The organism is Paenibacillus glycanilyticus (assembly GCF_030161375.1).
In the GTDB taxonomy this organism is placed as follows: domain Bacteria; phylum Bacillota; class Bacilli; order Paenibacillales; family Paenibacillaceae; genus Pristimantibacillus; species Pristimantibacillus glycanilyticus_B.
Genome location: NZ_BSSQ01000016.1, coordinates 288,357 through 345,617, shown reverse-complemented (window position 1 = coordinate 345,617; position 57,261 = coordinate 288,357). Strand labels below are relative to the sequence as shown.

At 51.8% G+C, this 57,261-nt stretch carries 57 protein-coding genes (2 of these 57 running past the window's edge); 19 read left to right on the top strand and 38 right to left on the bottom strand.

Annotation, left to right across the window (positions count from 1 at the left end; translation table 11 throughout):
* On the bottom strand, positions 1–656 hold the 5' portion of the coding sequence (locus QQK89_RS21660; RefSeq protein ID WP_284240747.1) for a polysaccharide deacetylase family protein. It extends 556 nt beyond the left edge of the window; the window shows 656 of its 1,212 coding nt (coding positions 1–656); the start codon lies at positions 654–656; the stop codon falls past the left edge of the window.
* 176 nt (positions 657–832) lie between these two features.
* Here QQK89_RS21660 and QQK89_RS21655 point away from each other — a divergent pair, with 176 nt between their 5' ends.
* Positions 833–1,462, top strand: a complete 630-nt coding sequence (locus tag QQK89_RS21655) for an NAD(P)-dependent oxidoreductase (protein ID WP_284240746.1) — start codon at positions 833–835, stop codon at positions 1,460–1,462.
* A gap of 47 nt (positions 1,463–1,509) precedes the next feature.
* On the opposite strand, the gene QQK89_RS21650 is transcribed toward QQK89_RS21655, so the two are convergent.
* The gene (locus tag QQK89_RS21650; RefSeq protein WP_284240745.1) at positions 1,510–1,992 is read right to left on the bottom strand and encodes a glutathione peroxidase; all 483 of its coding nucleotides are present in this window, start codon (positions 1,990–1,992) and stop codon (positions 1,510–1,512) included.
* A 185-nt stretch (positions 1,993–2,177) separates the two neighbouring features.
* Here QQK89_RS21650 and QQK89_RS21645 point away from each other — a divergent pair, with 185 nt between their 5' ends.
* From QQK89_RS21645 to pepT, 6 genes are all read left to right on the top strand, one after another.
* Complete coding sequence (locus tag QQK89_RS21645) at positions 2,178–2,618, top strand: MarR family winged helix-turn-helix transcriptional regulator (protein ID WP_284240744.1); 441 nt, start codon at positions 2,178–2,180, stop codon at positions 2,616–2,618.
* Between the two features lie 142 nt (positions 2,619–2,760).
* Positions 2,761–3,129, top strand: a complete 369-nt coding sequence (locus QQK89_RS21640) for a GntR family transcriptional regulator (protein WP_284240743.1) — start codon at positions 2,761–2,763, stop codon at positions 3,127–3,129.
* Entirely contained in the window at positions 3,129–4,025 is an 897-nt protein-coding gene (locus QQK89_RS21635) for an ABC transporter ATP-binding protein (RefSeq protein WP_284240844.1), read from the top strand. Before QQK89_RS21640 ends, QQK89_RS21635 begins: the two co-directional genes overlap by 1 nt.
* Positions 4,022–4,702, top strand: coding sequence for a hypothetical protein (locus tag QQK89_RS21630; RefSeq protein ID WP_284240742.1), 681 nt, complete (start codon positions 4,022–4,024; stop codon positions 4,700–4,702). Before QQK89_RS21635 ends, QQK89_RS21630 begins: the two co-directional genes overlap by 4 nt.
* 102 nt (positions 4,703–4,804) lie before the next feature.
* A complete protein-coding gene (locus tag QQK89_RS21625; RefSeq protein ID WP_284240741.1) occupies positions 4,805–5,842 on the top strand; it encodes a Glu/Leu/Phe/Val family dehydrogenase in 1,038 nt (345 codons plus the stop codon).
* A 147-nt stretch (positions 5,843–5,989) separates the two neighbouring features.
* Positions 5,990–7,225: a peptidase T gene (gene pepT, locus QQK89_RS21620; protein ID WP_284240740.1), complete on the top strand. Its 1,236-nt coding sequence runs from the start codon at positions 5,990–5,992 to the stop codon at positions 7,223–7,225.
* A gap of 13 nt (positions 7,226–7,238) precedes the next feature.
* Here pepT and QQK89_RS21615 read toward each other — a convergent pair whose 3' ends face one another.
* From QQK89_RS21615 to QQK89_RS21595, 5 genes are all read right to left on the bottom strand, one after another.
* Positions 7,239–7,853 carry a flavin reductase family protein gene (locus QQK89_RS21615; protein ID WP_284240739.1) on the bottom strand — a complete coding sequence of 205 codons (615 nt, stop codon included), beginning with the start codon at positions 7,851–7,853 and terminating at the stop codon, positions 7,239–7,241.
* A gap of 17 nt (positions 7,854–7,870) precedes the next feature.
* A complete protein-coding gene (locus QQK89_RS21610; RefSeq protein WP_284240738.1) occupies positions 7,871–8,479 on the bottom strand; it encodes an alpha/beta hydrolase in 609 nt (202 codons plus the stop codon).
* A gap of 47 nt (positions 8,480–8,526) precedes the next feature.
* Positions 8,527–9,477, bottom strand: coding sequence for a VOC family protein (locus tag QQK89_RS21605; protein WP_284240737.1), 951 nt, complete (start codon positions 9,475–9,477; stop codon positions 8,527–8,529).
* A gap of 157 nt (positions 9,478–9,634) precedes the next feature.
* Complete coding sequence (locus QQK89_RS21600) at positions 9,635–10,078, bottom strand: MarR family winged helix-turn-helix transcriptional regulator (RefSeq protein ID WP_284240736.1); 444 nt, start codon at positions 10,076–10,078, stop codon at positions 9,635–9,637.
* 131 nt (positions 10,079–10,209) lie between these two features.
* The gene (locus tag QQK89_RS21595) at positions 10,210–11,139 is read right to left on the bottom strand and encodes a peptidoglycan-binding domain-containing protein (RefSeq protein WP_284240735.1); all 930 of its coding nucleotides are present in this window, start codon (positions 11,137–11,139) and stop codon (positions 10,210–10,212) included.
* Between the two features lie 206 nt (positions 11,140–11,345).
* On the opposite strand from QQK89_RS21595, the gene QQK89_RS21590 reads away from it, so the two are divergent.
* Positions 11,346–12,464, top strand: coding sequence for a hypothetical protein (locus QQK89_RS21590; RefSeq protein ID WP_284240734.1), 1,119 nt, complete (start codon positions 11,346–11,348; stop codon positions 12,462–12,464).
* 61 nt (positions 12,465–12,525) lie between these two features.
* Here the strand turns inward: QQK89_RS21590 and QQK89_RS21585 are convergent, their stop codons facing one another.
* Positions 12,526–13,347, bottom strand: a complete 822-nt coding sequence (locus tag QQK89_RS21585) for a GNAT family N-acetyltransferase (protein ID WP_284240733.1) — start codon at positions 13,345–13,347, stop codon at positions 12,526–12,528.
* A gap of 157 nt (positions 13,348–13,504) precedes the next feature.
* Positions 13,505–14,083, bottom strand: a complete 579-nt coding sequence (locus QQK89_RS21580; RefSeq protein WP_284240732.1) for a WGxxGxxG-CTERM domain-containing protein — start codon at positions 14,081–14,083, stop codon at positions 13,505–13,507.
* A gap of 174 nt (positions 14,084–14,257) precedes the next feature.
* Between QQK89_RS21580 and QQK89_RS21575 the strand changes: the two genes are divergently transcribed.
* Positions 14,258–14,965, top strand: coding sequence for a glycosyltransferase (locus QQK89_RS21575; RefSeq protein WP_284240731.1), 708 nt, complete (start codon positions 14,258–14,260; stop codon positions 14,963–14,965).
* Positions 14,966–15,039: 74 nt separating this feature from the next.
* A complete protein-coding gene (locus tag QQK89_RS21570; RefSeq protein ID WP_284240730.1) occupies positions 15,040–15,324 on the top strand; it encodes an alpha/beta-type small acid-soluble spore protein in 285 nt (94 codons plus the stop codon).
* Between the two features lie 35 nt (positions 15,325–15,359).
* Here QQK89_RS21570 and QQK89_RS21565 read toward each other — a convergent pair whose 3' ends face one another.
* From QQK89_RS21565 to QQK89_RS21505, 13 genes are all read right to left on the bottom strand, one after another.
* Positions 15,360–15,782, bottom strand: a complete 423-nt coding sequence (locus tag QQK89_RS21565; protein WP_284240729.1) for a DUF1284 domain-containing protein — start codon at positions 15,780–15,782, stop codon at positions 15,360–15,362.
* A gap of 64 nt (positions 15,783–15,846) precedes the next feature.
* Positions 15,847–16,173 carry an MGMT family protein gene (locus QQK89_RS21560; protein ID WP_284240843.1) on the bottom strand — a complete coding sequence of 109 codons (327 nt, stop codon included), beginning with the start codon at positions 16,171–16,173 and terminating at the stop codon, positions 15,847–15,849.
* A gap of 154 nt (positions 16,174–16,327) precedes the next feature.
* Positions 16,328–17,941, bottom strand: coding sequence for a beta-galactosidase (locus QQK89_RS21555; RefSeq protein ID WP_284240728.1), 1,614 nt, complete (start codon positions 17,939–17,941; stop codon positions 16,328–16,330).
* Entirely contained in the window at positions 17,938–20,358 is a 2,421-nt protein-coding gene (locus tag QQK89_RS21550) for an alpha-L-rhamnosidase C-terminal domain-containing protein (RefSeq protein WP_284240727.1), read from the bottom strand. Before QQK89_RS21550 ends, QQK89_RS21555 begins: the two co-directional genes overlap by 4 nt.
* Positions 20,359–20,376: 18 nt before the next feature.
* A complete protein-coding gene (locus tag QQK89_RS21545) occupies positions 20,377–21,945 on the bottom strand; it encodes a response regulator (protein WP_284240726.1) in 1,569 nt (522 codons plus the stop codon).
* Positions 21,920–23,716 carry a sensor histidine kinase gene (locus QQK89_RS21540; protein ID WP_284240725.1) on the bottom strand — a complete coding sequence of 599 codons (1,797 nt, stop codon included), beginning with the start codon at positions 23,714–23,716 and terminating at the stop codon, positions 21,920–21,922. Before QQK89_RS21540 ends, QQK89_RS21545 begins: the two co-directional genes overlap by 26 nt.
* 104 nt (positions 23,717–23,820) lie before the next feature.
* A complete protein-coding gene (locus tag QQK89_RS21535) occupies positions 23,821–25,554 on the bottom strand; it encodes an extracellular solute-binding protein (RefSeq protein WP_284240724.1) in 1,734 nt (577 codons plus the stop codon).
* Positions 25,555–25,625: 71 nt separating this feature from the next.
* Entirely contained in the window at positions 25,626–26,516 is an 891-nt protein-coding gene (locus tag QQK89_RS21530; protein ID WP_284240723.1) for a carbohydrate ABC transporter permease, read from the bottom strand.
* Between the two features lie 30 nt (positions 26,517–26,546).
* Positions 26,547–27,515 carry an ABC transporter permease gene (locus QQK89_RS21525; protein WP_284240722.1) on the bottom strand — a complete coding sequence of 323 codons (969 nt, stop codon included), beginning with the start codon at positions 27,513–27,515 and terminating at the stop codon, positions 26,547–26,549.
* Between the two features lie 22 nt (positions 27,516–27,537).
* A complete protein-coding gene (locus QQK89_RS21520; protein WP_284240721.1) occupies positions 27,538–29,526 on the bottom strand; it encodes a beta-galactosidase in 1,989 nt (662 codons plus the stop codon).
* A gap of 240 nt (positions 29,527–29,766) precedes the next feature.
* On the bottom strand, positions 29,767–30,480 hold the full coding sequence (locus QQK89_RS21515; protein WP_284240720.1) for a glycosyltransferase: 714 nt from the start codon (positions 30,478–30,480) through the stop codon (positions 29,767–29,769).
* A 122-nt stretch (positions 30,481–30,602) separates the two neighbouring features.
* The gene (locus QQK89_RS21510) at positions 30,603–32,159 is read right to left on the bottom strand and encodes a DHA2 family efflux MFS transporter permease subunit (protein WP_284240719.1); all 1,557 of its coding nucleotides are present in this window, start codon (positions 32,157–32,159) and stop codon (positions 30,603–30,605) included.
* A gap of 157 nt (positions 32,160–32,316) precedes the next feature.
* Positions 32,317–33,690 carry an aldehyde dehydrogenase gene (locus QQK89_RS21505; protein ID WP_284240718.1) on the bottom strand — a complete coding sequence of 458 codons (1,374 nt, stop codon included), beginning with the start codon at positions 33,688–33,690 and terminating at the stop codon, positions 32,317–32,319.
* 47 nt (positions 33,691–33,737) lie between these two features.
* On the opposite strand from QQK89_RS21505, the gene QQK89_RS21500 reads away from it, so the two are divergent.
* Entirely contained in the window at positions 33,738–34,397 is a 660-nt protein-coding gene (locus tag QQK89_RS21500) for a lysoplasmalogenase (RefSeq protein ID WP_284240717.1), read from the top strand.
* 28 nt (positions 34,398–34,425) lie between these two features.
* Here QQK89_RS21500 and rlmN read toward each other — a convergent pair whose 3' ends face one another.
* From rlmN to QQK89_RS21485, 3 genes are all read right to left on the bottom strand, one after another.
* A complete protein-coding gene (gene rlmN, locus QQK89_RS21495) occupies positions 34,426–35,496 on the bottom strand; it encodes a 23S rRNA (adenine(2503)-C(2))-methyltransferase RlmN (RefSeq protein ID WP_284240716.1) in 1,071 nt (356 codons plus the stop codon).
* Positions 35,497–35,614: 118 nt separating this feature from the next.
* Positions 35,615–36,310, bottom strand: a complete 696-nt coding sequence (locus tag QQK89_RS21490) for an NAD-dependent epimerase/dehydratase family protein (protein ID WP_284240715.1) — start codon at positions 36,308–36,310, stop codon at positions 35,615–35,617.
* A gap of 133 nt (positions 36,311–36,443) precedes the next feature.
* Positions 36,444–37,496: an NAD(P)/FAD-dependent oxidoreductase gene (locus QQK89_RS21485; protein ID WP_284240714.1), complete on the bottom strand. Its 1,053-nt coding sequence runs from the start codon at positions 37,494–37,496 to the stop codon at positions 36,444–36,446.
* A 229-nt stretch (positions 37,497–37,725) separates the two neighbouring features.
* Between QQK89_RS21485 and QQK89_RS21480 the strand changes: the two genes are divergently transcribed.
* The 3 genes from QQK89_RS21480 to QQK89_RS21470 are packed head-to-tail and all read left to right on the top strand — an operon-like array spanning position 37,726 to position 40,724.
* Positions 37,726–38,703: an iron-hydroxamate ABC transporter substrate-binding protein gene (locus QQK89_RS21480; protein WP_284240713.1), complete on the top strand. Its 978-nt coding sequence runs from the start codon at positions 37,726–37,728 to the stop codon at positions 38,701–38,703.
* 3 nt (positions 38,704–38,706) lie between these two features.
* Positions 38,707–39,720, top strand: a complete 1,014-nt coding sequence (locus QQK89_RS21475) for a FecCD family ABC transporter permease (RefSeq protein ID WP_284240712.1) — start codon at positions 38,707–38,709, stop codon at positions 39,718–39,720.
* On the top strand, positions 39,717–40,724 hold the full coding sequence (locus tag QQK89_RS21470; protein ID WP_284240711.1) for a FecCD family ABC transporter permease: 1,008 nt from the start codon (positions 39,717–39,719) through the stop codon (positions 40,722–40,724). Before QQK89_RS21475 ends, QQK89_RS21470 begins: the two co-directional genes overlap by 4 nt.
* Before the next feature lie 49 nt (positions 40,725–40,773).
* Here QQK89_RS21470 and QQK89_RS21465 read toward each other — a convergent pair whose 3' ends face one another.
* From QQK89_RS21465 to QQK89_RS21425, 9 genes are all read right to left on the bottom strand, one after another.
* Positions 40,774–42,639: an LTA synthase family protein gene (locus tag QQK89_RS21465; RefSeq protein ID WP_284240710.1), complete on the bottom strand. Its 1,866-nt coding sequence runs from the start codon at positions 42,637–42,639 to the stop codon at positions 40,774–40,776.
* 50 nt (positions 42,640–42,689) lie between these two features.
* Positions 42,690–43,307 carry a TetR/AcrR family transcriptional regulator gene (locus QQK89_RS21460; RefSeq protein WP_284240709.1) on the bottom strand — a complete coding sequence of 206 codons (618 nt, stop codon included), beginning with the start codon at positions 43,305–43,307 and terminating at the stop codon, positions 42,690–42,692.
* A gap of 116 nt (positions 43,308–43,423) precedes the next feature.
* A complete protein-coding gene (locus QQK89_RS21455; RefSeq protein ID WP_284240708.1) occupies positions 43,424–44,161 on the bottom strand; it encodes a hypothetical protein in 738 nt (245 codons plus the stop codon).
* A gap of 20 nt (positions 44,162–44,181) precedes the next feature.
* A complete protein-coding gene (locus QQK89_RS21450; protein ID WP_284240707.1) occupies positions 44,182–44,853 on the bottom strand; it encodes a polymer-forming cytoskeletal protein in 672 nt (223 codons plus the stop codon).
* A gap of 17 nt (positions 44,854–44,870) precedes the next feature.
* Positions 44,871–45,500 carry a YhbD family protein gene (locus QQK89_RS21445; RefSeq protein WP_284240842.1) on the bottom strand — a complete coding sequence of 210 codons (630 nt, stop codon included), beginning with the start codon at positions 45,498–45,500 and terminating at the stop codon, positions 44,871–44,873.
* A 139-nt stretch (positions 45,501–45,639) separates the two neighbouring features.
* Positions 45,640–46,896 carry an MFS transporter gene (locus QQK89_RS21440; protein WP_284240706.1) on the bottom strand — a complete coding sequence of 419 codons (1,257 nt, stop codon included), beginning with the start codon at positions 46,894–46,896 and terminating at the stop codon, positions 45,640–45,642.
* 2 nt (positions 46,897–46,898) lie between these two features.
* Positions 46,899–47,330, bottom strand: coding sequence for a MerR family transcriptional regulator (locus tag QQK89_RS21435; protein ID WP_284240705.1), 432 nt, complete (start codon positions 47,328–47,330; stop codon positions 46,899–46,901).
* A 204-nt stretch (positions 47,331–47,534) separates the two neighbouring features.
* Complete coding sequence (locus QQK89_RS21430) at positions 47,535–48,518, bottom strand: quinone oxidoreductase family protein (RefSeq protein ID WP_284240841.1); 984 nt, start codon at positions 48,516–48,518, stop codon at positions 47,535–47,537.
* Between the two features lie 95 nt (positions 48,519–48,613).
* The gene (locus tag QQK89_RS21425) at positions 48,614–49,252 is read right to left on the bottom strand and encodes a GntR family transcriptional regulator (protein ID WP_284240704.1); all 639 of its coding nucleotides are present in this window, start codon (positions 49,250–49,252) and stop codon (positions 48,614–48,616) included.
* A 174-nt stretch (positions 49,253–49,426) separates the two neighbouring features.
* Between QQK89_RS21425 and QQK89_RS21420 the strand changes: the two genes are divergently transcribed.
* The 5 genes from QQK89_RS21420 to QQK89_RS21400 all read left to right on the top strand — a co-directional run bounded on the left by QQK89_RS21420 (position 49,427) and on the right by QQK89_RS21400 (position 53,600).
* Positions 49,427–50,326: a phosphate/phosphite/phosphonate ABC transporter substrate-binding protein gene (locus QQK89_RS21420; RefSeq protein WP_284240703.1), complete on the top strand. Its 900-nt coding sequence runs from the start codon at positions 49,427–49,429 to the stop codon at positions 50,324–50,326.
* A gap of 81 nt (positions 50,327–50,407) precedes the next feature.
* Entirely contained in the window at positions 50,408–51,190 is a 783-nt protein-coding gene (gene phnE / locus QQK89_RS21415; protein ID WP_284240702.1) for a phosphonate ABC transporter, permease protein PhnE, read from the top strand.
* Positions 51,187–51,984 (top strand): PhnE/PtxC family ABC transporter permease, encoded by a 798-nt coding sequence (locus QQK89_RS21410; protein ID WP_284240701.1) that lies wholly within the window; start codon positions 51,187–51,189, stop codon positions 51,982–51,984. The genes phnE and QQK89_RS21410 overlap by 4 nt, the downstream gene beginning before the upstream one ends.
* Positions 51,985–51,996: 12 nt before the next feature.
* Complete coding sequence (gene phnC / locus QQK89_RS21405; RefSeq protein ID WP_284240700.1) at positions 51,997–52,788, top strand: phosphonate ABC transporter ATP-binding protein; 792 nt, start codon at positions 51,997–51,999, stop codon at positions 52,786–52,788.
* A gap of 35 nt (positions 52,789–52,823) precedes the next feature.
* On the top strand, positions 52,824–53,600 hold the full coding sequence (locus QQK89_RS21400; protein ID WP_284240699.1) for a tyrosine-protein phosphatase: 777 nt from the start codon (positions 52,824–52,826) through the stop codon (positions 53,598–53,600).
* Positions 53,601–53,644: 44 nt separating this feature from the next.
* Here QQK89_RS21400 and QQK89_RS21395 read toward each other — a convergent pair whose 3' ends face one another.
* The 4 genes from QQK89_RS21395 to QQK89_RS21380 all read right to left on the bottom strand — a co-directional run.
* Complete coding sequence (locus QQK89_RS21395; RefSeq protein WP_284240698.1) at positions 53,645–54,355, bottom strand: hypothetical protein; 711 nt, start codon at positions 54,353–54,355, stop codon at positions 53,645–53,647.
* Between the two features lie 157 nt (positions 54,356–54,512).
* Positions 54,513–55,331: an SDR family oxidoreductase gene (locus QQK89_RS21390; protein WP_284240697.1), complete on the bottom strand. Its 819-nt coding sequence runs from the start codon at positions 55,329–55,331 to the stop codon at positions 54,513–54,515.
* A 111-nt stretch (positions 55,332–55,442) separates the two neighbouring features.
* Positions 55,443–56,024 (bottom strand): TetR/AcrR family transcriptional regulator, encoded by a 582-nt coding sequence (locus QQK89_RS21385; protein ID WP_284240696.1) that lies wholly within the window; start codon positions 56,022–56,024, stop codon positions 55,443–55,445.
* A gap of 234 nt (positions 56,025–56,258) precedes the next feature.
* Positions 56,259–57,261, bottom strand: the 3' portion of a protein-coding gene (locus QQK89_RS21380; protein ID WP_284240695.1) for a hypothetical protein. It continues 53 nt past the right edge of the window; the window shows 1,003 of its 1,056 coding nt (coding positions 54–1,056); the start codon falls outside the window, past its right edge; it ends in the stop codon at positions 56,259–56,261.

Below are 57,261 nucleotides of genomic sequence, written 5' to 3'. Positions count from 1 at the left end.
AACGACATGCCCGATTTCTGCATTTCCCGCATTTGATCCCAAGTCATTTTGGGCCGGCCCTTCTGCTTCGGATTACCGGCGTTGTCCGCCCCGGATACAATCACGAAATTGACCGCAGGGTATTTGTATTGCTCCAGCACCGGGAAAGCATCTTTATAGAAGCTCTCATAACCATCGTCAAACGTAAGCAGAACCGCATTATCGGGTACATCGATTTTATTGTCTATAAAGTCCGCGTATTGATCCATCGAGATGACATGGAAGCCGTCTTTCCTCAGCAATTCCATCTGCTCCTTAAACAGATCGACCGGAATAGCAGATTCCGCCTCTGCCGGTTTAGCTTTCATGGCAAGGGTTTCCTCCAGATCATGATACATGAGAACAGCAACTTGATTCGAATAATAAACACCGTTGCTTCCCGCATTCTTGAGCTTCCAATCCAGCTTGGACTGGAACGTTGATTCCAGGAACGCGGCGGGCACCATCGGCTCGCCATTGACGAGATCAATTGGAGGCGGCTGTTTCACCTTCTCGCCATTGACGTAAAAGCTGGCGGATTGATGGCCTTTCGGTACGGAGCATGCCACGGCCAAGAGCCCTAGACACAGAATGATTAGAATAAAATTGGTCCATAGAGCTGCACGTGCGCGTTTCATTTTCTTTCTTCCCCCTAGAAAAACAATCTATTACATAGTCTGACATATACTGGAGTTTGCAAGGCAAAAAAAATAGTTGCTTATCAGTACTCCTATTAAACGCAGTTTCACGTTGGAATGTTGCTCCATTATGATAAAATTTTAATATGAATCTATTATATCGGGAGGCAGAACAATTGAACATTGCTATTTTGGGAGCATCCGGGCGGGTCGGCAGACAGATAACCGGGCACGCCCTGGAGAATGGGCATACCGTAACCGTACTTGCTAGAAATCCGGACAAATTAATAGATTTGATTGGCAGCGGCGGACAACTCAAGATTGTGGAAGGAAATGCGTTGGAGACTGGCGCGCTGCTGCAAGCCTTAAACGGCGCAGATGCGGTAGTCAGCGCGTTAAGCACGGACGGCGGATCTGTATTGTCGGAGAGTTTCCCGCTTATTGTGGAGACGATGTCACAGCTGGGGATTAATCGGCTGGTCGCGATCGGGACGGCAGGGATTTTGGACAGCCGATCCGAACCGGGACTGCTCCGTTATCAATCCAGCGAATCCGCGCGGAAGCTGACCCGCGCCGCCGAAGAGCATCATGCGGCGTTACGGATTTTGGAGACGTCGGAGCTGGATTGGACGCTCGTTTGCCCGACCTATTTGCCGGATGGCCCGGCCGAGGGAGGCTATCGTATAGAGCGCGGTTATTTGCCCGAGAACGGCACCCGGATTACGACCGGAGATACCGCCTTGTTCGCTTATTCGCAATTGTTCAGCCGGGAATATTCGAAAGCCCGCGTTGGGATTGCCTACTAATAAAAGCAGGGCCGCCCCGGTTAGGGACAGCCCTGCTCTGCTTTGACTTATTTGCCCAAGAGCGCCTGGATCTCGTCATTGATTTTCTCCGGCGTTACGTTAGGACCAAACCGCTTCACGACTTGACCGTCCTTGTTCACGAGAAACTTCGTGAAATTCCACTTGATGCGCTGGGAGCCAAGCAACCCCCGCGCTTCTTTTTTCAACTTTTGGAACAATGGATGCGCGGTATCGCCGTTGACGTCAATCTTGGCATAGAGCGGGAAATTAACGCCGAAATTCAGCTCGCAGGACTGGGCGATTTCCGCATTGTCCTCAAGCTCCTGATTCATGAACTGGCTGCTTGGGAATCCTAATACGGCAAAACCTTGATCCTTGTACTCGTCATGAAGCTTCTGCAATCCTTTGAACTGCGGGGCGAATCCGCATTTGGTCGCCGTATTGACTATAAGCAGCACCTGGCCTTTATAAGGAGAAAGCGTTTGTTGTTCACCTTTAATTGTTTTTACTCCGATATCGTATAAGGACATAGTCGAGCAACTCCTTTTCGTCTTTTATTGATTGCGTTTGATTAAATTGTATGCAATTTATATAGCCTTGTCAATTACGGATTATTCCTTTTTGACACGATTTAGAGGCAATGCTACAATACAGACACTCCAATTAATTGCATACAATTTATATAGAGAATTTGACATAAGGGGAGTTCTGACCCATGAACAATGACGAACTGCTGAAGCTGGAAAACCAACTGTGCTTTGCGTTTTATTCCTGCTCCAGAGAAATGACGAAGCTTTATCGCCCTATACTGGCCGAGCTTGGCCTTACTTATACCCAATACATTACGATGTTGGCCTTGTGGGAACAGGACCATGTATCCGTGAAAGAGCTTGGCGCCAAGCTCCTGCTTGATTCCGGGACGCTCACCCCGCTGCTTAAGAAGCTGGAGGCCATGGGGCTGCTGACAAGGGCAAGAGACAAAGCCGACGAGCGCCATTTGATCGTGCGTTTAACCGAGGAAGGGGCAGCGCTGAAGGAGAAAGCATCCCTCGTGCCGATTCGGTTGTTCGAAGGCACAACCGTTGACCCGGAAGAGATCTTCGCCTTGCGCAAGCAGGTTCAAACGTTGATGAGCAAAATAAGCGATGCTACTTAAATCCAAAAGCAGGATTCCTGGCAAAAACAGGGATCCTGCTTTTTTTTTGCAAGTTAGCCTATTGACTCCGCACAACTCCTCCGGTATAGTTGATTACATGAGTAACCAACCGGTTAGGTAACTAAGAGGTGAGAATAACAATATGACATTAATCATCGATGACAGCCGCCCTATTTTCATGCAAATCGCAGAACGAATAGAAGACGACATCATTCAAGGAAGGCTTCCGGAGGAATCGCAAGTTCCCTCGAAGAACGAATTCGCCTCCTTTTATCAGATCAACCCCGCAACAGCCGCAAAGGGCGTCAACCTGCTGGTGGATGAAGGAATTTTGTATAAGAAGAGAGGGATTGGCATGTTTGTGGCGACAGGTGCACGAGCTGTACTCGTTGAGAAACGCAAGGAGCAGTTTTTCGAACAATACGTCGTAACCATGATGCGCGAAGCAGAGAAGCTGGGGATTTCAACCGACCAACTAACGGATATGATTCGGAGAGGGGATGCGAAATGATGAGCAGCGTAGTAGAACTGAAGAAATTAACCAAGTCCTACGGGGACGTGACAGCAGTTAACGAGGTGTCGTTCACGCTGGAGCCAGACAAAATCTATGGCCTTCTTGGACGTAACGGCGCTGGCAAAACAACAATCATGCACATGATTACCGCTCAGCTGTTTGCGACAAGCGGCGAACTGAAGGTGTTTGGAGAAGCGCCTTACGAGAATTCGAGAGTGCTGAGTCAAGTTTGCTTCATCAAGGAAAGCCAGAAATATCCGGATAACTATACGGTGAAGGATGTACTGGAGTTGTCTTCTTCTCTCTTTCCTAATTGGGACCGCCAGTTTGCAAATGAACTGGTCGTGGATTTTCAATTGCCGCTGAAGCGCAAGATGAAGAAGTTGTCCCGCGGGATGCATTCCTCCGTCGGGATCATCGTGGGGCTGGCCAGCCGAGCGCCGCTTACGATCTTTGATGAGCCTTATCTTGGCCTCGACGCCGTAGCCAGAGCTTTGTTCTATGACCGGTTGATCGACGACTATGCCGACAATCCGCGGACGATCGTATTGTCCACGCATTTAATAGATGAAGTTAGCCGCCTGCTCGAGCATATTATCGTCATCGACGGAGGCAAGGTTCTTATTAACGAAGATGCCGAGGAACTGCGCGGCTCCGCTTATACCGTAGCGGGCACGGCTACTGCCGTTGAGAGCTTTATTGCGGGCAAAACCGTCATTTCGCGCGAACCGTTTGGCTCTCTTCTAACGGCTGGCGTAACCGGCAGATTGTCCGAACAGGAACGCAAGAAAGCCGATTCGCTTGGTCTTGCGATCGCGGCTATTTCCCTGCAGCAACTGATCGTTCAATTAACAAGCAGAAAAAAGGATGTTAAGGGAGGCGCTAGAGGATGAATCGAGTGAACAATGTATTAAAAATGCATCAACGAGACAAATTCGCTTGGATGATCATTCCGTCCATGATCCTGGGCTCGAGCTTTCTCGTTAATCTGATTGTCGGGTTTCTGAGCGGCGTCGAGATCTACACCGGCGGGCTAATGTCCATCTTCATTTATATGTTTGTACTTGGCATCATCGTTCTGCCGCAAACCTTTCCGTTTGCGATCAGCTTCAGTATCCGGCGGACCGACTATTTCCTCGGCACAACCCTGCATGCCGTTACGAACGGCTTTCTCATGGCAATCGGCCTTCTGCTGTTAAGCGCCATCGAGAAAGCGACCAACTTCTGGGGGACGGGTCTTCACTTCTTCCATCTTCCCTACCTGACGGACGGCAATATCGTTCAGCAGTTTATATTCAACTTCCTTACTTTCGTCCTGTTGTTCTTCTGGGGATTTATTATCGGCAGCGTCTTCCGGAAGTTCCGGGCGGTTGGCTTATTCGTCTTAACGCTTGCTTGCCTATTGGCCACAACCGTTCTAACCGTGGTGATTATCAGCTACGACTGGTGGGATAATATCGCGAATTGGATCGTTGATCTAACTGCCTTTGAGCTGTCGCTATGGTTCCTGCCCGTCATCTTGTGCTATGCGGTTATCTCGTTTGTGCTGATCCGCAGATCGACCGTATAATTTATATTTCCCTCTTGTTAGACATCCAGTAGCATCGGCCGTTGCTGTTGAATACAACGGTAATACCAATGCTGCTGGACTGCCAGACGAGGGGGATTTTTTATGGATTTGCGGAGCTTGAATAACCTTGATGACTACGAACGGCTGGATGTTATTGAGGATGCGCAGAGCGGTTTAAAGGCTGTCATCGCAATCCATAATACGAAGCTTGGCCCCGGACTTGGGGGCTGTAGAATGTGGAGTTATCCATCTGTCGAGGATGCGGTTATAGATGCAATCAGGCTGGCCCGGGGAATGACCTATAAATCCGCTATGGCGGAGCTGCCCTTTGGCGGCGGAAAAGCGGTTATAATCGGCGACCCCGCCAAAGACAAGAACGAGAAGCTGTTCCGTGCTCTTGGCCGGTTTATCCACCGGCTGCAAGGCGAATATATTACCGGCATGGATGTTGGAACAACATCCGACGATATGCATTGGGTGCATCAAGAGACGCCTTATGTAACCGATATCCCCGGCTCGCTTGGCGCTTCCGGGACGTTTACGGCAGACATGACCGCCTACGGGGTATTTCTGGGTATGAAAGCCTCCTTGAAAAAGCTCGACGGATCGGAGAGTCTGTCCGGCAAAGTGGTTGCTGTGCAAGGGCTTGGGAAGGTTGGCATGTTCCTCTGCCGCTATCTGGCCCATGCCGGCGCGAAGCTTGTCGTCACGGATTTGAACGAAGAGCTTGTCCGGCAAGCGGTTCAGAAATACGGCGCCAAAGCAGCAAGCGTGGATAAAATAGCCGATGAGCTATGCGACATATACGCGCCTTGCGCGCTTGGCGGCATCGTTGACGACGCCAAGCTCCGCCGCTTCCAATGCCGGATCATTGCAGGCGCTGCCAATAACCAGCTCGCGGAGGAACGGCATGGCGATCTGCTGCATCAACGGGGCATCCTTTATGCGCCCGACTATGTGCTGAACGCGGGCGGAATTATCGTCACGGCCGCCGAGCTGAACGGCAATTCGCCTTCCTATGCCAGAAGCTGCGTGGAACGGATCTACGGCTCCTTGACACGGGTATTTGAATGGTCTGACAAACACGGCATCTCTGTTGCCGCGGCAGCGAATGAAATGACCGAACAGCTTCTGAAATAGCTTTGATCGCTAATGCAAAGGGCTGCTCCCCTGGTCGTCTAGACCGGGAGGAGCAGCCCTTCGCTCTCGTCCGGCTTATTCGATTTCTGCTTTCTTGTCCTTTATAATGGGACATAAGCAAGTTAATTCGAAAGGAGCCGGATCTTAATGAAACAAGAAATTATTAAACGTCTTACCTCGTACGTAATCGTTGATACCCAATCGAACGAGGATAGCGAGACTTGCCCTTCTACGCCAGGGCAGCTTACGCTCGCGAACCAGCTTGTGGAAGAACTGAATTCCATCGGCATGCAAGACGTAACGATTGACGCAAACGGTTATGTCATGGCGACACTACCCGCTAATACAAATACACAGGTGCCGACGATCGGCTTCCTGGCCCATGTCGATACCGCGACTGATTTTACCGGCAAAAACGTGAAGCCGCAGCTAATTGAATACGAAGGCGGCGACATTACGTTAAACAACGCCCCTCATGTCGTTCTATCGGTGAAAGATTTTCCCGAGCTGAACCAGTACAAGGGCCATACGCTTATGACCACGGACGGCACAACGCTGCTTGGCGCCGACAATAAAGCCGGCATTGCCGAGATTATGACTGCCATGGCTTATCTCATTGCCAATCCGGCTATCAAACACGGCAAAGTACGCGTTGCCTTCACGCCGGATGAAGAAATCGGACGCGGCCCGCACCGCTTCGACGTCAAAGCCTTCGATGCGAAATATGCGTATACCGTTGATGGCGGACCGCTTGGCGAGCTGGAATACGAAAGCTTTAACGCCGCAGGCGCCAAGCTTACGATTAACGGCACCAACGTGCATCCCGGCACGGCCAAAGGCAAAATGGTCAACTCGATGAAAATCGCCATGGAGCTGAATAGCCGCCTGCCGGTTAACGAAGCACCGGAGCATACCGAAGGTTATGAAGGCTTCTATCATCTCAGCTCGCTGCAGGGAGACGTGGAGCAGACCAAGATGGCTTACATTATCCGCGACCATAACCGCGAGAAGTTCGAAGCCAGAAAAGCCGCGCTCATCCAAATCGTCGAAGAACTGAAAGCGATCCATGGTCCAAATAGCATCGTCCTGGAGCTGAAAGACCAGTATTACAACATGCGCGACAAAATCGAGCCGGTTATCCAAATCGTCGATATTGCCCGCGAAGCGATGGAAAGTCTGGACATTAAACCAATCATCAAACCGATCCGCGGCGGCACCGACGGCTCCCAGCTCTCTTATATGGGATTGCCGACACCGAATATTTTTACCGGCGGCGAGAACTACCACGGCAAATTCGAATACGTGTCGATCGACAACATGGTCAAATCCGTACAAGTGATCATCGAGATTATTAAACGGTTCGAAGCAAACGGCGAAGTGTAATGTCGACTAACCGTTAAGACGGCCGCTCCACCTCGAATTGCCCGCCAAGCTTGGCATACGATGCGCCTGCTAACCGGCTGACCGGCCGGAGCGCAGCCGCATCGATGTGGTTCCGCTCATCGCAGATCGTTTCATCGAGATGATAGCGGACAACGCGGCCGATAAGCAGGTCGGCAGCGGGCGCTTCACCCGTTCCGCCAAGCGGGATGGCTTGCTCCAGCACGCATTCCAGCCGGACCTTCGCTTCCGCAATGCCTGGAACGGAAATACGTTCGCCCGGAACCGCCGTTAATCCGGCGAGAGCGACCTCGCTTTCTTCGGGCGGCAGGCTTGCTGCCGTCACGTTAAGCTTCTCAATATAAGATTCATCCGCAATATGGACAACAAACTCGCCTGTGGCGATCGCGTTGCGGGAGGTATCCTTCGGGATACCTTTTTTGCGTTGCACGGACACGGAGATAAGCGGCGGATCTGCCGTAATGATATTGAAATAACTGAACGGCGCCGCGTTAAGCACGCCCTCTTCGGATAAAGTCGTTACCAAGGCGATTGGCCTTGGTACAACCGTGCCCGTGAGAAGCTTGTAATTCTCGCGTTCGCTTATTTGCTCTGCGTCAATACGGATCATACACCCGCCGCCTCCTTTTATTGAAAATGTTCTTGGAACCAAGCTGCAGCTGCCGCCACTTCCGTACGGCTCAACTGATGGCCATAACGCTCCCAATGCACGGCTACATCAGCTCCTGCACCGGTAAGAAGTCCTTCCAGCTCATGGGTCTCCTCCGGCGAGCAGATCGGATCATTCTCTCCCGCCCCGATAAATACCGGTACTCCGGACAATTCCGGAAGCGTTAGGCCGCGAATCGGCACCATCGGATGATGGAGAATAGCTCCGCGCAGCGAATCTTTATAATGGAATAGCAGGCTGCCCGCGATATTGGCTCCGTTAGAGTAACCAACCGCAACCAGATTGTTTCTGTCGAAACCGTACTCTTCGGCGGCTTGATCCAGGAAAGCTTGAAGCTCCTGTGTCCGGAACACCAAATCCTCCAGATCAAATACCCCTTCCGCTAGGCGGCGGAAATACCTCGCCATCCCGTTCTCGGACACGTTGCCGCGGATACTGAGCACGGATGACTCCGGCGAAAAAGCTGCGGCAAGCGGCAGCAAATCATGCTCCGTCCCGCCTGTGCCATGGAAGAGGACGAGGACCGGCGCCGCCGGATTCGTCCCTTGTTTGAATAGATGTTTCATATTTTATCCCTCCTGAAATGAATTGAGATGAATGGCTATAGGGTTGATTAACGATCCAATTCCATGACGCGCACGTCAAACGGAGTAAGAAGTTGCTCGATGGTTGCACGATGTTGCTCATACCATGCCGGCAGCATCAATTGTTCCCCAAGATGTTCAGGGTCTTCGTCGCGGGCGAAACCAGGAGGATCCGTAGCGATCTCGAACAGGATGCCGCCTTGTTCGCGGAAGTAGAGAGCATTGAAGTATTGGCGGTCTACGATTGGCGTAGGCTGGAAGCCGTTAGCGGCAATATGCTCCTGCCAAACGAGATGTTCGGCATCGTCTTTTGCCCGCCAAGCGATATGGTGAACGGTACCGTGGCCGCCATGGCCGGCTTTCATCGGTTCCGTGTTAACGTCAATGATGTTACCCAGCTCGCCAAACGATTGGTAACGGGCCAACCCGTTCTCCTCATCGACTTTCGACAGACCCATCACGTGCTCCAGCAATTGTTGCGTAGCCGAAGGGTTAGTGCTGTACAGAATCGCGCCGCCAAAACCTTTGATTGCGCGGTCCGCCGATACGCCGCCAAACGACCATGTGCTGTTTGGACCTTCCTCGCGTGCTACCAGCTCAACGAGCAAGCCGTCCGGATCGGCAAATTGCAAATATTGTTCGCCAAACCGGGAAGTTTCTTGGAATTCGATCGAGAATTTCACAAGACGTTCTTTCCAGAAACCAAGCGTGCCTTGAGGTACCACATAAGTGGTGTAACCAACTTGGCCGCCGCCTACCACGCCTTTACGCGAGTTCTCCCAAGGGAAAAACGTAATGATTGTGCCAGGGCTGCCTGCTTCATCGCCGAAGTACAAATGGTAAACTTCCGGCGCATCAAAGTTGATTGTTTTTTTCACGAGCCGTAAGCCAAGCACGCCCGCGTAAAAGTCTGTTGTCACCTGAGGGTTTTTTACAAACGCCGTAATATGATGGATACCTGCAGTGTGTTGTGTTGTCATTATTTCCACTCTCCTAAAAAGAATTAGTATACAAATGGTCAATCCGGCCATTCGCGATGATTCATGCTTCGTAAGCATTGACGCATTGTTTTAGTTTTATTAAGAATCTTTAAATTAAGATATATGGCCTGACTTGTTGTAAGTGATGAAGACCAACCTATTTGTAGGTCGTCTGCGCAAACTTGCCTAGTTTCTTGAGTAGCACGCTTGCCGCCCGCTTCTCTTCCGCTGTCAGTCCGCGAACCGCTTCTTCAATAACTAGCGTATGCTGCGGGAAAACCTCTTCAATAAACAATGTTCCGGCATCGGTAACCTCCGCATAGATAAGTCTGCGGTCTTCGGTTGAAGCTCTGCGGCATACGAAGCCTTTCTTCTCGAGCTTATCAATAACGTACGTAATATTGCCGCTGCTCATCAATACCTTCTCGCCGATCTGCTGCAAGGGCTGGGGACCTTTATGGTACAAAAGCTCAAGCACCCCGAATTCGGTCCGGTTAAGGCCATGCTTGCGAATATCCCGGTCGGCATGCGCGTTCACCCATTGGCTTGCTCTGGCAAGCGCGATGTAAAGATCAAGCGATTCCTCTTTTTCCTTATCCATTTGCTCGCCTCGCTTTCGTTTATCTTAATTTTAAGATACTTTATTTCAAGGTAAATGTAAAGAGGTTTTTCAAAAAAAGTTTGAAGGGGCTGTCCGATATGGACAACCCCTTCAAAGACCACTTTCCTTAATTAACGAAGGTTAGGGGCCGAGTTCTCGCCTGGCGCTTTGTTAGGCGCAGGATTAGGTGCAGCATTTGGCGCTTGATTGTTAGGCGCAATGTTGTTGCCGCCGCCGTTACCGCCAGTGCCGCCGCCGCCCATTCCTTTGCCGCCGCCAGTACCGCCGCCACCGATGCCGCCGCCTTTACCGCCGCCGATGCCTGCTCCGCCGCCTTTGCCGCCGCCTGTACCGCCTCCGCCGATGCCTGCGCCGCCACCTTTGCCGCCGCCTGCTCCGCCACCGCCGATACCTGCTCCGCCGCCGCCACCAGCGCCGCCGCCTGCTCCGCCGCCGCCTCCAGCACCGCCGCCTGCTCCGCCGCCGCCACCAGCACCGCCGCCTGCTCCGCCGCCGCCTCCAGCACCGCCGCCTGCTCCGCCGCCACCACCAGCGCCGCCGCCTGCTCCGCCGCCGCCACCAGCACCGCCGCCGCCTCCAGCGCCGCCACCAGCACCGCCGCCGCCTCCAGCTCCGCCGCCTGCACCTGCTCCAGCTCCGCCGCCTTTGCCAGCGCCGAGGCCTTTAGCTTTGCCAGCGCCTTTAGCGCTAACTTTCTTGCCGTATTTTACTGTATTGTACGAGTAAGTAATCGACTGGAATGTTTTTGCATCCACCGATCCAGTCACCGGAAGGCCATGCATTTTTTGATAATGCTTAACGCCTCTTACCGTTGTGCTATCATAGTAACCATTGATTTTGCCGGAATAGCTGCCTACTGACTTCAGCATGCCTTGGATCACGTAAATATCCGGCCCTTTAGCGCCTTTGCCAACCGCTAGGCTAGTTCCTGCCCCGCCAAACATAAGTGCAGCGGACAATACTACTGCGCCAAGAATTTTCCCCGCTCTGTTTGAATTCCCTTTAGATCCGCGGGAAGAGAAGCTCCAATCCCATTTCATTTGCTACGACACCTTCCTGTTCATTGTTGTGATGGTATTTCCACGCCTTACTATTCCCCATTTTGGAATTTCATACGGCATTCCTTTTGATTAAAAAATTAAAGAGTTTATCGTGAAAATTAAACATGTTGCGCGAGCCGTGATTTTCGCCCAGTCCCTTGTTATATAATGAGATCGCTTTCATTATACTGAACGGGGGTCTTGGCATGCTGAACGACAAGTATATTGCATTCAGTTACCACGAAGGCCATCTGCCGTTTTCCCATAACGGCAAAGCGGCAGATCTTTATGTTTCCCGGCAGGATTATGCCGGCGTAATTCAGGCAGTCTCCGATTTGCAAAAGGATATAATCGCCGGACAAGAGAATTTTTTTGCGCTGCAGACGGTTGATCCTCCGCTGCCCGGAGTAGCTGAGACTGACGTTTATAAGCAAGGCGAACCAACCGGGGCTTACATTCCCCGCTGGTCCGCGGAACAATTTGGTACCCTGTACGCAGAAGCGGCCGCCTTGATTATCAACCGGTACTCCAAGTGGAACGGCAGATTGAAGCCGGAACATCTGAACGCCGCTGCGCTCCACCACTCCGTTCCTTATAAAGAAGCTGACAACTTGATAGCCGAGCTTCACGAAACCATTCTGTTAGCTGAGCATATACATCATGAGCTGGATGAGGGGACTAAGGACTGCTTTTTCCACACCGTGCTTCATCCTGCAAAAGCATCTGCCCAAGTGCTCGAGATGTACATACGCGCAAGCAGAAGCAAGCTGTACGCCGCTCAAGGAAGAGCTTCCGCCAACAAGGAGGCTAAGCTGGCCAGGCAGCTATTTGAGGAGAATACCGCACTGACGGAGGCGTATAGCCAGGAGCTGGCTAGCGGCAAATGGAATTCTATAATGGACCCGCTTCATAACGACTGCAAATATTGGAGCCAAACCGAGGAGCGCAAGATGCCGGAAACCGGCAGCGTCAAGCTAACCAGCGATAACGCCGGGCTAGGAGTCGCTGTCGAGGGGTCGGAGCTGGCTTGGCCGCGGGACCCTCAGCTGCCTGCTTTATCTTTTGACAACTATACTCGAGAGAGTCATTATATAGATTTGTTCAATCGCGGAACGGAGCCATTCACCTTCTGTGCCCGCGCTGACCAGCCCTGGATCAAGCTCAGCCAAACAACGGGGACCGTGCAACTGGAGGAACGCTTGAAGGTGGAGATGAATTGGACGGAAATGCCTCATGGCAATTCCGTCAGCGGCAGCATCACGCTAATTGATCTGCTGACCAGCAAAGCCTTTACCGTCATGATTAAAGTGTTCAATCCCGCTTGACGGGCAATGCCGGATAGAAACAGCAAACCCTCTCCTGCTTATGCCGGAGAGGGTTCTTTCGTCAGGAGACAAACTTAACATCCGCTACTTTGCCGCTTTCGACAAATCCAATATTCTGGTACACCTTATTCGAATCGGGATTGGTCAGGTCCGCATACAACATCGGCACCCTGTTCTCCCGCACGATCAGGCCGCAGCACGCGGCAACCGTTGCGCTTGCATAACCGCGCTTGCGCAGGTAGGACGGCGTATACACATAATTGATGCGGGCATGCCGCGGCGAGCGGTGCGCGATATGCGCCATCGACACGGGGATTTCATTAACGGTCCATATGTATAAGTTGCCTGTTGCAATGGTATTCTCCGCCGAAGGTATCTGGCTTGCGGGATGAACCTTGTAGCCATAGGCGCTCTCGGCAAAACCCGCCATAAATTCCGCAATAAGCGGAGCATCCGAGGAAACGGTCTGCCGCAAAGTTCCCTCTACCGCTGAAGGATATACAATCGATGGACAATAATAAGCTTCCATTCCCATCTTGTATTCGGGGCGCATCCGGTATCGCATGGCGTACAGCTCCGCGAATAGCTTGGCATGTCTTGGTTCTGCCGTAATTCCCCTTAGCGTATGTCCGGCCAGCTTCACTAGTCCCTTCAGCATCAACTGCCGCTCATCTTCCCTTATCCCCTCTTCCATCCATAACCAGGCATTATGACCTGGGGAACCGGCAAAAATCGCAGCGCCTCCTGCGTAGCTGTAACACACGGATTGGCTCATCTCGCAAATCCGGTGCAGCAAATTCATCTTCACTTCATCCGCAATAAATTTAGGCGATCTAAGCGCTTCGAAGGCTATTTCGCCAGGCTGCAGCTTTTCCCACATCATAATCCCCCCTTTCGTTGAAACGTCTAGAAATTCCCCCCAGTCTATAGATAACTGTTGTATTCGTCAATCCTGCCAAAAGCCCTGCTCCGGGGAGCAGGGCTTCTCGCAAAAATTATAATAAGCGATTATTGGATAAATGAGGCCTGATCAGATGTGTCTAGGTTCGTTCCCGATCGCGGCTTCTGAGGCCAAACAAACCTGCCAAACCAAGCAGGCCAAGCCAGCCCCAGCTGAATTCGTCGTCGGAAGTATCCGCGGTGGCCCTGTAGTTATTGGCATACATGGCGTTGCCGGTTGTTCCCGTACTTGTCGTGCTATAGCTGTTCATGCGATCCGATCTTCCGATAAAGCTGTTGCGGTTCTTATTATAGCCATTGTTATAAGTCCCGTAATTGTTGTTTGTACCCATACCGTAATAGTTATTGGTACCGTAGCTATTCGTTCCGTAACCATTAGTGGTGTAGCCATTAGTGGTGTAGCCGTTCCGGCCGTAAGTGTTCATGCCGTTTGTTCCGTACATGCCGTTTGTCGTTGCGTTGTATTGGTTAGTACGGTTAATAGTGGCACCTCCGTCCGTTCCATAAGTGCCATAAGTGGTTGTACCGTAATGGGAACTGCGGAAGTTATCCGTTGCGACCTCATCCTTGACGGTTGCGGCAGAGGCAGAGGCAGAAGCAGTTGCGGCGGACAAAAGAATCGTTGCGGCAGCTAACGTCGAGAGTACGGTCTTTTTCATTGGCGAAAAGCCTCCCTTGGGGTATTTGGTACACCCTTAAGTGTGCTATGAGGGAGACCCGGATATTCTGCCATATATTTTTCTGGCGGGAATGCAGCCTATATCCAATTGCAGGGAGGTGAATATATTAATTTCAGACATTACGAGATTAATAGACTAGAGAGGTGGACGTTGATGACGAAAACTGTTGTCGTTGAGATCGAATTTAACAACCGTTCGAATCGGGGCGGTGTTTACCGGATCGGACTTACGCCGCAATGGATCAAATACCGGATGGCCGTTTTCATGAAATATACGTTGCAAAGCTTGCTCAAACAAACCAACCGGAACTTCCACGTCTTTATCCGGTATACGGAGCGAACGGAAGGCATAATAAGGGCCGAGTTAAGAAAATATCCGGCGTTGCCGGCCCATATCCGGTTTGTCGCGGACAAAAAATACGAAGACAAATTGCGCCTGACCGTTGGCAGCAGTCCTTCTTTTTATCTAGTCCGCCTCGATTGCGACGATACGTACCACCATACCTTTATAAGCCAACTTCACAAATTCAAACCCAAGCCAAGTACCCGCGCCCTCATTAATCAGGACGGTTATATTTACGACAGCATCCGGCATCGGGTCGCCACGGTCAGCAAATCGTCTCCGCCGTTCTATACGTGGATTTACAATAGCGAACAATATTTCGGCGGCTTCCGTTATAAAACGGTGGACGGGCATAGCGGCGTAATTAAACATAAACACGAAGTTCTAACGACAGGCGGCAAACGAAACTATATGGTAGTCGTGCATAACCGCAATACATTGAACCAACGGCTGCTTAAACAGACAAATTTCGTAGCCAACCGGGCCAAAGTGGATTCCATTATTCGCAAGTATATTTAGATGTTGCTCTTCATAATTGTTGCGCGCGCAGGGAAAATTAAATCCGTCAAATGAAGATGAGGCGGTGCAAAGAGATGGGAAGACGCAGCAGAAGATTACTTGTTCCCGAAGCCGGGGCAGCCATGCAGTCGTTAAAAGCGAATGTGATGAAGCAGGAAGGTTACGCGGTGGATGAGAACAAACCAGACGACGTGAAATACGAAGTGGCAAGCGAATTGGGAATCCGCATGAACCGGGGCGGCGACAACGGCAGCATGACAACCGAAGATGCGGGTCATGTAGGCGGTAAAATCGGCGGTGCGATGATCCGGGAGATGATCCGAATGGCGCAGGAGAAATTGGCAAAGCGGCAGCCCTAAGCTGCCGCTTTTGCATGCGATGAGAAGACTGCGGCTTACGGTAACGCTCTTAGCGCTTTGGCCTGCCGGATATGACGGACTCCCTCTTGGCATAGGCCATACGGTTCCCATGGACAGTCAAAGCAAAGCCGATGAATATCATCGGGCGAAATGGCGGCAGCTACGCGGCCGACGAGCTCTTCGAAGCTTAGACGGTCTCCGACAGTCAACCCAAGCTCGCCTAATATTTGTTGATCTTTCCGGTAGACGGTTGAATTATGGCAGTGATTCGGCTGATCGGAAGGAAATGCCGCGCAAATCCGGTCGGGACCTTCCATAATCTCGATGATCGTCTGCGGCTGCTCGCGCAAGGTTTCGTAAATGCCGGTCATATTCGTGCAGAAGCCTTCGGAATATCCTTTGCCGCGGTAACCAAGTAAACAGAACAAATGATGGCCCCTTAACGAAATAGCATGCATTCAGGCAGCGCCTCCCCGTTCTTTGTTAACCATATAATATCACAAAGGTTAACATAGCGGGGATTTATCGATCCGGCGGGATGTCGGGCTCATAACGATACTGCTCCAGATCAATCCGTCTGCTTATTCCTACATAAACCCCTTCGGCCTCCAGCAGATGCTGCTGCAGCATACGGGATTCATCCTCCGAAATTGCGATTTCGCCTTTGGCATTCACGACGCGATGCCAAGGAAGCTGGTGAATGCTGCTTAATGAGTGTAAAATCCGCACCACTTGCCTAGCTCCTCTGCTGCTTCCGGCAAGCGCGGCAATCTGCCCGTAAGTCATCACTTTGCCTTCCGGGATGCGTTTGATTATATCGACTACCCTTTGCGTATACGGCTGTAACATGTGCGTTTGTCCTTTCCCCGCATGCTGGCATGCTTTCATTTCAATTGTCCCTTTATCATACAATGAAACCGGGAAAGTTACCTCTTCCTCCACTGGCAACGACAAACAGGCACCATGCTGCAGGTCGGGATTCTGCGGCACGGCGCCTATACCTTTATATTTGAACGAACCCAGCCAGTACATCCTTCCACTGCTCGGCAGTTGTGCTGCGATGAACAAGCCATGTTTCGCCTTTTCCGTTCTTAGGTCTGCGGATCGTAACAGTACCTTCGGCAAGTACATCGCTAGGGAAATTATTCTCTTCCCAGTCCAACAGCTCGGCGAAGAGACGCGGCACCACGCGAAGATATACGTTATCTTCATTCTTGCGGAACAAATCTGATGTGATAATCAACCTTCCGCCATCTTGGACAAAAGAGATCAGCCTTTCCTCAAGCGCTGAATCGTAAATTTGATGAAGAGGCACAATCAGAGTCTCCAGCCCGTTCAACTGCTCTGGCGCGTACACAACTTCGGAGCGAATACCCGCTTCAAACAGATGGCGGTAGATATGATGAACGATATAATCCGGATAAGCGATCCGGTCGGCAACCGATAGCTGGTAGCTCCAGGAGCTGTCGAAATGATAATACAGCCCTACACTCTCGCGTTTGGCCTCCGTTACTTCCGCCGCATTCGCATATTTCGCCGTATACGAACGAACAACGCCATAATTCCGGGATGGCTCTCCGGTTAACGTCACAAGCTCCGGTTGACCGCCGCCTTGTTCTTGACCCCAAGGGAACGGCTTCATCTTAAACAGATAGAACCGGCTGCAGCCGCGCTCGCGGACCAGCTCCATATCCCGCTTCAGCTCCGTTGTTCCCGTTCCATACTCCATCATCCAGAAGGGCTTTCCGAGCACCCCTCTGCAAGCATCGGCGTAAAAAGCGATCTCATGCGGCTTATTGCTGTAAATATCCATGCCGACTACGTCCAGATCCGCAAACAAATGCGTCCAATTCAAATTATCTCCCCAGCAGAACATAAAGGCGTTAGTTGTAATCGGCCGCGCCCCTATATACGGACGAAGTGCCGCTGCCTGAAGCGATGCGAAGCGGACCATGCTGTCTGAGGAGAACCGGGCGAAGTCCAGCTCCAGGCTTGGATGCTGCCACATATGCACATCCGCCCCGATTGGCGCGGGCAGCGGAATCTGGTCGAACCGTTCGTAACGCTGGGACCAGAAGTTCGTGCCCCATCTTGCATTAAGCTCCTCAACCGTACCATAACGTTTGCCCAACCATTCGTGAAAGGCGTTCCGCGCTCCATCGCTAAAGTCGTATTTGGTTTCGCCGCCAAATTCATTATCGAGCTGCCAGGCAACTACGTTCGGGTGTTCGCCGTACCGCTCCGCCATCCGGTTCACGATCCGGAGAGCATGCAACACATAATGATCGGAGGAATAGGATCGGTGCTGGCGCGCGCCAAACCCGATCACTCGGCCCTGCTTGTTCACGGGAAGCACATCCGGGTGCTTCTCTACAAGCCAGATGGGCGGGCATGCCGTTGGCGTGCATAACACGACGTTAATGCCGTGCGCGCCCGCACGCTCGATCGCCGCATCCAGCCAATCCCACTCGTATAATCCGTCGCTTGGTTCCAGCACCGACCAGGCGAATTCGGCGATTCGGACGGAGCGGATCCCCGCTTCCGCCAGCTTGCCGTAATCGATATCCCACTGTCCCGGCTGCTCATGCTCCGGATAATAAGCAATTCCTACCTTCATGGCTGAAGCTCCTCTGCAGGATGATTAGTTAATACCTCGCATTCGCATTCAATAGAGCCGGATTCGCTCCAATGCCGCACTTCGCCATTTGGCAGCGTAATACGCACGGGAATATCCCCCGGCCGTTCCGCCCGCAGGCGGAATCGCCCTTCTTGTATGCGCCAGTCAATATGCACTTTGCCATGCGGCGTGACAACCGTCCCGGAGGCGGCTGTCAGCTCCCCGATTCTTGGGGCAACCGCAATCTCGGCAAATCCCGGAGCTAAAGGCTGTACGCCAAGCAGCTCCGCCGGAAATTCATGGAGCGGCAGGGCGCCCCAAGCATGGCAGTCGCTGCGAACCGAAACCGGATCTTCCACCCAGGAGGTCAGATGCAAATCCACTTGAGCCTTCCAATCGTTCCATAGGGCAAAGGTTTTATCGTACAACCCGGTCTTCGCCAGCATCCGGAACAAATAATAAGCCATCGCGCTGGATACTTTTGCAAGCCCTGCCGTTTCCAGCGTCCGCTGCGTTAATTGCAACGCCTCTTCCCCGGTTACCGTATCCGTCAACACCGCCCATATTTGGGCATGCTGGCTAAGCGCTTCCGGACAGCCGGGGCTATCCATGAACAAACCACGCTCTTCTGACCAGCAATGCTGCCGGATTGCCCTCTGCAATTTCCCAGCGCGGCTGCGGTATTCTAGAGCCGTATCGCGCCTGCCGGTTGCATCGTTTAATTCTGCGGCTTTAAGCAAGGCGTCCACCGCCATCAGATTATAGATGGTATTCGGACGCGTCTTGCCCGAAGGCGGCGCCCCCGCATTACGGCGCCATTCCTCCGTCCAATCCACAAAGGACCAGTAGGCTTCCGGCATAACGCCAACAAGCCCCGATTCCGGTTCCACGCGCGTTTCAAACCAGGCGAGAACAGCATCAATCGTCGGTCTGTATTTAGCGGCATGCGCCACATCGCCGGTGTACCAATAATGATCGTGAACCATCATAATCCAGAACAAAGCAAACCCCGGAATGATCTGGCGGTTAACCGACGGGTAACGGCTTTGCAACAGACCGGTCGGCAACAGTGAACTATGAAAATCATAGATCGCTTTGCGGCCAAGCCGGTCATCTCCGCTCACATAGTAGGTGAACATCGCCTGCAGCCTGCTGTCCAATTCATATTGCATCTGCTCGTAATAAGGCGTGTCTTCATATGTCTCGTACATGCAATTGCGCAGCGTATTCAAGCTGATCTTCCAGAGTGGCGAGAGCGAAGGATCCGAGCTAGTGAAGCTTGCCGCAACATCAAGCGGATAACCGGTTCGAATAAATGCAATGGATTCTACAACAACAGGAACATTGGCAGCCTCTACGGTAAGCCGGATGAAGCGGAATGCCCTGCGGTGGAACGGTTCGTATTGTTCAGGAGTCTCCGTACTCCTTCCGTAGCCCGCTATCCGGTATGTATCTTCAAATCCGTACAAATCTTTGCCCTCCGGATCATCGCGGATGCCTTTATTCCGTTGCCCGTTCGGAAACGGCTCATATTCATAACATTCCGAGTATAAGATCGCCGCCGTTCCGCCCTCGCCGCCACTCAGCGTCAGCCGGGGAAAGCCTGCAACCAGCTCGCCGGCATGAAGTTCAAGCACTAAGCGCTTGCCCGCAGCCACTTCTATCCCAAGCTCTCCGCCGGCTTTCATCTGCTCATCTTTCCAATTCCGGTCACCGCAATGCCCGCGGACAATGGTTGTGAACTCCCGAACCTCCTCCCTCATGAAAGGGATCGGGCGGGGAGTACGCAGCCAGTTCGTCAGTTGCCCGTACATCTTGTCATGCGTCTCGGACACAACCGCTTCTCCTGCCCAACCGTCATCCTCAAATCCCTGCATCCGCCAGCCCTGAGGCCAACCTGCTCCATCTACGATTTCTCCGCCGCCAATAAACAAGGTAGCGGTTTCCGGTGCCAGCTTCGCCGCCTCTTCCGGGACCGGGTAACAACGCCAGCTACCGAAACCCGTGTCCAAGCGTTCTAATTCCATCCCGTTCAAGTCCAGCAAACTTCCTTCGAGCAGAAACACGCCGCGGTCCTTGCGCCAGACGGAAGCCGGACCCTTATCCCCGGAATAATGCACGACTTGCGCCGCCACTGCGTTCATACCCGGACGCAAATACGGCGTTACGTCAACGGCATCATAATAATGGACATTCAAATCTCCCTTGCATGGCCCGTAAGCAACCGAATGCCCGTTCACGTACAGCCGGAACCGGCTGTCCGCCGAGACAAGAAGCTCAAGCCTCGCACCGACGTCCGATGGAACAGCAAACTCCCTTCGAAAAAGCACCGTTTCCATACTGCCGTTAGTCATCCGGCCGGCCGAGTCCGGCTCCGCCCAGATCCATTGGGCCGTCCATGTTCTATTCTCGTCCATGTTCTCCTCCTTGTCCCCTCAGCGGGCATTCCGGTAATCGCCGGTACTTACGCCCGTGTACGCTTTGAATCGTTTATAGAACCAGTCCAGTTCGCTGAAACCAATCTCTTGAGCGATTTCGTACACTTTTTTGTCCGTGTGAAGAAGCAGCTCCTTCGCTTTCTCCATCCTCACTTGGAGCACATAATCGTTAAAGGACTGATCGGTGTTTGCCTTAAACAACTTGCCGAGATAATTGGGATTCATATAGATCGTAGCCGCCACTTCCCGTAGACTAATCGAACCGCTGTATTGCTCCTGCACGATCCGTTTTACCTCCGCGACAATTTTGTTGGGCCGAACCTCCTTGGTCCGCAGCATAGCGTCCACGACATCCCCGCATTTGCTCTCCGTATAACGCAGCAGCTCCTCCATCGTCTTGATCCGCATGATTCGTTCATAATCGCCCAAAGCAGGATCAAACAACCGGTCATGGCTGGCACCTTGCTCCTTCATGAGCCGGAACAGTTGGATGAGCAGCTCGAGGACCGATATTTTGGCCCTGCTCTCCGGCACCTGTTCCATTCGATAACACTCCCACAGCCGACCGAGCGCCCGCATCGTCTCCGTTCGCCGGCAGCTGCGCACCATCTCCAGCACCTCATCTTCAAGCGCTTGCAGCGTATTCGATTCTCCGGATTCCGATTTCGCTTTCCCGTGAGTGAGCAGCACCGTCCCGGCCCCCGACAGAAACTTTCCGTCCAGCGCTTCCTCCGCCTGACTCCAGGATTGCTTGATTTCAGCTGCCGAGCCGACGCTTGCGCCAATGCCGATCGTAACCGTCGTCTTGGCGTATTGAATTGCCGATGATTGCAGCTTTTCGGCCCATTGCCGACACTGCTCCTGCCCCATCTCGGCAGAAGGGCCGCCTAACAAGATGCCGATCCGCTCCTCGGATTCTTCAAATACATAACCATGACCGGCTATTATTTCCTCCGCTATATTGCGGATGGCAAAGCGCAGCAGATCCGTATCCCGGTCCTGCATCTCGCCGTCCGCAATGAAATCCAGTTCCATCAGCAGACAAGCATAACGCTCTTCTCCGGTTTGGAGTCCAAGAAGGCGAACCTGCTCCTCCAGCTCCCTGGCGGAAATCTGCCCATGCACCCAGCGGCGCAAGAGCTGATCCCTCCCCGCCGATAAACCTAACCGTTGCCGTTTATCCAGCAATTGCTGCTCACGCATGCCGGCAGCGAGTTTCTTAAGCAAAGCAATAAGATCCTCTTCGTCCACCGGCTTAAGCAAATACTCCTTCACGCCAAGCCTTAACCCTTCCCGGGCATAAGCAAAATCATCATAACCGCTCAAGATTACGACCGGCGTATCCGTAAATTCCTGCATGGCCGCAGCCATCTCGAGACCGTTCACAACCGGCATGCGGATGTCGGTCAACACAAGGGAATAACGATGGCTGCGCAGCAACTCCAGCGCTTGCTGACCATCCTGCGCTTCTCCCTTGACGGTGAACCCAAGCTCCTCCCAATCAATGAGATAACGAAGCGATTGGCGAGCAACCGGCTCATCATCCACGATTAACACGTCGTACATCCGGCACCTCCTCCTGTCCGCCCCTAGGAATGCTTATCGTTACTTCCGTCCAGGCTCCTGCCTCGCTTGTTATATCAAGCCCGTATGACTCTCCGAATAAATGCTTTAGCCGGTGCTGCACATTTTGCAACCCGATATGGGCATCGCCTGCGAGACTGTCATCGCTGCGCAGCCTCTTCCGGATGTCTGCCAGACGTTCCGCAGCGATTCCAAGTCCGTTATCACTTATGATCAGAAGCAGCTCTCCCCCTCTCCGCTCACCGGCAATCCGGATGCGGGAGGAAGTAGGGCTCAGTTCAATGCCATGGGAGATCGCATTCTCTACAATCGGCTGGATGCACAGCTTAGGAACTAGCGCGTCCATTTCTTCCTCCGGCACGTCAATCTCGTAGGTAAACTTCTCGCCGAACCGGTATTGCTGAATTTGCAAATAGCTGGATATGAATTCAAGCTCCTCCGACAGCCGGATCGTTGGTCCGCCTTTCTTGAGCATCATGCGGAAAGACTTGGCGAGAAGGCCGATAACCTTTGCATTTTCCCGGTCGCCCGCAATAAGCAGCTTGCCCCGGATCATATTGAGCGTGTTAAACAGAAAATGCGGATTGATCTGCGTCTGCAGCGCGTACAACTCCACTTCCTTCGTCCGCAGCGCGTTTTCCCTCCGGTCGAGCTCGGATTGATAGACCTCTCCTATCAATTCGCGCAGCCTTCGCACCATAAGGTTAAACATTTCGCCAAGCTGCGCCACCTCGTCGCTTCCTTTAACCTCCACAAAGCTATCGAACTTGTCGCGGTTCAGCCGTTTCATCTTCATCGCAAGCTCCGTTAACCGCCGGGTCAGGCTGACGGACATGATCGATATAAGCAGAATGGAGACCAGGAGCGCCAAAGCAAACAGCAAAACCGCAAGGGAACGGAGCTGCATAAGCTTGGCGGACAATTCCTGCGTCGGAACAAACGCAATGACCTTCATCCCTTTGACGATATTCCGGGAGCTAAGCGTCTGGTACAGAATCTGATAGGACTGCTTGTTCATCATTTGATCAAAGCTGCCATCCGAACCGTTCATCACTTCAGAACCAAACGGAAGCCGGCTGATATTATCCACCGCATTCTCCTTGTCGCTGTCGATTAGCACCGTCCCGTCGGACAACGCGAAGATGACGCGTTTGTTCTTGCTCTCCAGGTCAACGAGCTGCGCGAGATTTTTGAGCCTGACCTCAAGCGACACGACGCTTGGCGAGTCCCTGTTCACATTGTTCAGCCGCTTGCGGAAGCTGATAACGGGTTCTTTTTTCGGAAAAGTCAGATAAGGATGCGTCCAATAGCCGCCAGTGTTGTTGCCCATCACTTCCTTGTACCAATCGGAGGAGCGGATTTCGTCATCAATGAGTTGGACGTTGGAGAAAAAGAAAGACGGATTGTCGGTGAATACATCCACCTTCATAACGTCTCGCGTAGATTGAATTGCCGAGAGGAAGGGTTGAAATTGCTCGGAATATACTTCGTAGGCTTCTAGCTGATCCGCATAACGCTGGTCGAGAATCAGATTCAGCTTTGGGTTCAGAAATAGCGTATTGGCGACGTCCTCATAGGATGCCAGCCTATTGTCCAGATTCTGACCAATCTGCGACAGCGATAACGTAGCGTTCTGCACGATATGCTCGTGCACAAGCTTCGTGCTGCGTTGGGTAAGCACGTAAGTAACCGAGCCAAGCAGGAATAGGACGATGAATAGGTTTGCTAGAATAAGCTTGGTCCGGATTTTCATTCGCCTTCATCCCTTCTCTCTCTTCAAGTGTAAGGAAGCAAAAGAACGTACGCCTTGCACGAGTGTTCAAGGCGTACGCGATATTCTAAGCTTACTGCCTCTGCTTATTCTCCGATGGTGGCTTTAAATTTGGCGTTAAAGTCCGCCCAAAGGTCGGTATAAGCGCCGTTCACTTCTTGAAGACCCGCCTTCTCCATGGTCGACTTCATGCCATCCCAGCTGCTGTCAAAGTCCGTGGCGTTTTTCGCCATAATGAGCTTCGGCAAGTATTTCTTCCATGCTTCCTCGATCTTCTTCGCCTGCAGGTTAATGTTCTCCGGCGGCGATACCTGCCACAGATAACCCGGCACCACTTGCGCGGGCGGCAGGAAATCCGCCCATGTTTGCTTGCCGTATTTGGCCAACACTTCTTTGGTCATATCATCATAGAGGCTAAGCTGGTAGTCCTTCGTAAGCGGAGTCGCGTAATCGCCGTCACTCAGCTTCGCGCCGTCGCCAACGTTAAACCAGGAGCCGCTGCCCGTGCCGTTGCTCGTAAAACCTTCTTTCGTGCCATGATCAGGGTCGTTCTTGCGCGCCTCCAGTTCAGCCGGCAGCAAGGTTCGCTTGCCGTCCTTCACTTCGTAATGCGTGCCTTCGATGCCCCATTGCGACAGAATCTGGCCTTCATCCGAGAACAAGTAATCGATGAACTGGATGAAGCGCTCCGGATTTTTCGCGGAAGTCGTAACCGCCCACTGCAGGCTGCCCGCAAAGGTCGGAACGACCGTATTCGATTGATCAGCCGTATCGTCCGAGAAGAACAGCGGCAAATAAGCGTATTGACGTTCCGGATGTCCATCAAGGCGGAATTGGGTTTCTACGTTGCCGACCATCCACTTAGGCGCGTATGCTGCTAGTACACGGCCTTGCGCAAGCTTTTTGGACAAATCATCTTGCGAGAATGCTTCCTTGTCGTAAAGTCCGTTCTGGTAAAGCTTGTTCAGGAAAGAATAGTATTTCTTCGCGTCTTCGGAGACCGGGTTGTATTCGACCTGGCCGTTCCCGTCAATCCGGAAGTTGCCGTGGTCAGGCAGACCGGATGCGCTGATAATCGGATTGTTGTATTCAATATTGACTTGCCAGCCCGTCATGGCGCCGGAGAAACCAATGGTATCTTTGCCTTCAATCTGAGGATGTTTGTCTTTGTAGGCTTTCAGGATGTCGTACAGCTGGTCGAGCGTCTTGATCTGCGGATAACCCGCTTCCTTCAGCACGTCGTATTGGATAATAAAGTTTGCGGATGCGTCCGCTTTCGCCTCGCGGCTCTTATTCACGCCGTAGATGGACCAGATCTTGCCGTCCTCGTCCTTGAGGAGGTTGAAGTATTCGCCGAATTTCTCTTTAATGTTCGGGCCGTATTGATCGATCAGATCGTTCAGCGGGATAAGCGCTCCGCCGTCTTTGTATTTCTGGACTTCCGTCGGGCCCATGGCCATAACGTCCGGGTAATCGCCGGAAGCGAGCCACAGATCCTGCTTCTGCGTCTCTTCGCCTACGATCAGATCGTATTTAAGGGAGACTCCCGTTTTTTCGGTGAAAATCTTCTGGATCGGCGTATCCCATGTCAACTTCTCGTCTGTCGTGTTCATGGTGTACGTAATTGGTTCCAACGGTGCTTTTTCCGGATTTTTGGAAGCGTCTTCATTTGTTGCGTTAGTTGCCGCTGCATTACCGCCGTTACTCGATGATTGCGTATTCCCGCCTTCGTTATTATTGGAGGAGCAGCCGGCTACAACACCCGTGAGCATTACCGAAGCAGCCATCAGCGTTAACCCTTTTTTCCATGTCTTTGACATATGGACACCCTCTCATCTTGTCATGATAATATCACCGGATTCCTTGATCCGACAACCGTAATCTTGGCCGCCTATTCCTTCATGGCAGCAAAGGTCATGCCTTTTACAAAATACTTTTGCAGGAACGGGTACACCAGCAGAATCGGCAGGGTGACAATGATCGTCATCGCCGCCCGAATCGTCTCCGGATTGGTCCGTCTGGCATCCGTTGCATCGATGTGGGTATTGGCGCTCATGACCTGGTTTACGGAGCTGATTAGAATTTTCTGCAGCTCGTATTGCAGCAGGTTCAGGTTCTCGTTACGGCTCGCGTATAAGTAGTTGTCAAACCAGGAGTTCCAATGCATAACCGCGATATACAGCGTAATGGTCGATAATACGGGCAAGCTGATCTGAAGCACGATGCGGAACAGAATTTGAAAATCCGAAGCCCCGTCAATTCTCGCCGACTCGACAATACCTTCCGGCAGCTGTTCGAAATAACTTCGCATAATGATGACGTTAAACACGCCGATAAGCATCGGCAGAATATAAACGGCGGCATGATTCATCAGCCCGATGTTTTTGACCAGCAGATAAAACGGGATCAGCCCTCCATTTACATACATCGTAATAATCAGGATGATATTAAACGGCTTGCGGAGAAAAAACTCCCTCCTGCTCAGCGCATACGCAAGCATCGCGGTACATAACACGCCTAGCACGGTGCCTACCACCGTCCGTATCACCGAGCGGACCGCTGCAGCCGCCAAGCCTTCATTGGCGAATATCGTGCTGTAGTTCTCCAAGGTGAAGACGCGGGGCCAGACATAGATAGTCCCCTTCAGCGTATCTCCCGCGTCGTTTAAGGAAATGGCCGCCAGATTAAGAAACGGGAACAAGGTAGCGATACCAAGCACCAGCAGTACCGTGTAGTTCATTATGCTAAAAGCGACATCTCCGATCGACCGCCTGACAAACATGTTCTCTCACCTCCTTGCTGCCGGCAGCGCTTAGAATAAACGGCTGCCGGATGTTTTCTTCGCCGTATAATTAACCAGCAGGACAAGCACCAGACTGACAATCGATTTGAACATGCTGACCGCAACGCCGTATGAATAATCGCCAATGCTTGTCGAGTAGTTCAGAGCATACAGGTCAAGCACTTCGGAGCGGTTGATGACAACCGGATTGCCAAGCAGGAACTGCGATTCATAACCGCTTTGCACGATCCAGCCGACACTTAAGATAAGCAGCAGAACGGCTGTTGGCATCAGGCCCGGAATGGATATATAGCGCATCTTCTGCCAACGCGTTGCCCCGTCCACTTCGGCTGCTTCATAATGCTCCGGATTGAGGCCCACAAGCACCGCGAGGTAGATGATCGTATTCCAGCCAAGCTCCTTCCAGAAGTTTGCCGCCGTATGAATCCACCAGAACCATTTCTCCTCGCCGAGAAAATACAGCGGTTCCTGAATCAAGCCAAGCTTCATAAGAATCGCATTCACAACGCCGGCATCCGGGGACAGCAGCGTGGCGAATATATTCGCAATCACGACCCAGGACACGAAGTGCGGGATATACGTTAACGTTTGAATGACTCTCTTGAAGAAGACAAACCGGATTTCGTTGAGCAGCAAAGCGAGACCAATCGCGCCAACAAAACCCGTCACCAGATTAAGCACCCCCATGACGACGGTGTTGCGAAGCGCATTGAAGAATTGGGGATCCTGGAAGAGCAGCTTAAAGTTGTCGAAGCCGGCCCAAGGCGAATTCCAAAGGCCCAGCGCGACCTTGTAATGCTGAAAAGCCATGATCCAGCCCCACAGCGGGCCAAACGAAAACAGCATAACGAGAAGCACAAACGGCGTCGACATGAGCAGCAGCTGGTATTGTCTTTGTATGACGAGGCTTTTCCCCGCCTTCTTCCCGGCCGGTGGCATAATCTCTTGATCCCCTAATATTTTGGCGGGTTTGGCCATAATAGTCTCCTTTCTTGGCAGCTTAGGCGAATACATACACCCCGTATGCGGGAATAACTGCCGTACCTTCCATCACGCGGTCCGAGACCATCTCCTTCAATGGTCCAGCCAGCTGAATGCTGCGCTCCTCTCCCGCATGGTTTATGGCGAAAATAAATCGCTGCCCGCTGCCCGCCCTTCTCGCCAGCTCCACTTCCTCCGGCGCCGTAACTTCTGTAATCGGGCATAAACCGGCAGACTCGCAAACTTGGCTCATTAGACTGCGCATGCACGCGGGGTCAGCTCCCGTACCGAAGTAATAGGCATTGCCTGTGCCAACGGCGTTGCGGGTTACGGCTGGCGTACCGGACATATAATCTTCCGCATACCAGGCGATCGCTTCCGCTTTCTCGCAGGCGATGACATCGTACCAAATCGTTCCGTGACCGACCGGCTCGCCGTCTGCCGCGGCAATTCGCCGGGTCTCCCCCGTGCGAAGCGTGCCGTAATCGGTGATGCGGATGCCAAGCAGCTCGCGGAATGCCCCCGGCAGCGTCGCATCGTCCATTTGGTTGTTCCAAAGCTTCGTACCGGCGCGAATGTCCAGCACGACCGTGCCGCCGGTAGCCGCATAACGTTCCAGCCTTTCGGCTACGCCCGGTTTTGCCATCATATAATGCGGCAGAACGACCAGCTTATAACCGTCGAAGGAATGGTCATCGGAGATGATGTCGACCGGTATCCGGCTGTCGTAGAAGTACCGGTAATAAGCCATAAACTGCCGGTCGTAGCGGTGTTCATAAGTTTGAGGCTGTATCTCCATCGTCCATTCATTCTCGTACGAGCGAATGATGGCCGCCTCGGCTCCGCTGCCTAGCCCTTCCATCTGAGGCAGAAGCTTATGCAGCTCTTCCCCCGTACGGGCCGCTTCCTCATAACGCCTGCCCGGGATGCCGTCATGCGGCAGCAAGCCGTGCCAGAACTGTTCCGCGCCGAACAAACAAGTCCTCCAGCGGAAATAAAGGATCGCATCCGCTCCATGCGCAACGGACTGGTACGTCCATTTGCGAAGCTCGCCCGGTTTGGGCGTCGGGAACAACAGGTTCCCGCCAGGCGGACCGCTCTGATGCTCCATCACCCAGAAGTTCGACTGCTTGAAGCCGCGCGTCGCATCGAGGGCTAATGCCGCATTCCGCGGGTCCGGCTTGTCTGCAAACATCAGGTTTGGATAGCTGTCGAGAGAAGCAAAATCCAACTCCCCCGACAGGTCAAAGTCGTTGATTTCGTTGAACATGCCCATCATGTTATGGGTGATCGGCTGATTGGGAGCAACGGACCGGAGGATGTCCAGTTGGAGCTTTTGGAATTTCACCGCGGAATCGGATGAGAACCTCCGGAAATCCAGCTCCATCCCCGGGTTATGAAGCGGAAATACCGTATACGCCGGCAGCTCGATCTCGCTGAACGCATTGTAGATCTGGCTCCAGAACACCGTTCCCCATTGCCCGTTCAGGTTATCAATGTCCCCGTACTTATCCTCAAGCCATTGCTGGAAGGCGGTTCTGCAATTATCGCAATAACAACGGGTCGTATCCGTGCAGCCGAATTCATTGTCGATCTGCCAGGCGACAACGCTGTTGTGATCACCGTATCTTTCCGCCATCCGCGTAACGATCGATTGAACATGGACATGATAGTGCGGATTGTTATAGCAATAATGCCGCCGGTGGCCAAACCCCCGGACAACCCCTTTGTTATCCCGCATGTATATATCAGGGTGGCGATCCATAATCCATTTGGGCGGCGTTGCCGTTGGCGTCCCCAATACGGCCTGTATGCCCTCGGCTGCTAGAATGGACAAGCTTTTATCCAGCCATTCGAAGGTATATTCGCCGGGTCTGCGCTCTAGCTTCGACCAAGCAAATTCCCCGATCCGGACGATCGTTATGCCCGCCTCCCGCATCAGCTTCGCATCTAGCGGCCAGCGCTCTTCCGGCCAATGCTCCGGATAATAACAAACGCCAAATTTCATAGCTCGCAACATCTCCGTTCTGCTAACAGCAGCATTTGCTTGCGGTCAGGATGCTTTTGCTCCTGCTCTGATCCTATTATCTAATGGGATTGGCAGCGGCAAAACCGGAGAAGTGAGAGATGAACACCCGCCAAATCAGTCTGATTCGCTTAAATCGCATACACCTCCCGCTTCTAGCTGCACCACTAACAAAAAAGAGCCAGTTCCCTAGCTAATAGCTAGTAGAACTGACTCTTTTGGCTAGGGGTTAACCCGAGGCGCGGAACTTCCCGTTGCCTGGCCGCCGAACTTCTCCGGGAACTGCTTCACGATTCCTTCAGCGATCGTATCCGACAACATCATCAGATGAGCCTGACCCGCGTCATAAGCAGCAATGTCTTTCTCCCAATCCTTGGACAACCGCGACGTCAGATTAACCGCCAACCAATCCAGATGTTTGTCCATCATCTGCTTTAAGTCCGCGTAAGACCAATTCGGATTAGCTCCGCTCAGGAACTTGGCTATATCGTCGGCATTCCGGTACCACTCTTTGTTGTACTTCTCAAAATCCTTGTTATTGCCGGTTTTGGCCGCCGTAATGACTTTACCCGCCAGAACAATATGCTCCTTCAGCAGCTCTGCCAGCTTGTTGCCCGCTTCTTCTCCGTAATAAGGCTTTATGGCATTGCCGATATCCTGTTGGTTGTTAAGCAGCCGGTTCAGCACCGGATTCACGTCTTCGAGGCCAGCCAGCATGCTGATCATCGTATTTCGCGTCCACACCGCATGGTCAATCCATAACAAACGAAGATCATCCTTCAGCTTCTCTGCTGACGGGCTCACGCATACCTGCCGCGAAACCGGCTCGCTGACATGGCCTGCCGAGGCCCAACCGTAAGCAGGCGCGAGGCTCATGCTAAGCGCCAAGGCTGCCGTTACAACAGTCATTCTTATTCGGTTATTTCGCTTCATCATGATGATTTTTGTTCTCCTTAGGTCGTTTATGTAACAGCTTTATTGTGGTCGTTTCCATCTATTTCATACCTTTATGACAAGCAAAAAAAACCCGGCCGCAAGCAGCCGGGGGGTTGAACCGTTTATCCCATATGAAGTCCTTCAAGCGCTGCTTCCGGTTTGTCGGCCTGCGTGATCTCTCCGGAAGGTCTCTTGCCTCTGCGCAGCAGCAGTCCAAGCAATGCCCCTGTAATTGCGACAAACACCATAATGCCAAACGTATAATCAAAGGCATCAACCGCCAGCGCCAGCAGCTGCTGCAACTGCTCCGGACTCGCTTGCGCGGCTGCGTCTCCCGAAGAAGTTTGGCCGGCAAGCACCTCTGGCGGCACGTTTGCCTCCGCCATAAGCTTTGCAATCCGCTTCGTGAGAATGGTGACGAGCAGCGCTACGGCAAGCGAGCTGATGACCTGCTGCATGGCGCTGGTAAGGGAAGTAACCCGGCTGACCAGCTCGCGAGGCGTCTTGTTGATCAGATGGGAATTAAGCGGCATCATCATTAATCCCATTCCCGAGCCGGCCATAATAAGCGGCAACAGCAGATCCTCCCGCCCTGTATGAATATCGAGATTGGAATATTGGAAGATCGCGCCCGATACGAGGCTGAGCCCGATAACCACGAGCCAGCGGACCCCGATCCGGTCGAACAAATACCCGCCGATCGGCATCATGCAGGCCGAAGCGAGCGCCTGAGGGAACAAAGTGAGTCCCGTGTCGAATGCTCCGTAACCGCGCCCTTGCTGCAGAAATTGCGGCAGCAGGAAGATCGCGCCAAACAGCGAGAACTGAACGATCCATTGCACCACAATGCCAAACGAGAAGTCCACCGAGCGGAATACGCGAAGATCAAGCAGCGGATGTGTCGCGCGAAGCTCAACAAAGATAAAGACAATGAGCGCAACGCCGCCAGCAATGAGGCCGATGAGCGTTTTATCCGAAGTCCAGCTTTCCGCTCCTTGGTTAACGCCGTAGGACAAAGCGGCAAAAGCGAGCGGCCCCAAAATCATGCCCGGTACATCCAATCCGGCAAGTTTCTTGGTCGCCAGCTTCGGCAGGTACCGCAAACCAAACCATACGCTGATCACGCCTACCGGCAGATTGATCAGAAAGATCCAGCGCCAGGAGTGGTACTCGACCAGCCAGCCGGAGAGGATTGGTCCAATCGCCGGCGCGAGCAGGATCGGCACGCCAAGCATGCCCATGACCTGCCCCACCTTGTTAGGCGGACTCAGCCGGTATACATAGGCCATCGCAACCGGCATCACAAATCCGCCGCCCAGCCCTTGGATGACGCGGAACAAAATAAGCATCTGAGGATCATTGGGCATTGCGCACAGCAGCGAGCCTAACGTGAACAATATAACCGAAGTGAGGAATATCGTCTTGGCGCCGAACCGGTCGGACAGCCAGCCTGCAAGCGGGATAACAGCGGCTTGCGCAAGCATATAGCCCGTTACCGTCCACTGCAGAGTCGGAAGCTGCGTGTGGAAATCATCCACGAGCTTCGATAAAGCCACATTCATAGCCGTTGTATCGAGAATAACCATAAAACAGCCGAGAATAATCGCAACAAGCGGGAGCATAATGCTTTTCATCTGAAATGGCTGCTCCTGCGGGTTATCCGTTAACCGTTGTTCCATCCTTATAACCTCCTAAATGGAATACACCATTACGCCAAGGATGATGGACAACGGCTGTCAGTAATGGCTCTTGCTTCCCCATGTTACTGAGCATGACCGTCCCAAGTCAATTAAATTTTTGGCAAAAATAGTTAAACCGTTTTCAACCTGCATAACGCTATTTCATCAGCCTTTTTATGATCGAAAGACCACCCTTAGCCGACGGATAACGGAAAGCAAAATCAAACTTGGTCGTTTGCTTCAGCACGCTTTTCATATGGGAGAACGTTTTGAAGCTGTACTCGCCGTGATAAGCGCCGATCCCGCTTTCTCCTACTCCGCCAAACGGCAAATACGGTGTCGCCAAATGCATCAGCGTATCGTTGATGCACCCTCCGCCAAACGGCACCGCCTCCGTCACCCGCTTCTGAATAGCCGCGTTTTCGCTGAACAGATAGAGCGCCAAGGGCTTGGGACGCGCATTGATCTGATCAATCGCTTCCTGCAGCTCGTCATAGACCAGCACAGGCAATATCGGGCCAAAAATCTCCTCTTGCATCACCGGCATATCCCAGTCTACTCGGGTTAGTACCGTTGGCTCGATTCGAAGCGCCAGCTCGTCGGCGCCCCCGCCCATAACCGCTTCGCCATCCCGCAGGAAGCTGACTAGCCTGTTGAAATGCCGCTGCGAGATGATTTTGCCGTAATCCTTATGCTCAAGCGGATTTGGACCATAAAATTTCGTGACCGCTTTATGAAGCTGCTGAAGAAACGGCTCCAGCACGCTATGGTGCACAAGCACGTAATCGGGAGCGATGCAGGTCTGCCCGGCGTTAATGAATTTGCCGAAGGCGAGCCGTCTGGCCGCCAGCTTGAGGTTGGCATCATGATGCACAATCGCCGGGCTTTTGCCTCCAAGCTCCAGCGTAACCGGCGTTAAATGTTTGGCCGCAGCGGCCATCACCTGCTTGCCGACGTTAACGCTGCCGGTGAAGAAGATTTTATCAAACGGCAGATCCAGCAGCTCCTGGCTTATTTCGACGCCGCCTTCCATGACCGCGATGTAGGAGGGATCAAACGTATCTTGAATGAGGGAAGACATCACTTCCGATACGGCCGGCGATAGCTCCGAAGGCTTCAGCACGGCCGTATTGCCCGCGGCGATAGCGCCCACAAGCGGTGCCATCGCAAGCTGGAACGGATAGTTCCAAGGCGCGATAATAAGCGCGGTGCCAAGCGGTTCCGGCACGATGTACCCTTTGCTTCCCGCATGGGTAAGCGCGGTTTTGACCTTGGCGGGCTTCATCCACCGCTTGAGCCGCTTCTGCACGAAAGAGATTTCTTTCAGAACAAGTCCAATCTCCAGCATGTAGGATTCCTGCTCGCTCCGGTTCAGATCGAGGCGAAGCGCCTGCATAATGGCTTCCTCCCGCTCAGTGACCGCCTGACGCAGCTTCGCCAGCTGCGCCAAACGGAATTCCAGGCTCCGTGTTGCCCCCGTCCGGTAATAGTGCTGCTGCTTCTCCAGCAATTGAGATCCATATCCGTTCATGTCATACCCCGCCTTATGCTATAGTTAGGAAAAAGGAGCGATGCTGATTGAATAAAATCATGCCTGCACTCATTCTTCTTACAGGTTTGCTTTACATTTTTATCATTCCTGCTGAACCGCATGCCGTCAAGCTAATTTTCAAAGCGATTCCGATGATTCTAATCATCGCGTATGCTTACTTGCAACCTGCCGGCAATGGGAAGCGTTTTCAGACTATCCTGCTGGCAGGCTTGATCTTTTGCGTCCTTGGCGATGTCACCCTCGATAACTTTATTGTCGGGCTATCCGCTTTCCTGATCGGACATCTATTTTATTTAAGCGGATTTTTCGGGCAATGGACATTCTCCTTCTGGCGGCTAGTTACGATCGTTCCAATCGGAGCTTATGCCGTCTATATAGGTTTTGAACTACTAGATGCTCTATCGAAATCGGGAGACGATGGGCTAAAAATCCCCGTTCTTGTCTATGTAACGGCCATTTCGCTAATGGGCTGGGCCGCAATTATGTCCGGCAACGCATGGGCGATTGCCGGCGCTATGCTGTTTATGGCATCCGATTCAATTCTCGCTTGGAATAAATTCATCTCGGATGTCGCGAACTCGGATATCCTGATCATGACGACTTATTACGCCGCGCAGTTCTGCATCGCAACCTGCATCGGTTTCAAGATCCGCGCCGTACCTAAGCAAAAAGCCATGATCCCTTGATCATGGCTTTCCTTATGCAACCTGCCGGTTAACCGGCCTTTTCTTTGTTCATTTGCTTGCTGCGCAGCTGACCGCAAGCCGCATCAATGTCGGCGCCGTGCTCGAGGCGGACGCTGACGCTGACGCCTTCTTTTTTCAGCGTGTCGTAGAAACCTTTAATCGAGTCGTTCTCGCTGCGCTGGTATTGGCTATGCTCGTCAACCGGATTGTAAGGAATCAGGTTCACGTTAACAAGCGACCGGCGGCGATCACCCACCAGCTGGGCAAGCTCAAGCGCCTGCTCCCGCTGGTCGTTCACGTCTTTCAGCAAAATGTATTCGAGCGTGATCCGGCGGTTTGTCCGCTCCAGGTAATAATCAATCGCATCCATCAGCTTCTCGATCGGAATCGCCCGGTTAATCTTCATAATCCGCGTCCGCAGCTCATTGTTAGGCGCATGCAGCGACACTGCGAGGTTAACCCCTTGGTCCTTGTCGGCGAATTCCCGGATTTTGTCCGCGAGACCGCTTGTCGATACCGTAATATGGCGCGGTCCGATCGCAAGGCCTTTATGATCCTTCACCGTAGTAAGGAAGTTGTTCAGGTGAGTGAAGTTATCGAACGGTTCGCCGATCCCCATCACGACGATATGGCTGACCTTCTCGCCTTGTCCCGCTTCATCGAGATGAAGCTGAATCTTCATAATCTGCTCCACGATCTCGCCGCTAGTCAAGTCCCGGCTCTTCTTGAGCAGACCGCTAGCGCAGAAGCTGCAGCCGATGTTGCAGCCAACCTGCGTCGTTACGCAGACCGACAGGCCGAACTTATGGCGCATCATAACGGTCTCGATCAGATTCCCGTCGCTCAGCTTCAGCAAGAGCTTGATCGTGCCGTCCTTCGATACCTGCTTGGTATGTTCGGCTAGCGTCCGGAAGGTGAAGTTCTCCTCCAGCAGCCGCACGCAGTCCGGATGTACGTCCGTCATATCCGCAAAGCTTGTTACCCGCTTCCGGTACACGTATTCCCACACCTGAGTCGCCCGGAACTTCTTATGCCCGCGCTCGCCCAGCCATGCCGTTAATTGCTCTAAAGTTAATCCATAAATGGATGTTGTGCTCATCGTGATTCCTCTTTTCGCAAAACGCGGCGAGAGCCGCATACTGTTCCTATTGTCCCAAAATTGCCCGACGAAAACAAGGGCTGTATTCGTTCCAGTATACTCCGGCAGATCACGGACGTTAATATGGCTGACCGCCGCCTTCTTTCGCAAGAGCGATAATGTCTTTCGGATCGAGAATATGGCGCTCATAAGCGGTATATGAAGTTTGAATCATCGCAAGTCCTACTTGCCTGAGCGTAATCAGATGGTTAGGGAATACGGGTCTGAGCAGCGGATATAGCCAGGTAACCGCGCTTGCCCATTTCGGAACTCTTGTTTGTCCCTTAGTCGGGTGCATGTAACATGGTCTGAACATAAACGCCCGGCGGAAAGGCAGCTTCATTAAATCATTTTCGGTCTTCCCCTTCACTCTTGCCCACATTCGGCTCCCCTTCTCTGTGCTGTCCGTCCCGCTTCCGGTCACATAACAGAACACCATATCCGGGTTCAAACCTGCGAGCAGCCCCGCAACATGCATGGTCAAATCGTAGGTTACGCGGGTATAGTCGGCTTCCGACATTCCGACGGACGAGACGCCAAGGCAGAAGTAGCAGGCATTATAACCGCGAAGCTCTTCCTCAATCGGAGTCAAATCATGAAAATTTGAATGGATGATTTCCTTCAGCTTGGGATGCGTCACGCCGCATGGACGCCGGGATACAACCAACACCTGCTCCACATCCGGGTGTCGCAGGCATTCCATAAGGACGCCTTCCCCTACCATGCCCGTTGCTCCGGTAACAATCGCTTTCACTTTTTGTTTTGTCCCTGCCACTCTTGCATCTCTCCCCTTCTATACAGCTCCTACAGCCATTATGGCACAGGCTCCGAACCACGCTCAACTGTACCGGATAGAGGTCGCAAAAAAAGACGGGACAGCTGTGAAGCCGCTCCGTCCTTGTATGTGATTAGGCCATTAACTGCTTCACTAACTCGCGGTTCCGTTCCTTGAATAATTCATTATGGGAGGAGACCATGCCGTATTTATTGGCGTCCGGTTGAATGTAGGATTTGGCGCTGTTGACCGCATTGGCCCCATCCTGGAAGCAACCTGCGATCAAATGCAATTTACCGTCATGCATGAGGATGTCGCCGGCTGCAAACATCCCTGGCACGGAGGACTCGCCGCTTGGAGTGCCCTTAACATACCAGTCATCCACCATCTCGATGTTCAGCTTGCTGTTCTCGAGCAAGGAGGAGTCCCGGTCGTAACCGTGGTTAATAACAACTTCATCTATAGTCAGCTGCGAGACTGCGCCGGTCTTGCTGCACGTCAGTTCAACGCGTTCAACAAGCTCATCGCCGGAGTTCGCCAGCAGCTTCGTAATTTCGGTGTTGAACAAACATTCCACCTTCGGGTTGTTCAGTAGAGTCGTTACATTCGCTTCATGCCCGGACAAGGCATCCTTGCGGTATGTAATGTAGATCTGCTTCGCGAACGGCAGCAGCTCCATCGCCCAGTCAACGGCCGAGTTGCCGCCGCCGGAGATAACAACCGTCTTGTCCTTGAACCGCTTGAGCGATTTAACCGTGTAATGAAGGTTGGTTACCTCGAACTTCTCCGCCCCTTCAATCGACAGTTTGGTAGGATTCAGAATGCCGCCTCCCACCGCTACAATGACGGTTTTGGAATAATGAATACGTCCGGAAGAGCCATGCAGTTCAAAGATATTGTCCTCGTTACGCGTAATGGATTCGATCTTTTCATTCAAGACCACTTCCGGATCGAAAGTCAGCCCTTGCTTCACCAGCTGCTCAATCAGTTGCGCCCCAGGAGTAGGAGTTAAGCCCCCGATGTCCCAAATCATTTTCTCCGGGTACACATGCACCTTGCCGCCCAGAAAAGGCTGGAACTCGATCAGCTTCGTCTTCATTTCTCTAAGACCACTATAGAAAGTCGAGTACAGTCCTGCCGGACCGCCCCCGATTACCGTTACGTCAAACAATTCTTCTTGCAGCATGAACGTTCCTCCTCGGAAAGCAACTATCGTCATTGATTATCATTATCAATAGTATAAGCCATTTGAGAACATTTTTCAATAAGCGGTTGACAATCCTACTAAATCACTATAATTTAATAACAGGCAAGATACTGATAATCATTATCACTTACTTAAGTGTTAGATTTAGTATATAGCCCTCGTCGTTTATGTATTCCCACTATATTAACTATAAGGAGATTGAACACCCATGAAAAAAGGACTTATCTCCCTCATGATGCTCTTCGTTATTATTCTGAGCGCATGCGGAAACAACAACTCGGGCAATAATGCCGGAGCAGGCAACTCCAAAGCTTCAAATAACGCAGGTACGGAAAGCTCTTCCCCGGCAGCTAACGCCGCTTCCGACGCGACTGGCACCATCACGTTCCAATCGGAAAACGGTCCTATGGAAGTGCCGGCTAATCCGCAACGCATCGTTGACCTTTCTTCTTATACGGGCAGCTTGATCTCCCTTGGTCTCACGCCCGTTGGCGTTACTTCCTGGGCGAAAGACAATCCTAACTTCACGGAGCAGCTGAAGGACGTAACCGAAGTATCCGAAGATGATATCGAGAAAATTCTCGAGCTGAATCCGGATCTGATTCTCGGCACCGAAACGACAAAGAACGTTGACAAACTGAAGGAAATCGCTCCAACCGTCATTTTCACCTACAATAAAGTCGATTACCTGCAGCAACATATCGAAGTCGGCAAAGCCGTTAACAAGGAAAAAGAAGCAACGGCTTGGGTAGATGACTTCAAAGCGCGCGCTACTCAAATCGGCAAAGACATTAAAGCGAAGATCGGCGAAGACTCCACGGTTACCGTTATTGAGAACTATGACAAGGAATTGTATATGTTCGGAGACGCTTGGGGCCGCGGTACGGAAATTCTGTACCAAGCGATGGGCCTGAAGATGCCTGAGAAGGTAAAAGATATGACTTCGAAAGACGGCTGGTATGCGCTGTCCCTGGAAGTTCTTCCGGAATACGCAGGCGACTACATCGTCTTCAGCCAAAGCAAAGATACGGCAGGTTCCATTACCGAAACCGAAACTTACAAGAACATCCCGGCTGTAAAAAACAATCATGTCATTACGGCAGACGCCAGAGGTTTCTACTTCAACGATGCCTACACGCTTGATTATCAATTGAACTTCTTCAAAGAGCAGTTCCTGGGTAACTAATCCATGGTACAGAATACGAAACGCCCTATACCGTTTGTTATCAAGTTAAGTGCGGGGATCGTGTTCTTTATCGCAATCTTTTTCCTGGCCATGGTGTTCGGCGCTGCCGACACCACGGTCCATGATACATGGCAAGCATTGACGTCACCTCACGATACAAGCGAGAAGGTGACGCTTTTGCGCGAAATCAGGCTGCCTCGCGAGATCGCGGCGATATTCGTCGGTGCGGCACTCGCCGTATCCGGTGCCATTATGCAGGGCGTAACGCGGAACGCGCTGGCCGATCCCGGGCTTCTCGGTTTATCGGCCGGCGCGAACGCCGCCCTTGCCGTTACGGTTGCGATATTCCCCAGCATTAATTACTTCGGCATTATGATCGCCTGTTTTATCGGCGCTGCCTTAGGTTCCATTCTCGTGATCGGAATCGGCGCGGCCAAACGAGGCGGCTTCTCCCCTATTCGCATCGTGCTTGCGGGAGCTGCTGTTTCTACGTTTTTGTTCGCCATTGCGGAAGGCATTGGTCTTACCTTCAAAGTATCCAAAGACGTTAACATGTGGACTTCCGGCGGTCTGATCGGAACGTCCTGGGGACAACTTCAAATCATTGTTCCGTTTATAGTTGTTGGCATTCTCATTGCTATTGTCTTGTCCAAACAGTTGACCATCCTTAGCTTGAGCGAAGACGTGGCGACCAGCCTGGGGCAAAGAACCGGATTTATTAAAGGCATCTTGTTTGCGGTTACGATTCTGCTCGCCGGCGCATCCGTAGCGCTTGTTGGCAATCTGGCCTTCCTCGGCCTGATGATTCCGCATATGGTACGCCCGATTGTCGGGCAGGACTACCGGTATTCCGTTCCCATGTCCGCTATTGCCGGCGCTTCCTTTATGCTTCTCGCCGATCTGATTGGCCGAACGATCAATGCTCCGTTTGAAACGCCCGTAGCGGCTGTCATTGCGGTTGTGGGTCTGCCTTTCTTCCTCATCATCGTTAGAAGAGGAGGTAAAGCGCTGAAATGATCTTATCCCATTTGGTCCGCAAACAACGCATCATCCTTGGCATTCTGCTTCTCCTTATCATTGCCACGGTTATTGCAAGTCTGAGTCTAGGTTACTCCACCTTGACGATTAAAAGGCTGCTGCCCGTTTTGTTTGGCGACGGTACGTCGAAGGAGAACTTTATTTTGTTCGAAATACGGATGCCTCGCGTCATCCTGACTTTACTGGCCGGCATGGCGCTTGCCTTATCCGGTTCGATTCTGCAAGGAGTATCCCGCAATGATCTGGCTGATCCCGGCATTGTAGGCATCAACTCGGGGGCAGGCGTGGCGATTACGATCTTCTTCTTGTTCTTCCCGACGGAAGCAGGCCCGTTTGTCTACGTGCTTCCGATTGTTGCCTTTATAGGGGGAATCGCGACCGCCTGTCTCATTGCCTTGTTCTCTTGGAAAAAGCATGTGGGCATCCAGCCGGTGAACATGGTGCTTACGGGCATCGGCTTCCAAATGGCGCTAAGCGGCGTCATGATCGTGCTGATGTCCTCGGCAGACCGCGAGAAGGTCGACTTTATCGCGAAGTGGATCGCGGGCGGCATTTGGGGTACGGATTGGGTATTTATTAATGCCATGTGGCCATGGCTCGCCGTACTCATTCCGTTTACGCTGTTCAAGGCTAACCGCTTGAACATTCTCGCGCTAAATGAACCGGTTGCGGTTGGGGTCGGCATTTCGCTGACGAAGGAGCGTCTGGTGCTGCTCTTCACCGCCGTGGCGCTTGCCGCCTCTGCCGTATCCGTCACGGGCGGGATTGCCTTCATCGGGCTGCTCGCGCCGCATATCGCGAAATCGCTCGTCGGGCCGCGCAATCAGTTGTTTATTCCGATCTCTATCTTGTTTGGCGGATGGCTGCTTGTCCTGGCCGATACAATTGGCCGTCAGGTCGACATTGCGGGCGGCTTGCCCGCCGGGATCGTGGTCTCCTTGATCGGTGCGCCGTACTTCCTGTATCTGCTGCTGAAGAAATAGCAAAACCAAACAAAGGCTCCCTCATGAGAGGGAGCCTTTGTGATATGCATTATTTATGAGGAAGCTGTTGAACGTAGCTATCTGATAAGTGCAGAAGCTCAAGTGCTCTATTGTACTCGTCTTCGGTTACGCCGCCTGATGTAGTAAGCGTACCGTCGGTCACTTTATGGTTCGTGCCATCTTTGTATTCAATGCCTGGGACAAACAGGTTCTCGTTATCGATAACCGATCCGCTCGGCAGGAAGTGACGCATTGGAATAAGCTCGGAACTTTGGTTCAGCAAATCTTCGCCGAAGTGGATCTGATTCGCCAGCGATGCGCCCACCAGATTGGCAACAGTAGGCAAGATATCTACTTGGCCGCCTACTTGATCAACTTCGCTTGGCTGAGTTACGCCCGGAACGTGCATAATAAGCGGGATGTTGAACATTTCGGTATGACCGTAATCTGTGCCAAGCATTTCTTTCATCAACGCTTTTTCGTCATCATCCAGCGAGTACAGCGGCAGACCTTGGTGGTCACCGTACATGAGGACGATGCTGTCATCCCACAGACCGCTTGATTTCAGACCGTCAATAAATTGACCAAGCGCATAGTCTGCGTAGTTTTGTGCTTTCAAATAACGGGTTACAAGGCTGTCGTCTTTGAACTCCGCAGGAAGTTCAATGCGGTATTTGGAAGTTGGAATGTTGTACGGATGATGCGCGCTCATCGAGATCACCATCGAATAGAACGGCTTATCCGCCTGATCCATCTTCACCAGCTCAGGAAGAGTTTTCTTGTACAACACTTCATCGGAAGCGCCAAACGCTACATGGTCTTCGTCGCCATAAAACGCTTGGTCGTAGAATTTATCCCAGCCGATTGCCGAATACAATTCTCTGCGGTTCCAGAAATCAACCGCGTTCGTATGGAACGTTGCGGTTGCATAACCGTTTGCCTTCATGACTTTCGGCAAGCTTGGCAATGCTTTGTCGACGTTAACGTCCGTTGCCGCTTTATGCTTCGGAACGTACAGCGACGTATTTACCACATATTCAGCGTCGGATGTTGTGCCTTGACCGACCATCGTATAGAAGTTTTTGTAATGCGCTGTTTCTTGCACCAGCTTGTTCATGTTAGGCGTAATTTCAACGCCGCCTACTTTCAGGCCAATCAGGAAATCCTGGTAAGATTCCATTTGAAGAATAATGACGTTTTTGCCTTTTGCGGCCCCGAAGTATTTCGGAGTTGTTGGCTCCGTAATGCCTTTGAGCTCATTGATTTTGGCTTGCGTAATTTCGCTCATCGGCGTGAGCGTCTCTTCTTCCATCATTTTGTCCACGAGATTGTACACTTCATAATCGAGCAAGCCCATTTCTTCGGCTTGTTTGTTCTCGTTCATGCTTGCGCGGTTTGGCAATACGTTCACTAAACATACCGTAATGGACAATGCAAATGCAGCCATCCACAGCTTGCTTTTTCTCGGGCGCAAATCCGCGGATTGGCGGGCTTTCCGGAATTTCGGAAGCAATAACACAACGGCAATCACGATAATATCAAGGAAAATAAGCATATAATAAGGATCCATCAGCGAGTAGGTGCTTTCCCCTACCTGCGTAACCTTGTCAGCTTGCGACAAGGCATCGGTCGTTACGATAATGCCGTAATACTTGTAATACATCAATATCGAGAAATAAAGCACGGTGAACATGAGGTTCACGATCAGGTAATAATACATTTTGCGCTTGCCTGCGAAATATTCAATCAAGCAAAATACGGCGAAGAAGAACGGAAGCTCTGTCAGAAGCGTCAGCCATGAGAATCCATTGCCGAACACGACGTCGCGGGCTACGATACTTTTGATCAACAGGATAATTGTGAAATAATAAAACCGTCTATTTAAAAATCTAGTTATTAAAGACACCCTAGTCATCACCTTTCATTTTGATCAAACAAAATAATCCCCGGCTTTCTCTTTGTCGCTCAAGGATTTTTCCAAAGATCTATTGTAAAATCCACATTTTCTTCCATGCACTTATAAACATCCGGTTCATTAAGCAACTGAATCCCGACGGATTTGCTCATAATCGCGTGCAAGCCTGTGGACAAGAATTGTCTCGATGCTATCCGGAAATTAAGATCGCGAATCTCGCCTCTCTCATGCCGGTCTTTCAGAAATTGTTCGAAGATGGCGCTCTGCTCGCGAAGCAGCGCCGTTAATTGCTCGGCTTCCTCGAAGCCCAGCAGGTCATTCTCGCGGAATAGAATCCGCATGAGATCCATATCCGCCGTAAACAGTTCGTACATCCGGCGCTTGATAGTAATCATCGCGTCCCGCAGCTCCAGATGTTCAATCACCCGGTGAAGCTGCTTGATTTCTTTCATACGGTGCTCGAAGCTCTCACGTAGCAACACCGCTATAATTTCGCGCTTGCCGCCCGGAAAATAATGATAAAGGATACCGTCGCCCATCCCGATCTGCCTCGTAATTTCTCGAACTGGGGTAGCATGGTATCCTTTTTCCGCAAACAATGACTTTGCTGCTTCTAGTATTCTCTCTCGCGTTTCTGCGGCTTGCTCTTTTCGGATGTTGCGAGTCATCTCCTCGCCACCTCCTTCAAAGATTGTTTACTAACTTCACTGAACGATCGCACAGCGAAATTTTAGCGCAAGGCCGAAGTGATGTCAATCGATCTGCCAAAACATCACAAAATCGCCTAAACTTTTCGTTTATCTTTAACGACGGCGCCCTTTTTTTGCTCATAAAACTCCTTGTATTCGACAAGCCCAATTTCGCAGCCAGGTCCGATCTCAACTTTGTTCCCTCTTACTATATCAGCAATTGTGTTTTCCAAATAGATATGATCTCCTTCCATAACTGAGACCAATAACCTAGCGCTGGAAGAAGGTTTAAAAAACAAACTGAGCGGATTAAGCAAACTCGCCCGCCGGATTCTAATGACGCCGCCGCCGATTTCGTTCGCTTTGCAGTCCCGGTATAAATGGATATTCAGCTTATCGGCGCTCAGCAGACCGCCAATCTCGAAAATTCCCCGTCCCGAGAATTCCTCGGCTTCGCAATCGCCTAACGTTTGCAGCATGCCTCTTAATCTGATCTGCTCGGCATAGATATGATCCTTCGCTTCAATTGTTCCAGAGATGCCTAACTCGCGGAGACGGGTAATGCCGCTTACGGACACGGTTCCCGATGTTTTTAACGAACCGCCTTGCAATCCGCCCTTAATATCGCAGGTACCTACTATGCTCATTTTCTCTCCGGCAATGGTGCCGTCCGCCGCTAGCGTGCCGATGCAGGTGAGCTTGTTGCATGTTGTATCGCCTACGATCTCGCCTTCGCCTACAATTTTGACCCGGTCATAAGAACCGCCCATTACGCTTGAGCTGCCGGTTATCGTTAAACTTCTTGCTTCTCGCTCTGCCACTCGATCATTCACTGGAATCGCCTCCGTTCCTGTTATCGCTTCACATGCCTGATGACCTTGGAGCTGTCATGCGCTTCGAAGCTTTGCTTGTATTCGACGCTGCCGATCGCGCAGCCTGGACCGATCTTCACCGTACCGCCCCGCACGATGTCCGCCGTTGTATACTCTAAGTACACGTTATCCCCTTCAATGACTCCGGCATTCAGTTTATTGCCGAACGGACCGGGAACGGATTGCAGCCATTTCCCGAGGATAGAGCCCCGCTGCTTGCGTACCTGTATGTCGCCGCCAACGATTTCTTGAATCTGACTGCTTCCTTGCAAGGTTAGATGAATCTCGCCCGCATTCAGCATCTCCATAACCATCCGGCCGTTTCCCTTGAACGATTCGGCTTCGCAATTCCCTTTCACCGTCGCCATGCCGTTCATCCGCAGCTTCTCGCTTGTAATCGAACCGTCTACGGTCAACTTGCCCTCCAGCGTGAATCGATTCGCCTGCAGGCTGCCGTGAATGCTCGCAATTCCGTTAATCGAAGCCAATGAGGCATTCAAGCTGCCCTGCACCTCGCCCCGTCCGTTAATAAGGAATTCATAACAGCGGACATCGCCTTCGAATTTGCCAATCCCTTCGATTTTGGCCGTATGGACATCGCCGCCGTAAGACTTGCCGATCCCCGTAATATTCAAATTTCGCGTATTTCCCATTCCGATTTACACCTCCGTCATATTGCCATTAGCTTTAATTTTAATTGCTCGATCATAACGGGCACATCCACTCGGAGGATGATCTTTACTCCGCTTTCGAAATGAATTTCGCCGCCGGTTGGCACCAATAGCAGAACGGAAACGCCCATTTTGCGCAGCAAAATCATATCGCATTGCTGTTCCTTGAACTTCTTGTAGTGCTCAAGGAATGTCGGCAGCATCGTTCGGCCTTCGTCCAAGCTGATCTCCCCCGACTGCAGGCAATGATCCAAAATGTAGACGCATAACGTTTGCTCGAACGTGTACCGTTCGGACTTTCCGATAAAAGCTTCGGCTGTTTTGACGGCATCTGTCGAAACAATGTTTCGTTCTATTAACTCCTTCATTGAGATCGAAATCGCCTTTGAAGCCGGAGAGAACATGTCTGCCAGCTCATCCAAGGATAAATCGTCCTTCATGTTTACGATTTTATCGATCCTGTCTAAGATCTTCTGCTTTGGAAAAAAGGTCTCCTGTCCCGTAAACGCCGACTTGCGGATAAACCATTCCTCCGGTAACAGGTTTTTCCGCTTCCACCGGTACAATTGTCCGTAGGATATGCCTGTAAGCTCCAGCAAATCCTTCTTGGATATTAATTCTTCCTCCATCATTTAACCCCCTTCGCTCACAGTATAACATAACATTGTTACGTTAGTACAACAAAAAGGAAGCCGCCCACAGAAATTAGGCTTCTGCAAGCGGCTTGATTTTAGTCTCTCCTACGCATACTAATTCTATAATCGGTTCTTAATGGCCGCCAGCATGATCAACATGCTTCACATGCTTGTGGTTCGCCAGAATGAACAACACGGACAGAATGACAAACCCCGCTCCCACATAAAAAGGCACATGCGGGTTGAACCATTCCGCGAGCTTGCCTGCGAAGTAAGGGGCAATGGCGCCGCCGATAAACCGCAGGAAGCTGTAAGCCGCCGATGCGGTAGAACGCTCAACCGGCGCGGCGTTCATGACCCCCGTCGTAATCAGGGTGTTATTGTTGCCAAGCAGCGCGCCGGCAAAGACAACGCTCGCGATAATAACCCATTGCGTATCGGTCCAGATGGCCATGGCAAGCAACGTGAGTCCAAACAACGTTAGCATGACCGCCATTGATTTGACCGTGCCGAATTTGCGCTGCAGCCATGGAGCCATAAAGACGGAAGTAACCGCCAGCAGAATGCCCCAGCCGAGGAATACATAACCGAGCTCATGGATGCCAAGGCCCATTACGAACGGCGCGTAAGCCATCAGCGTGAAGAAGCCGAAGTTATAGAAGCACGCCGTCAGGCCAAAGACAACAAGCGGACGATGGCGCAATGCCCGGAACGGGTCCAGAAGGGATGTTTTTTTCGCCGGTGCGGCAGCCGCTTTAGGAACTCCCGCCGCCTTCGGCATCATCAGAATAATCGCCAGGAAAGCGATAACCATAAGACCGGCCACGCCGATAAACGGCCCTCTCCAAGAGATGGAGCCAAGCTCGCCGCCTAGCAGCGGACCAACCGAAATCCCGATCCCAATCGCGGCTTCATATAGGATGATGGCTTTGGTCACGCCGCTATTGGACAAGGATACGATAGCCGTTAAGGCCGTTGCTACAAAAAACGCGTTGCCAAGGCCCCAGCCGGCCCGATAGCCGACCAGCGCCCAAATATCATTCGATAATCCGCCAAGCAGCGAGAATACCGCAATAATAACGACGCCTAGAAGAAGCGTCCATTTGATGCCAATCCGCGAAGTGACGACGCCGGTAATAAGCATCGCGACCGCCATGACGGCATTGTAACTCGTGAACAATAAGCTGACTTCACTTGCCGAAGCATGCATTTCCTCAGCGATCGCCTTCAGGATCGGGTCGACGAGACCAATCCCCATAAAGGCGATAATACCTGCGAAAAAGACGGCCCATACCGCGCGGGGCTGATTAAAAAAGCCGCCTTTTTGAATGGTTAATGGTTGATTGGCGCCAGTTGCCGCCGTTGTTTGAGATGAATTTGCCACGCTCATTCTCACTCCTGTATATATTTCTTTTTGGCTTCCGTAATTTTCTCTTTGAACTGGTTAATTTCCGACCGCATCGTTTTCATCTTCTCGAGCTTCAGATCGATCATCTCCAGCTGCTTATCTACGGTCAGCTCAAGTTCGTTGATTTTGTGCAGACGCTGCTGCCGGTCTTCTGTCTTGAAGATCTCTTCGCGCTGATTGACGAATTCCTCGCTCATCGTGATGTACGCCTGCAGCTCTTGCAGGGAGAACCCCAACACGTCGCGGGCCGTGATCAGCTTTTTCAGCCGCTCGACATGCTCGTCGGTATACAGACGGAAGCCCCCTTCGCTGCGTTCCGGCGGCGTCATAAGCCCCAGCTCCTCATAATATCGAAGCGTCCGTTTCGTTAGCCCTACCATGTTAGCAACATCTTCGATTTTGTATAAAATCTTCATCGCCTCTTTCCCTTTGCTCTCTGTTTTCTACGATACACCTAGTTTACATTAACGTCAACGTTAACTTTAGAAAATTGACAATCCTGGCGGCTTCTTCCTTCCGCTAATAAGATGTCCCTAACGCAAAGAACTCATTCCGCGCAACAAAAAGCCGGGGTTGTCATTGCAACAAGCGAGCGAGACGGCCCCGGCATTACCTATGTCTTATGGAATAAGAATGATTTTACCCGTGCTTTGGCGGCTTTCGAGCAGACGATGGGCATCCGCGCCTTCGGGCAGCGGAAACACGCGAGGCTGCTCTAGCTTCAGACTTCCGTCCCGCAGCCATCTAAACAGCTCATTTGCCCGTCGCAGCCGGTCTTCGCGGGTCGTAACATGATTCCACAAATCCCCGCCGGTTAACGTCTTCGACGTATCCATCAGCATGCGCGGATCCACAAAGGCCGGATCGCCGCCCGCCATGCCGTAGAACACAACCGTCCCCTTCGTCCGCACGGCCGCAAAGCTGTCCATGAGCGTGGCGCCAACAGAATCATACGCTACCGTTGCCCCTTCTCCGCCGGAAGACCAACTCTTCGCTTCTTGGGCCCAACGATCGCTATAGAGCAGTACTTCATCAGCCCCCGCCGTACGCGCAGCCTCCCGCTTCGCCTCCGATGAGACTAGCCCAAGCACGCGTGCGCCTTGCCGCTTCGCCAGCTGGACCAGCAGTTGACCCACTCCTCCGGCTGCCGCGTGAACAATGACCTCATCGCCATCACTTACCTTATAACTATCCCGCGTTAAATAATGCGCGGTCATGCCTTGCAGCAATAACCCCGCGGCCGTCTCGAACGGAATGTCGCCCGGAAGCGGAATCGCCTTCTCAACCGGTACCAGCACAAACTCCGCATTCGCATGCGGCACATCGCAAAAAGCGATACGGTCGCCCGGCTTCAAGCCGGCTGCATCCGCTGCCGCTTCCTCTACAACGCCTGCTCCTTCATAGCCCAATATGTATGGTGGTTGTCCGGCTAGATGATAATTGCCGCGCCTCCTGTACACATCGGCGTAATTCAGTCCGGCTGCCTTCATGCGCACCAATACATGTCCCGGCGCAAGCTCCGGCGATGGGATCTCCTTGTATATAAGCACCTCGGGCCCGCCAAACCGTTCAAATACTAAAGCTTTCATCTCGATGTCCTCCATCATGCGCAAGGCGCCCGCCTGAAGAAGGGGAGCGCCTGCCGGTTCTTCTTATATTGTGTGCCGGAATAGTTGTTGTTATCAGCTTCAGCTAAAGCCTACATCATCCTGAGTTCAAGCAACCTTCTCTTGCTCAGCTCAACAACCGTATTCAAAAGGGCTTCAATCTCCTCGAATTCACCCGCAACCAAATGGTCATAAATGCTTTGATTAAGCTTATTGGCTGAAAAATGCGGCGTATGCGGCGTCCGTTTGTAATTAATAATGGCAAACCGCATGGACTTGTCCTGCAGCGTATCCAGCATTTGAATGGCCACATGATTGCGCGAAGAAGCAATTAAGCAGCGTTGAAACAAATTCGCATGCTGCATGTATTGGAAATAGTCTTTTTCAGCCGTTGCAAGTAACTGCGCCTCCATATGATGCCTCATAGCTTCCAGATCGGGCATCTCTCCGGTTTCCCTTATGACTTTCAGCGCCATGACTTGGAAAGCAAGCTGAATTTCTATTATATCAATCATCTCTTTCAGATTGATCTCTTTAATGAAAATCCCCCGGTTCTGCATCGTAACGACATATCCTTGCGACTCCAGCTGCGACATAGCGGAGCGTACCGGCGTCCGGCTCATCCCGAGTTGTTCTGCGATTTCGACCTCGGAGAGCAGCGTTCCCGGCATAAACTCTCCCTGCAAAATTTGTTCTCTAATATAAGTATAGGCCTTCTGAATAAGCGACATAGAAAGCATCCTCTCCTGTTCTGTCCCTATTGTAGGCCAAGGATTTCACGTCTACAATACCTCAACAATTTTTTAACACAACGATGGATTTGAGGTAACCGGACGATAACAAAACACACGTATTATACAACCTGTATACAGGACATTGTCCAATATAGGGAGGAAAAAGAAACCATGAAAAAAGCTTTGCTAGTGATGACCCTGTTCGTAGTAGCCCTGACGATGCTCGCAGGCTGTTCCTCGAACAAAGACGGCGCGCCTAAGAAATTCGTTATCGCGTACCTGCCGGGCGAGAACTCCGATCAGGCACAGAAGATTAACAGCGACTTCGAAAAGAAACTATCCGAGAAGCTTGGCATCCCTGTTGAATCCTATAAAGCTAACAGCTACAACGCTGCCATTGAAGCCATGAAGAACGGCAAAGCCGACTACGCTTTGTTCGGCCCCTTCTCTTATATCGTTGCGGTTGACCGCGCGAATGTTGAACCTGTAGCCGAGATCTCCATCCCGGCAATGGCAAACGCGCCTGCATCCGTTATTCTCGTCAAGAAAGATTCGCCGATCCAAACGCTTGCCGACCTGAAAGGCAAAACCTTCGGTTTCGTCGATCCGGTATCCACAACGGGTCACTTGCTACCGAAATCGATCCTTGCCGAACAGCTTGGCCTTACTCCCGAAGAAATCGAAAAAGGCTTCTTCAAGGATGTTCAATTCGCAGGCGGCCACGACAAAGCGGTCCTTGGCCTGATCCGCGGACAATACGACGCGATTGGCACAGCCGCTATGATGCCAGCCATGCTTGAAGCAAAAGGCATTATCGAAAAAGATTCCTACCGCGTAATCGGACAATCGCAGTCTCTTCCGGGCACGGCAATCGGCATCCGCAAGGACCTGCCGGAAGATCTGAAAGCTACGGTGAAAGAGTTCCTGCTCTCTTATGACAACCCGGAATACCTCGAAGGCATCGTAGGCTCGAAAGACGCGAAATTCGTTGAAGCAAAAGACAGCGACTTCGACGGCCTGCGCGACATTGCGAAGAAACTGAATCTTAGCCCTGACGATCTGTTGAAATAATCCGTACGTACGAATGACCCGAATGGCGAAAGCTTATCCGAACCTTTCGCCATTCGGGATTAATGAAGGAGGCTTGTCTTCATGCAAACCGCAGCTGCGGTCAAGCAAAAAAAGCTGAAGCGAAATGTTTCCTACGCTTTATTTGCAGCCGCTGTCGTTTTCTCTCTCTGGTACATTCAATTCAGCTTTTCGGAGTTTATTAGCGGTATTCCGATCTTCCTGCACTTCTTGTTCACCGACTTCTTGCCGCCAAAGGCATCGGACTTGCCGTCTTATTTACAACCCGTGCTGGATACGCTCGCTTACGGCGTAGTGGCAACGGTGCTGGCTTCGATCATTGGACTTCTGTTTGGCTTCCTGATGGCCCGTCAAACAACTCCGCATCCTGCAATCCGGACGGTGCTTCGCGGTTTTATCTCGCTGCTGCGCAATATCCCGTTCCTTGTATGGGCGTCCATTCTTGTTGTTATCTTCGGCGTCGGCAGCATGCCCGGCATTTTCTCCTTGATTCTGTTCGGCAGCGGCTTCCTTGCCCGCGTCTATGCGGAAGCGATTGAGGAGATCGACAGTCATGCGACCGAAGCTTTGGATGCGATGGGGGCAGGTTATCTTCAAAAGATTAAACATGCCGTTATTCCCGCTTTTATTCCCGGCTTTATCTCCTGGACCTTGTTCATGTTTGAGCTCAGCATCCGGGCGTCCTCCATTCTTGGCCTTGTAGGCGCCGGCGGGATCGGTTCGCAGATCAAATTAACGATGGACCTGTTCCAATACAATCGGACCTCCACCGTGATCTGTATACTCATCGTGATGATCCTCGTCATTGAGTTCATGACGAAACGGATAAGGGAGCGATTAATTTGAAGAAAATCCGAATTGGACACAAATCGACGCAGCGTCAGCAGCGCTGGTTCGTTGGCCTGATGGTCATCTTGTTTTTCCCTTGCTTCTTCTACTTAAAGCTTGACCTTAATCAATTCAAAGACGGGCTGCATCAGATTCCGCATATCGCAAACATGATGATGCAGATGTCGTTTGATCAATTCCCGGATTTGATGGACGGCTTGCTCACTTCCTTAATCATTGCATTTCTAACCGTAGTCATTAGCGTCGTTATTTCGTTCTTCCTTGCTTTTGTCATTGCGACCAATACGGCACCCGTTCCGCTTCTGGCCAAAATTATTCGGGCAATCATCGTCATCATCCGGACGATTCCGGTAACGATCTGGGTCTTGCTCGCGGTTGCGAGCATTGGCTTTGGCTCGATGGCCGGCGTGCTTGGACTGATCTTCCCGACGGTCGCGTTCTTAACCCGTGTCTTCTCGGACCAGATCGACGAAGCCGGCAAAGACATTATTGAAGCCGTTAAAGCCGTCGGCGGCGGCTGGTGGAACCTTGTCTTCAACGGCGTTACGCCGCAGCTGATGACCGCTTTCCTGGCGAGCATCGCCTTTAACTTCGAAATTACCGTTGCAGAGACCGTCATTCTCGGGATCGTGGGTGCCGGGGGGATTGGCGTCCTGCTGCAGGAATATATAAGCTTCTATGATTTCAAGCCGCTTACGCTTGGCATTCTCATTGTATTTATTACGCTCTTCCTGCTCGAGATGACGACGAACTTGATTCGCTTGCGTCTGTCCGGACGCGGCCACAAATAAGGAGGTAGGGGCATGAAACCTATGCTACAAATCAACAGCTTGAAGAAACAATACGGCTCCAGCACGGTAGCCTTGAACGGCATTGATCTCGAGGTACATCCCAATGAATTCATCGCGGTAATCGGACCAAGCGGTGCCGGCAAATCCACTTTGCTCCGCTGCATTAACCGCCTGATTGATCCAACGGAAGGCTCTATTTCGTTCCAGGGTCAAGAAATTGTTGGGGCGGGCAAAAAACAACTGCGCCAAATCCGCTCCCAAATCGGGATGATCTTCCAGCATTACAATCTGGTAGACCGGCTCAGCGTACTCGAAAACGTCCTCCACGGACGTCTTGGCCAGATGAGCGCGTTTAACGGCGTATTCAGCCGTTATTCCGAAGCGGATAAGCTTGCGGCGATTGCCCTTCTGGAGAAGCTTGGCCTCGAGGAGCAAATCTATAAGCGAGCCGATGAATTGTCCGGCGGCCAGAAGCAGCGCGTTGGCATCTGCCGCGCTCTAGCGCAGAAACCTTCGCTTATTTTGGCCGACGAGCCGATCGCATCGCTTGATCCAAACTCCTCCAGAATCGTTATGGACTCGCTCCACGCGAACTGCATCGAGCAGGGCATCGCTTGTCTGGTCAACCTGCATCAGGTCGACGTGGCCAAGCGGTATGCTACCCGCATTGTGGGCATCAAGAGCGGCAAAGTCGTCTTCGACGGCAAGCCGGAGGAGCTTACCGATCGCATGACCCAACATATCTACGAAGGCAAAGAGCATCAAATGTTCCAGCAAGGCGTTCCCGTTGAACAAGCCGTATAATCCAATCCCAATTCCATTTGAAAGGTGAGACTATAATGACTACTACTGAACAATTCAATCGCATTATCCCCATGGAGAAAGTCTTGAACTTCCGCGATATGGGCGGCTACAAAACAACCGACGGACGCGAAGTAAAAGCTGGCCTAATCTTCCGTTCCGCTGATCTGTCCGCGATGACCGAGAAGGATATCGCTCTTTTGCAAGAGCTTGGCATTACGGCTATCTTCGACTACCGCGATGACCATGAAGCGCTGAAGCAGCCGGATCCGGTTATTCCGTCTATTAAGAACATTCGCGTATCGGCTATTAACGATCCTAATCTGACTTCCGCGGATTTCGAGAAAGACATGCTTAAACATCTGCGGGAAATGTCGGTTGAAACAATGGCTGCGATGTACGGAAAAATGCCGATTAACAGTCCTTCCTACAAAGCGCTGATGAAGCTGTTCGAAGAGCAGGAAGGCGCTGCATTCCTTCACCACTGCATGGGCGGCCGCGACCGTACGGGCGTGGGCGGCGCTTTGATTCTGACGACGCTTGGCGTAGACCGCCATACGATCATTGAAGACTACCTGATCTCCAACGTCACGCTTGCCCCGATGAACGAGCAAATGAAGGAGCGCATGAAGCCGCATCTTTCCGAGGAACAAATCGAGGAGTTAATGGAAAATATGCGCTTGCGCCAAGAGTTCCTGGACGCCGTGTTTAGCGCAATCGAAGAATCCTACGGTACTTTCGAAGCTTACCTCGAGCAGGAATTCGGCATTGACGCCGAGCGCCGCGCGAAGCTGCAAAGCTACTACCTGGCGTAAAATACAAAGCGGTGCAGGACTTTGTCCCTGCACCGCTTTGTATTTTAAGTTTTGGATTTGGACATCGCTACGCTACCATAACCCGTCGGATCATCGAAAGATTTTACAGCAAGGACTTTACCATTATCGCCAGTAGCTGTGATTTTGTAAGGAGCCGTTGATGAAGCAGGCAGTTCCGCATACCAAAGCCTTTGTCCGGGTTCATATTCCGTTATGCTTGCGGGGTAACTTCCGGCCTTTGTACCGCCAACCGTAACGTTAATCTTAGTAATGGAACTGTCTAAAATTAGACCATAAATAATCGGAAACGGTCCCGTTATTCCTTTGTACTTCGGCATACTCATGAAGCTAAAGGCTTCCTTCCGTTCAAACGGAGCAGATACTGCGTAACCCCCGCCCATGACCCATTTCCAGCCCATCCATGTTTTGTGCACGAATTCGATCCCGAGGTTCTCATCTTTTATCCCGTTTTGCTTATAAAATAAAAGGTCCCCGCCATGGAGCGACTCTTTATGGACAATTTGAAGATTGGACGAAGACCGAAACTTCTGGACGGCTTCCTCCGGCGTCTTCCCGATCGGGATTTGAATCGTCCCCTCAAGCCCTGCCGCGCGCGAATATCTCCAGTCGGCGATCCCGCCCGGCTTGTCGTAGGCATAGACCAGACCGGCAAACAATATAAGGCAAGCCAATAGGATGCTGACCCCTTTCAGCCATCTCGGAATCATTTTTTTGCGGGTATCCCCAATCATCATCTGCTTGAACCTCATTTTTCTCTAGAAATGGAATTTCAAATATATCCCAAATTTGCAAAGATGTAAATGAGGCTTTACTCCTTACAATATAAAAAGCACGGCAATCCACGAAGCCAATACTGGCATAACGATAAGCCGGCCTCCTCCTAAGAGAAATTTATTGATATTGCGATGCAATCCGTTCCAAATATTCCTCAATCGGCAGCGATTGTCTCATTTCCGTCAGTTGATGGGCAGCGTCGCCCACCAGCGTGCGGAACTGCTTGCTCTCCCCTAGCGCAAGCCGGGCAATCGCATCAACAATCGTTTGCGGTTCATCCAACTGGCTTTGCGGACTGCTGGCCATCATCGTTTGGACCTTTGCCGTAATCTCGTTGTAATCCGTAATCTCTTCGCTTTGGCCCCAGACGATTTTGTCCACAAAGTTATTGCCCGACGAACCGCCCTGCTCCACCAGTCTCAGTTCAATGCCAAGCGGCTTCAGCTCGTAATACAATCCTTCGATTAACCCTTCCAGAGCAAACTTGGACATATTGTATAGGGAGCCCGTCGGAACAGCCGTCGTCACGCCCATAAACGAGCTAATCGTAATAAACATACCCGACTTTTTCGCGCGAAAATGCGGCAGCACCGCACGGATGACGTTAATCGGACCCCGCACGTTTACGCCAAACTGCCAGTCGATCGTCTCCTCCTTCGCCAGCTCCAAGGCACCGTAAGCGCCTACCCCCGCATTGTTCACGACGACATCAATCTGGCCAAAAGCTTCGATGGCATCCGCCACTGCAGCACGAACCTGCTCCACATCCGTTACATCCAGCTTAAACAGCTTAATGTTGCTATATTGCGTCAGCTCCGTCTCCTTCTCCGGCGTCCGCATCGTTGCCGCTACATTCCATCCGAGCTTGGCGAAATGAATCGCCGTCAGCTTGCCTAATCCGCTGCTTGTTCCTGTAATGAAAACCGTTTTATTCATTATGATTTCTCTCCTTTATTTCTTGCATAGATTAGACCGAACGTTCATTCTAATGAAGGTGGAGGTTGGCCCTTTACGGACCGGTTTAACATGAAAATATACGATATCACTTTAGCCCCGGCTCGCTCCTTGCCAGCATACCTCAATGGCTTCCCTTATACCGGCATCGGTTAAATCCGAGTTGCCCTGTAAATAGCTTTTGACCATATAGACCATAGAGCCGTAATGCATCTGCACGAGCAGCTTCGGATCCATCGCTCTGAACAGCTTCTGCTCCATCGCTTCCGCGTAAAGCTTGTTCATTGGCGCGCACCAGCCGCCGTTGTACGCTTTCTGCTTCACATCTTCGTAAATGTACGGCGAGAAGGAATACTGCTCAATGAACTGGAAGCCTTCCGGATATTGGCGGCTGATCTCGATCACTCTCTCCCAACCCCGCGTGAAGCGCTCGCGGATCGTCCCTTCCCGGTTCAGCCCTTCCTGCACGAACTGGCCGTTATACGTAACGATAGCCGTATACAGTTCATTAATGATCTCTTCTTTACTGCTGAAATAATGATAAATGCTGCCCGTGGATACTTTGGATTCCTTCGCGATCAGCGCCATCGAAGTCGCTTGAAGCTCCTTGCGGATTATGATCGAGAGCGTCGTTTCCAGCACGGCCTTTTGCACTTTGTTGTAAGATTCAAACACGTTAACGACTTCCTCCAACTCATTAAGATTCATTAGATAGAACGTTCATTCTAATGCAATTATGTAACTTGCGGCCTCCGCTGTCAACTGGTAAGGAATAGTCTGCCCGCAGTTGCCGGTCATATTCTTGCTACCGTTACAAAAAAGGCCTTAACGATGCGGCGTATCGTTAAGACCTCCCCTATCAGCCGATTCCTGCTCTTTCGGCGACTTTCACCGCTTGCGAGCGGCGAGCTAAGCCGTGCCGTAAGCCGACTGCAGGCGGGCGGCGACTTTCTCCTTCTCGCGGATCCATTCCTCCACGAAGGAGTTGCCGTTCCTGCGGTTAAACGCCTGGACAAGGCGGCTAATCTCCTGATCCAGCCAGCCCAGCGTGACAAGCTCGGACTCGGCGAGTTTTTTGCGGCGTCTGGTTCTGCTCCATTCCTTCAGGAAGATGCGGACGGACACGAAATACTGCAGCCGATCCCAACCCAGCTTGCTGCCGAGCCCAAGCCCGACCGTCTGCTCATAGAGCTTGACGGCCTTTGGCATATCCGTCACGGTGAAGAACTGGAGGAACGTCCCGTACTCTTCGAGATACGACGGACCTTTGATGAAGCGGTAAGCTTTTTTCGCGGTTTCCGTCGCCCGGTCGTATTCCCCAAGCTTCAGCAAAGGGAGCATCATCTCGCTGTACGTGTTCTGAGGAACGGAACGGCAGGACATCTTGCCTTCCAGAATCGGCCGCAGCGACTGAAGGCCTTTCTTATGATGCCCAATCGCAAAATGGTAGCTGCCGAACATGTTCTGCTCGCAAGCGCTGCAGTCGGACAAGGAATCCCGCTTCGCCGCTCTCCAGCTCTTGTAGCATTCCGCCGCTTCCGCCATCTTGCCCTGCCACAGCATAAAGTTCAATCGCTTCTGATAATAGACCCGGAGGCTGTACCCGTAAGTATGGCATTTCTCCTTGAAATCCTCAAAAACCCGCTCGATCTGCTCCAAGCTTAACTCGGGAAGTCGCCAAACATACCCCAGCACCCATTTGTAATGCCACATGATATAGAAATTCGAATAATTGCCGGGATTGTCCTCGAACTTCTTCAAGCACCAGGAGAAAGATACAAGCATCCGCTCCGGACAGCCGCATTCCGGCGCCGCATTGGAGTAGTCCATCCTTGCCTGATAGGCTTCCTCCTCCGTCATGTACCGATCGGCTACCCGAATCATCTCTTCAAGGACGGCAAGCTTCTGCTTG

Excerpts from the sequence above, each read along its gene's own strand:
- QQK89_RS21650 (WP_284240745.1), bottom strand. The coding sequence starts at position 1,992 with ATGTCCTTATACGATATCGGAGTAAAAACAATTAAAGGTGAACAACAA.
- QQK89_RS21645 (WP_284240744.1), top strand. The coding sequence starts at position 2,178 with ATGAACAATGACGAACTGCTGAAGCTGGAAAACCAACTGTGCTTTGCG.
- QQK89_RS21640 (WP_284240743.1), top strand. The coding sequence starts at position 2,761 with ATGACATTAATCATCGATGACAGCCGCCCTATTTTCATGCAAATCGCA.
- QQK89_RS21635 (WP_284240844.1), top strand. The coding sequence starts at position 3,129 with ATGAGCAGCGTAGTAGAACTGAAGAAATTAACCAAGTCCTACGGGGAC.
- QQK89_RS21630 (WP_284240742.1), top strand. The coding sequence starts at position 4,022 with ATGAATCGAGTGAACAATGTATTAAAAATGCATCAACGAGACAAATTC.
- QQK89_RS21625 (WP_284240741.1), top strand. The coding sequence starts at position 4,805 with ATGGATTTGCGGAGCTTGAATAACCTTGATGACTACGAACGGCTGGAT.
- pepT (WP_284240740.1), top strand. The coding sequence starts at position 5,990 with ATGAAACAAGAAATTATTAAACGTCTTACCTCGTACGTAATCGTTGAT.
- QQK89_RS21615 (WP_284240739.1), bottom strand. The coding sequence starts at position 7,853 with ATGATCCGTATTGACGCAGAGCAAATAAGCGAACGCGAGAATTACAAG.
- QQK89_RS21610 (WP_284240738.1), bottom strand. The coding sequence starts at position 8,479 with ATGAAACATCTATTCAAACAAGGGACGAATCCGGCGGCGCCGGTCCTC.
- QQK89_RS21605 (WP_284240737.1), bottom strand. The coding sequence starts at position 9,477 with ATGACAACACAACACACTGCAGGTATCCATCATATTACGGCGTTTGTA.
- QQK89_RS21600 (WP_284240736.1), bottom strand. The coding sequence starts at position 10,078 with ATGGATAAGGAAAAAGAGGAATCGCTTGATCTTTACATCGCGCTTGCC.
- QQK89_RS21595 (WP_284240735.1), bottom strand. The coding sequence starts at position 11,139 with ATGAAATGGGATTGGAGCTTCTCTTCCCGCGGATCTAAAGGGAATTCA.
- QQK89_RS21590 (WP_284240734.1), top strand. The coding sequence starts at position 11,346 with ATGCTGAACGACAAGTATATTGCATTCAGTTACCACGAAGGCCATCTG.
- QQK89_RS21585 (WP_284240733.1), bottom strand. The coding sequence starts at position 13,347 with ATGATGTGGGAAAAGCTGCAGCCTGGCGAAATAGCCTTCGAAGCGCTT.
- QQK89_RS21580 (WP_284240732.1), bottom strand. The coding sequence starts at position 14,083 with ATGAAAAAGACCGTACTCTCGACGTTAGCTGCCGCAACGATTCTTTTG.
- QQK89_RS21575 (WP_284240731.1), top strand. The coding sequence starts at position 14,258 with ATGACGAAAACTGTTGTCGTTGAGATCGAATTTAACAACCGTTCGAAT.
- QQK89_RS21570 (WP_284240730.1), top strand. The coding sequence starts at position 15,040 with ATGGGAAGACGCAGCAGAAGATTACTTGTTCCCGAAGCCGGGGCAGCC.
- QQK89_RS21565 (WP_284240729.1), bottom strand. The coding sequence starts at position 15,782 with ATGCATGCTATTTCGTTAAGGGGCCATCATTTGTTCTGTTTACTTGGT.
- QQK89_RS21560 (WP_284240843.1), bottom strand. The coding sequence starts at position 16,173 with ATGTTACAGCCGTATACGCAAAGGGTAGTCGATATAATCAAACGCATC.
- QQK89_RS21555 (WP_284240728.1), bottom strand. The coding sequence starts at position 17,941 with ATGAAGGTAGGAATTGCTTATTATCCGGAGCATGAGCAGCCGGGACAG.
- QQK89_RS21550 (WP_284240727.1), bottom strand. The coding sequence starts at position 20,358 with ATGGACGAGAATAGAACATGGACGGCCCAATGGATCTGGGCGGAGCCG.
- QQK89_RS21545 (WP_284240726.1), bottom strand. The coding sequence starts at position 21,945 with ATGTACGACGTGTTAATCGTGGATGATGAGCCGGTTGCTCGCCAATCG.
- QQK89_RS21540 (WP_284240725.1), bottom strand. The coding sequence starts at position 23,716 with ATGAAAATCCGGACCAAGCTTATTCTAGCAAACCTATTCATCGTCCTA.
- QQK89_RS21535 (WP_284240724.1), bottom strand. The coding sequence starts at position 25,554 with ATGTCAAAGACATGGAAAAAAGGGTTAACGCTGATGGCTGCTTCGGTA.
- QQK89_RS21530 (WP_284240723.1), bottom strand. The coding sequence starts at position 26,516 with ATGTTTGTCAGGCGGTCGATCGGAGATGTCGCTTTTAGCATAATGAAC.
- QQK89_RS21525 (WP_284240722.1), bottom strand. The coding sequence starts at position 27,515 with ATGGCCAAACCCGCCAAAATATTAGGGGATCAAGAGATTATGCCACCG.
- QQK89_RS21520 (WP_284240721.1), bottom strand. The coding sequence starts at position 29,526 with ATGAAATTTGGCGTTTGTTATTATCCGGAGCATTGGCCGGAAGAGCGC.
- QQK89_RS21515 (WP_284240720.1), bottom strand. The coding sequence starts at position 30,480 with ATGATGAAGCGAAATAACCGAATAAGAATGACTGTTGTAACGGCAGCC.
- QQK89_RS21510 (WP_284240719.1), bottom strand. The coding sequence starts at position 32,159 with ATGGAACAACGGTTAACGGATAACCCGCAGGAGCAGCCATTTCAGATG.
- QQK89_RS21505 (WP_284240718.1), bottom strand. The coding sequence starts at position 33,690 with ATGAACGGATATGGATCTCAATTGCTGGAGAAGCAGCAGCACTATTAC.
- rlmN (WP_284240716.1), bottom strand. The coding sequence starts at position 35,496 with ATGAGCACAACATCCATTTATGGATTAACTTTAGAGCAATTAACGGCA.
- QQK89_RS21485 (WP_284240714.1), bottom strand. The coding sequence starts at position 37,496 with ATGCTGCAAGAAGAATTGTTTGACGTAACGGTAATCGGGGGCGGTCCG.
- QQK89_RS21480 (WP_284240713.1), top strand. The coding sequence starts at position 37,726 with ATGAAAAAAGGACTTATCTCCCTCATGATGCTCTTCGTTATTATTCTG.
- QQK89_RS21475 (WP_284240712.1), top strand. The coding sequence starts at position 38,707 with ATGGTACAGAATACGAAACGCCCTATACCGTTTGTTATCAAGTTAAGT.
- QQK89_RS21470 (WP_284240711.1), top strand. The coding sequence starts at position 39,717 with ATGATCTTATCCCATTTGGTCCGCAAACAACGCATCATCCTTGGCATT.
- QQK89_RS21465 (WP_284240710.1), bottom strand. The coding sequence starts at position 42,639 with ATGACTAGGGTGTCTTTAATAACTAGATTTTTAAATAGACGGTTTTAT.
- QQK89_RS21460 (WP_284240709.1), bottom strand. The coding sequence starts at position 43,307 with ATGACTCGCAACATCCGAAAAGAGCAAGCCGCAGAAACGCGAGAGAGA.
- QQK89_RS21450 (WP_284240707.1), bottom strand. The coding sequence starts at position 44,853 with ATGGGAAATACGCGAAATTTGAATATTACGGGGATCGGCAAGTCTTAC.
- QQK89_RS21445 (WP_284240842.1), bottom strand. The coding sequence starts at position 45,500 with ATGGAGGAAGAATTAATATCCAAGAAGGATTTGCTGGAGCTTACAGGC.
- QQK89_RS21440 (WP_284240706.1), bottom strand. The coding sequence starts at position 46,896 with ATGAGCGTGGCAAATTCATCTCAAACAACGGCGGCAACTGGCGCCAAT.
- QQK89_RS21435 (WP_284240705.1), bottom strand. The coding sequence starts at position 47,330 with ATGAAGATTTTATACAAAATCGAAGATGTTGCTAACATGGTAGGGCTA.
- QQK89_RS21430 (WP_284240841.1), bottom strand. The coding sequence starts at position 48,518 with ATGGAGGACATCGAGATGAAAGCTTTAGTATTTGAACGGTTTGGCGGG.
- QQK89_RS21425 (WP_284240704.1), bottom strand. The coding sequence starts at position 49,252 with ATGTCGCTTATTCAGAAGGCCTATACTTATATTAGAGAACAAATTTTG.
- QQK89_RS21420 (WP_284240703.1), top strand. The coding sequence starts at position 49,427 with ATGAAAAAAGCTTTGCTAGTGATGACCCTGTTCGTAGTAGCCCTGACG.
- phnE (WP_284240702.1), top strand. The coding sequence starts at position 50,408 with ATGCAAACCGCAGCTGCGGTCAAGCAAAAAAAGCTGAAGCGAAATGTT.
- phnC (WP_284240700.1), top strand. The coding sequence starts at position 51,997 with ATGAAACCTATGCTACAAATCAACAGCTTGAAGAAACAATACGGCTCC.
- QQK89_RS21400 (WP_284240699.1), top strand. The coding sequence starts at position 52,824 with ATGACTACTACTGAACAATTCAATCGCATTATCCCCATGGAGAAAGTC.
- QQK89_RS21395 (WP_284240698.1), bottom strand. The coding sequence starts at position 54,355 with ATGATGATTGGGGATACCCGCAAAAAAATGATTCCGAGATGGCTGAAA.
- QQK89_RS21390 (WP_284240697.1), bottom strand. The coding sequence starts at position 55,331 with ATGAATAAAACGGTTTTCATTACAGGAACAAGCAGCGGATTAGGCAAG.